Origin of the sequence: Actinoplanes sp. NPDC049598 (assembly GCF_040675435.1) — a bacterium.
In the GTDB taxonomy this organism is placed as follows: Bacteria; Actinomycetota; Actinomycetes; order Mycobacteriales; family Micromonosporaceae; genus Actinoplanes.
The window spans coordinates 1-56768 of record NZ_JBFAOX010000032.1; the positions used below are offsets into that span (position 1 = coordinate 1).

The following is a 56768-nucleotide window of genomic DNA, read 5'->3' on the forward strand; positions in this document are numbered from 1 at the left end:
CCGACTCGTCACCGCCCTGGTCGCGCCGGAAGGCCAGCTTGATCAGCGCGTCCGCCGCCTCGACCGAGATCTGCAGCGCGAACCGCAGCCGGACCCCTCCCGGAGGACGATCCATGATTCGATCGCGAGCCGGCCTCTCGGCCGGTGCACTGTTGCTGGCCACTTCGCTCGCTCTCACCGCCTGCGGTGGTGGGGACTCCGCGGACGAGGGCGCCGATGCCAAGACCCTGACCCTGTGGCACTACGAGGGCCCGACCAGCGCCATGGGCATCGCCTGGAACAAGGCGATCGAGGAGTTCAAGTCCTCGCACCCCGGCGTCACGGTGAAGTTCGAGGAGAAGGGCTTCGAGCAGATCCAGCAGAACGCCCAGATGATCCTCAACTCGGACTCCGCCCCGGACATCATGGAGTACAACAAGGGCAACGCCACCGCCGGCCTGCTGTCCAAGCAGGGCCTGCTGACGGACCTCACCGAGCAGGCTTCGAAGCGCGGCTGGGACAAGTCGCTCACCGGCAGCCTGCAGACCACCGCCAAGTACGACGAGCAGGGCATCATGGGCTCGGGCAAGGTCTACGGCATCCCCAACTACGGTGAGTACGTCGAGGTCTTCTACAATAAGGACCTCTTCAAGAAGTACAACCTGCAGGTCCCGACCACGCTCGACGACTTCACCAAGGTGATGGACGCGTTCGTGGCCAAGGGGGTCACCCCGCTGTCGGTCGGCGGCGCGGAGTACCCGGCCCAGCAGATCTTCTACGAGCTCGCGCTCTCCAAGGCCGATCGCGCCTTCATCGACGACTACCAGCTTTACAAGAACAAGGTGGACTTCAACGGCCCGCAGCTCAAGTACGGCGCCGACACGTTCGCCGAGTGGGTCAAGAAGGGCTACATCGCCAAGAACTCGGCCGGCATCAAGGCCGAGGACATGGGCGTCGCGTTCTCGCAGGGCAAGTTCCCGATCATGATCTCGGGCTCGTGGTGGTACGGCCGCTTCGTCAACGAGATCAAGAACTTCCAGTGGGGCACGTTCCTGTTCCCCGGCAACAAGCTGCACCCGGGCTCCTCTGGCAACCTCTGGGTGGTTCCGGAGAAGAGCAAGGCCAAGGCGCTGGCGTACGACTTCATCGACATCACGATGAAGCCGGAGATCCAGGCGCTGCTCGGCAACAACGGTGGTGTGCCGGTCGCGGCCGACCCGTCGGCCATCACCGACCCGAAGAACAAGGAACTGATCGAGAACTTCAACAAGATCTCGTCGGAGGACGGCCTCGCCTTCTACCCCGACTGGCCGGCTCCCGGCTACTACGACGTGCTCGTCGGCGGCGTCCAGGGCCTGATCAACGGCTCCAAGACCTCGCAGCAGTTCCTCGACGAGATCGCCAAGCCGTACAACGAGAACCTGGCCGACCTCGGCAAGTAGCCGCAGCGATGACGGGGGCGGCGCGAGCCGCCCCCCGAAAGCAAGAGAGAAGGGAGCGTCCCCATGGCCGGCACCAGCAAGGTCAGCCGGGGCGGCTACGCGGTCTACCTGATCCCGGGCGTCGTGCTGTCGGTGGCGATCATCGTGGTCCCGCTCGTGATGACCGTCTACACCAGCTTCACCCGGTGGACCGGGGTGGGCAGCCCGACCTGGATCGGATTCGACAACTACACCCGGCTGTTCCAGGACGCGAACTTCTGGGCCTCGTTCGGCCACATCATCCTGCTGATCATCGCGATGGCGGTGATCCCGACCTTCGCCGGGCTGGTGCTGGCGGCGCTGCTGTTCGACTACATCGCGAAGAACTTCAGCAACCGCTGGGCCAGCTTCTTCCGGTCGGGTTTCTATCTGCCGCAGGTGCTGCCGGTCGCGGTGACCGGCATCGTGTGGGGCTGGATCCTGCACCCTTCGTACGGCGCCCTGAACAAGATCCTGGAGTCGATCGGCCTGGGTGGCCTGGCCAAGAACTGGCTGGGCGACCCGAAGTACGCGCTGTACAGCGTGATGGGCGTGATGATCTGGTTCCAGCTCGGCTACCCGATCGTCATGTTCATGTCCGGTCTGCAGCGGATCAACCCCGAGCTGTACGAGGCCGCGGACCTGGACGGCGCGACGTGGTGGCAGCGGTTCCGCAAGATCACCGTCTACATGATCCGGCCCGAGTTCTACGTCGTGCTGGTCACCACCACGATCGCCGCGCTGAAGATCTTCGGCCAGGTCTTCGTGCTGACCCGGGGCGGGCCGAGCAACGCCACGCTCGTGCCCTCGTACTTCGCCTACAAGAACTTCTTCGAGAAGGCCCAGGTCGGGTACGGATCGGCGATCTCGACCGTGCTGACCGTGCTCATCATCGTGCTGGCGATCGTCTTCCTGCGCCTGCAGAACCGCGCCGAGCGCAACGGAGGCTGAGATGACCACCACGGCAACTCCGCCGATCATGACGGATCACGACGAGCCCCCGCAGAAGGCCGCCAAGCGCCGCAATCCCGTACGCTTCGGGATTTTGACCGGGCTGTTGATCCTGCTGCTGCTCGTGGTGGCGCCGCTGCTCGTGGTCGCGGTCAACGCGGTCAAGAGCCCGGCCGACTACGCCGGCGGCGGCCCGCTGTCGCTGCCCACGCACCTCTACTGGGACGGCATCGTCGACTTCTGGAACCGGGTCGACTTCGGCACCAAGCTCTGGAACAGCTTCATCACCAGCCTCGCGGTGGCGGTGCTGGGTGTGTTGCTGTCGATCCTCAACGCGTACGCGCTGGGCATCGGCCGGGTCAAGGGCCGGATCTGGTTCCTGGTGTTCTTCCTGGTGGCGAACCTGCTGCCGCAGGAGGTGCTGGTCTACCCGCTCTACTTCCTGTCCAAAGAGGCCGGGATCTACGACAACCTGATCTCGATCGTCATCATCTTCACCGTCATCCAGGCCGCCTTCGGCACGTACCTGCTGACCTCGGTCTACACCGAGTTCCCGGTCGAGCTGCTGGACGCGGCGGCGGTCGACGGCGCCGGCAAGTGGCGGACGCTGTGGCGCGTCGTCGTGCCGGTCAGCATGCCCACGCTCGGCGTGCTGTTCACCTTCTTCTTCATCTGGACCTGGAACGAGTTCTTCCTGCCGCTGGTCTTCCTGATCTCGAACGACAAGCAGACCGTGCCGGTGGCCCTGGGCGTGCTCCAGGGCGACCGGCTGATGGACGCGACCACGACCAGCGCCTCGGCGCTGATCGGCATCCTGCCGGCCATGCTCTTCTTCCTGATCTTCCAGCGCACGCTCACCCGCGGGATCACCGCCGGCGCGATCAAGTAAAGGGACATCTATGAAGTTCACCGACGGGTACTGGCTCAAGCGCAAGGGCTTCAGCGTCCTGCATCCCTCCCAGCTGCGCGACACCGACGCCGGCGAGGACAGCCTGACCGCGTACGCCACGACCAAGCCGGTACGCGCCCGCGCGGACACCCTGGACACGCCCCTGATCACCATCCGGCTGGAGGCCCCGGCGCCCGACGTCATCCGGGTGACCCTGGGTCACTTCCTCGGCGGCGCCCCCAAAGGCCCAAATTTCGCTATGAATGCCGAGGATCACCCGGTGACGGTCGACGCCCGCTCGATCACCTCGGGGGCGCTGACCGCTCGCTTCCGCGAAGAGGACGACGGCTGGGGTCTCGACTTCCTCGCCGAGGGCCGGCGGATCACCGGCACCGGCTGGCGCGGCATGGGCATCGTCGACTCCGCCGACGGCGAGAGCTTCGTGCACGAGCAGCTCGACCTCGGCGTCGGCGAGGCGGTCTACGGCCTCGGCGAGCGCTTCGGCCCGTTCGTCAAGAACGGCCAGAGCATCGACATCTGGAACGAGGACGGCGGCACCAGCAGCGAACTGGCCTACAAGAACGTGCCTTTCTACTTCACCAACCGGGGGTACGGCGTTCTGGTCGACCACCCCGGCAAGGTGTCGTTCGAGGTGGCCAGCGAGATGGTGTCCCGCACGCAGTTCAGCGTGGCCGGGCAGACGCTGTCCTACCTGATCGTCTACGGTCCGACGCCGGCCGACGTGCTGCGCAAGTACACCGCCCTGACCGGGCGGGCCGCGCTGCCGCCGGCCTGGTCGTTCGGGCTGTGGCTGACGACCAGCTTCACCACGCCGTACGACGAGGAAACGGTCACCAAGTTCGTCGACGGGATGGCCGAACGCGACCTGCCGCTGAGCGTGTTCCACTTCGACACGTTCTGGATGCGCGAGTTCCACTGGTGCGACTTCGAATGGGACCCGGCGATCTTCCCGGACCCGCCGGGCATGCTGAAGCGGCTGCACGACCGCGGCCTGCGGACCTGCCTGTGGATCAACCCGTACATCGCCCAGCGCTCGGCCATGTTCGCCGAGGGCCTGGCCAACGGCTATCTGGTGAAGAAGGCGAACGGAGACGTCTGGCAGTGGGACCGCTGGCAGGCCGGGATGGCGCTGGTCGACTTCACCAACCCCGAGGCCCGGGAGTGGTACGCCGGCAAGCTGGCGGCCCTGGCCGAGATGGGCGTGGACGCCTTCAAGTCGGACTTCGGCGAGCGTATCCCGACCGACGTCGTCTGGCACGACGGCTCCGACCCGGAACGGATGCACAACTACTACACCCAGCTCTACAACCAGGTCGTCTTCGACGTGCTCAAGGAGCATCGCGGCGAGGGCGAGGCGGTGCTGTTCGCCCGCTCGGCCACCGTCGGCGGCCAGCAGTTCCCGGTGCACTGGGGTGGCGACAACTCGGCCACCTACGAGTCGATGGCCGAGAGCCTGCGCGGCGGGCTGTCGCTGATGAGCTCGGGCTTCGGGTTCTGGAGCCACGACATCGGCGGGTTCGAGGGCAAGCCCGACCCGGCGGTGTTCAAGCGGTGGATCGCGTTCGGGCTGCTCTCGTCGCACAGCCGGCTGCACGGCAACCACTCCTACCGGGTGCCGTGGCTGTTCGACGACGAATCGGTCGAGGTGCTGCGCTCCTTCACGCATTTGAAGTACAGCCTCATGCCGTACCTCTGGGAAGCCGCACGCGAGGCACACGAGCAAGGCCTCCCGGTCATGCGGCCGATGGCCGTGGGTTTCCCCGAGGACCCGGCGGTGACCCACCTCGACCGGCAGTACCTGCTCGGCGGCGACCTGCTGGTGGCGCCGGTGTTCAGCGAGGGCGGCGAGGTCAGCTACTACGTGCCGGCCGGGAGGTGGACCCGCTGGCAGACCGGCGAGATCGTCGAGGGGCCGGGCTGGAAACACGAGGTGCACGGCTTCGACAGTGTGCCGCTGCTCGTGCGGCCGGGCGCGGTGATCCCGGTCGGCGCCGTCGTCGACCGGCCCGACTACGACTACGCGGACGGGGTGACGCTGCGCCTCTACACGCCGGTCGAGGGCCGCACAACGATCCGCGTGGGCGACTCGGTCTTCACGGTGATCGTTGACGGTGAGGCGATCCGGGTCGAGCGCGAGGGCGCCGCGTGGCCCTGGCGGGTGGAGGTCGCGGGCGGCCCCTCGGCCGATCTCGCCGCGACGGACCCGGCCTGGACGGCCTGACGTTTCGGGCAGTGGGAAAGGTGAGCGGGGCCGCATCCTGGCCCCGCCACCTGCGGCGCGACATAGGATCTCGAGATGACCCCGGCACTGGATCTGTTCGTCCCAGGCGTCGTCTATCTCGACATCATCTTCACCGGTCTCGAGGGGCTGCCCGAGCCCGGCACCGAGGTGTGGGCCTCCGGGATGGGCTCCTGCCCCGGCGGCGTGGCCAATCTGGCCGTGGCGGCCGCCCGGCTCGGCCTGCGCACCGGGCTGGGCACGGCCCTCAACAACGACGCGTACGGCGACTTCTGCGCGAGCATCCTCTGCTCGCAGGAGAACGTCGACCTCTCGGCGTCGCGCCGCGTCGACGGGCACTCACCGGTCACCGTCTCGCTGGCGTACGACCGGGACCGCAGCATGATCACGCACGGGCATCCGTTGCCGGTGAACGCGGACGGCCTGGTGGCCGAGCTGCCGGCGGCCCGCGCGGCCTCGGTCAGCCTCACCAAGGACCGGTTGCCCTGGGTGCGCCGGGCCGCCTCCTCCGGCACCCTCGTCTTCGCCGATGTGGGCTGGGACGCGAGCGCTTCGTGGCCGGCGTCGGTTCTCGACATGCTCGAGGACTGCCACGCCTTCGTGCCGAACGCGGTCGAGGCCATGCAGTACACCCGGGCCGCCACCCCCGACGAGGCGCTGCGCCGGCTGGCCGGGCTCGCCCCGGTCGTGGTCGTCACCTGCGGCGGCGACGGGGCCATCGCGCACGACGCCCGCACCGGCGAGACCGTGCACGTGCCGGCCGTCCCGGTGCCGGCGCTCGACCCGACCGGCGCGGGCGACGTCTTCACGGCCGGGCTCGTCCTCGGCACGCTGCGTGAATGGCCGCTGCGTCAGACGCTGGCCTTCGCCAATCTGATCGCGGCGCTTTCCGTGCAGCATTTCGGCGGGTCGCTGTCGGCGCCCGGCTGGGGCGACATCGCGGACTGGTGGCGCTCCTCGACCGGCGACAGCTCGTACGGCTTCCTGGACGAAGTGATTCCGTCCGGGGAACAAAGGTCCGTACGGCGGGCCGGGGCCACCATCGCGAGATTGTCGGATGCGCATGTCCACTGAGAAGAAACGTCTCGTCATTCTGGGCGGGGGAGGGTTCCGGGTTCCGCTCGTCTACGGCGCTCTGCTGAATCCGTCGTCGCCGATCGGATCCGTGGTGCTGCACGACGTCGATGCGGGCCGGCTGGCGGCCATTGCGCACGTATTGCATGCCCAGGCCGCGACATCGCCGACCGCGCCTTCCATCGAGACGACGACGGATCTGACCGAGGCGCTCACCGGGGCCGATTTCGTGTTCAGCGCCATTCGCGTGCACGGGCTCGAGGGGCGGGTCATCGACGAGCGGGTGGCGCTCGGCGAAGGAATGCTCGGGCAGGAGACGGTCGGCGCGGGCGGGGTGTCGTACGGGCTGCGGACCGTCCCGGTGGCCGACGCCATCGCCCGGCGCATCAAGCTCGTCGCGCCGGCCGCCTGGGTGATCAACTTTACGAACCCGGCCGGGCTGGTCACCGAGGCGATGGCGGCCCACCTGGGCGACCGCGTGATCGGGATCTGCGACTCGCCGTCGGCGCTGGCCCGCCGGGTCGTACGGGCCCTGGGGGTCCCGGCCGGCGCGGCCTCGGTCGACTACGCGGGGCTGAACCATCTGGGGTGGCTCACGGGCGTACGGCACGACGGGGTTGACCTGCTCCCGCAGTTGTTGTCGTCGCCGGGGAAGGTGGAGTCGTTCGAAGAGGGGCGGCTTTTCGGGGCGGCGCGCCTCCGCGAGCTGGGCGCGGTCCCGAACGAGTACCTGCACTACTACTACGACCACGCCGCCCTGGTGAAAGCGGAACTGGCGGCCCCGGAGACGCGCGGCGAATTCCTGCTCAAGCAGCAGCGCGAATGCTACGCGGTGCTGGCCTCGCATTCGTCGTCACCGCTGGAAGCGTGGAATGCGGCCCGGCGGCATCGCGACGCGACCTACATGGCGATGGAAGGCCTCGGCGAACGCGACGACGCCGAAGGCGGGGGTTATGAGGACGTGGCGCTGGCGCTGATGCTCGCCATCGCCCGGGACACGCCGACGTCGCTCATCCTCAACGTCCGCAACCAAGGCGCATTGCCGTTGCTCGATGACCATGCGGTGGTGGAAGTGCCCTGCGCGGTCGACGGCTCAGGCGCGCGCCCGCTGGGCGGGGCATCGGTGCCCACCCACGGAGCCGAACTGGTGAAACGGCTGAAAGCCACCGAACGCGCGGTCCTCGAGGCCGCGGCCTCCGGCTCCCGCGCGGTCGCGGTCCGGGCCATGGCCTCCCACCCGCTGATCGACTCGGTGCCGGTGGCCCGCAAGCTCATCACCGGCTACCAGGCCAACTTCCCGGAGCTGGCCTACCTACGCTAAGGCGCGGGTGGGCGGGAGCCGAGGCTGCGCTGCAGCTCGATGTGGCGGAACTGGTAGACGGCGCCGACCTGGCGGAGAACCCCGAGCCGGTGCGCATCGTCGAGGAAGCGCATCAGCCGCCACGGGAGGCGGCCGAAGATCGCCAACCAGAAGCGTGCCGTCAGGAAGGCGCCGTAGGAGGTCTGTACGCAGGCGGCGACCAGGCCGACGGTGAGGCCGGCGGCGAAGCCGACGCTGGGGCGCACGCCGAATGCGGCGCCCAGCCCGAACGCCAGCCCGCCCAGCGTGCCGATCATCAAGAAGGTGCCCCGGTCCCGCCGCAGCACCGGGATCGGTCCGGCTATTCGGGTCGGGTCCACCGTGGTGCCTTCGAGCCCAGCCGCCAGCCCGCCGAGCACGCCCACCACCAGGCCGGCGATGACGCCGACCTGTGGGCCCGATCGCAACCACACCTGGGCGCCGATGGCAAGGGCGACGGTAAGCCCGACCAGCAGGCCGATCTTGGAGTAGTGCAGGGCCTGTACCTCCCGGGCCGGGCGGCGCAGGCCGGTCAGCGCCACCGTCGCGCCGGCCGCCAGCCAGGCCGCCACCCCGTCCACGATTCCGGCCACCGCGCCGGTGCCGACGCCGGCCGTGAGGCCGACGGCGATGCCACCGGCGAAACCGGCCGCGAAGCCCCGCCGCGGGCCGCCGATGGCGCCGGCGCCGATGCCCGCACCGAGACCGCCCATGATCCCCGCGGCTCGTGGTGTGCCGCGCATCGCGTTCGCGACCAGGCCACCGATCAGTCCGCCGAGGAAGCCGCCCACAAAGCCGCCGGCCATGCCGCCGACAATGCCGTCCCGGTGGGTCCGAGTCAGGGCGAGCAGTGTGTCCGGGCGGCGGGTCAGGCGCCCGGCCTGCCTGCGGACCGGCAGGAAGACCACGATCAGGGCGACGATGATGCCGACGCCGAGCCCCATGCCGAGGCGCCCGCCGAGATAGGCGACCAGGCCGACGGCGACGGCCGGGGGCAATCCGACGGAGAGTCCCACCGCTACCGGTCCGATCCAGTCACGCAGTTCCCACCAAGCCAGATCGACCACCCGGCGGGTCCGGCCGGGGTCGTCCCACGTGTGCCGGTGCTCCATCCACCGCGCTAGTCCGGAGAGCCAGCGGCCGGCCTGATCAGCGGTGCACGACGGAGGCCGTTGTTGTCCCGGATACCGGCGGTAGGCCGCCGGCAGGAACCCGGCGAACAGATGCCAGTCGACAGACGCGCGGTCCGGAAAGCGCGCGGCGTCGGTGAGCTCGTCCGGGTCGGGCAGGCCGGCGAGCGGCTCACCGGGACGCGGGTTGTAGATGGTCCGGCCAAGGCTGATCTGCAGCGGCGTGCGGAACACCTCGAGCAGTACGGACGAGGTGGCGGCCGCCTCGAACACCTTGGCCCAACGGTCGTCGGTGCCCGCGTCCTCGGACAGATAGGCGTGGGCGTCGGCGAGCCCGACCGCCTGGATCTCCACCGCCGCGGCTCCGAGCAGCCGCTCGTGCTTGCTGCCGGCCGGCTTGACCACCGCCCGGTAGTCGTCGGTGCGGCAGGAAAGCACCAGCCCCGGGCTGTGTTTCAGTTCGGTGTTCAGCTGATCGCGGGCCGCGGCGCGCAGTTCTGCCGGCAACTCGTCGAGGCCGTCCAGGACGGGCAGCACCATGTCCCTGGCGAGGATCTCGTGGGCCCAGGTGGCCGTCTTCCCGGCCGGCTCACGCAGCATCGGATGATCGTTCGCGAGCCGGGCCTCGAGCCATTCGTACAGTCCGGCCTCGTTGGGATCCCACGAGGCCAGGGAGTACATCACCGGAACCGGTGCGGTCCCCGGCGCGGACTTCCGGAGCTCCAACAAGCTCAACACCAACCGGACCAGGGCCACGGTCTTGCCGGAGCCGATCGGGCCCAGCACCACGAGGCGCCGGGTAGGGATCCGGTCGAGGACCCCGGCCAAGTCGGTGTCACGGCCGGCGATCTCCTCGGCGAACGACGCCCACCGGATCCGCGCCTCCACGGGAGTGCCGGGCCACCAGACGAGCGCTTTGTCCCGCAGGTGAGCCATCGGAAGAGTCAAGTCGTCGTCGGCGGGAAGCCAGGAGACCGGCAGCGGGTCCGGATCGTTGAGCCGCCTGACCGCGAATTCCTCCGTCCACTGAGCGGTGACCGACTGAGCCAGGTTCGCTACCACCGCCTCGAGGGTCGGCGGCGGTGGCGGTGCGGGCGGCTCCCGAGCGGCCAGGAGGATGGCGGTGGCCAGGGCCGCGCCGGCGATGCCCCATTCGCGCAGGCCCCAGTCGTCAGGCAGGCCGCCGGTGGCCAGATTGATCAACGAGGGGACGACGATCAGTCCGGCGATCGAGCCCAGCCGGAACCTACGGGGCGCGGCCACCGTCAATCCTCGACCGGAGCGCCGCCGGTAACCGAGAAGTACGCACCGCGCAGAGGCCGGCCGAAGGCGTCGAAAATGTACCGATAGCCGACCCGGGCGCCGTCCAACAGGGTGGCACGGTCCATGGTGAGGCGGCGTACCCGGTGTGACCCGGCCCGCGGGCGTAGCCGCAGCACAGATGTGCCACGTAGGTTCACGGTCTCCTCGGTCTTGAGCACGAGCTTGTCCGACGCCCAGAGTGCACGGGCGTCAGCGGTCGCGTCGCCCAGACCGGGCGTCCAGCGGTTGAGGGTTCGATGCAGCACGTACGTGGTCGCCCAGTTCGCATCCGTCGGGGTGCCCTCCGGCGCGGTGTTGACCATCAGGACGTGGGTGCTGCCGTCGGCGAGCGCCGGGTAGAGCGGATCGGGCCAGAGCAGCCCGCCGTCGAGGTAGCGGCGGCCGTTCAGCAGGTAGGGCCGGCCGGCCAGGATGGGCAGCCAGGAGCCGGCCATCAGGTAACGGTGGATGTCGTCGGCCACCTCCCTTGCCCGTACGGTCTCGGGCTTCATGGTCTCGGTGTTGGACAGCACGAGCCGGACGTCGAGCGAGGACCCGGCCAGCGCCCGGGTGTCCAGGGGCACCTCGTGCCGCATCACCCGCTCGAAGACGTACGGCATGTTGAGCCGCGGCCGGTGCAGCAGGTAAGCGGGATTGACGAAGCCGCGAGGCAGGTGGTCGTAGTAGACCGACAACGCGTCCCAGCCGGAACCGGCCGCGAGGTAGGCGAGATTGATGGAGCCGGACGAGGTGCCGTACAACCGGTCGAAGACCTTGATGATGCCGAGATCGCGCAGAGCGATGAGCATCGCGCCGGAAACCACCCCGCGCATCCCACCGCCCTCGAGCGCCAGGGAGAGGACGAAGTCGTCGGGCTCACCGGCCAGTCGACTTCGGATCAGCTCCCACACATCCGGCCGCTTACTCGCGTCTATCGGTTCGCTCACGATCATCACCTTCGCCTAAGAGTGGGGTTCTCTTTCTCAGACTGGCGGTTTGCTGGTCTTCTCCGAGACCTTTGCGAGATCGTAAGTTTTGCAGGAACCGGGAAGCCGGCCGGTGAGGTGGCCGGAGGCGCCGCGAGGAACGTCCCCGGAGACATCGACCATGCCGTATCCGGCGGGCTGGTCGATCCAATAGTCGCTCTTGAGGTCGAACCACACGTCGGAGTAGGTGCCGCGCATCGCATAGCGTCCGCTCGGCACACCGGAGTTTGATTGGACCGCGTAGAAGTTGAACGTGCCGAGCAAGGTGCCGTCTCCGGTCGGATACAGCACGAGCCGCAGCCCGGTGAGCCCCTGCGCGCAGCGGTACGTGCCCTGCCATGTGCCGGAGAGGACCTCAGCCGCTTCAGTCAAGTCTTCGACGGCCTGCGGGACGGCGACCGCCGGGGTCGAGCCTGTCTTGTCAGTTCCGAGGATCTCGATAGTCGCGGTCGATGGCGGTTGTACCCGTACGGTCGTCCGCTCCCCGTCGCCGGTGACTTCCACTTTGCCCTCGACGCCGGAGACCGAGATCGCTTTGGCGTCGTCCACCGAGTAGGAGACAGCCACTCGCCGCTGCGAGCTGTCCTGATAGTCGATCGTGACGGTAGGGCGATCGGAGTCGGCGTCGCCGCCGATCATCTGATGAACGAACTCGCTTCCGGCGGTGACCACGACCTCGCCCGCGATCTTCATGACGACCCGGACCGCCTGCCGGCCGAGCAGGGCACATCCTGACAAGACCAAGGTCATGGCGAGCAGCCCGCTGAGAATGCGGCTGTCCCGGAGCAGACGTCGCGTCATCGGCCTCTCCAAGCTGGGCGAGTGCGTCGTCCGAACAGGCGGATGGCAACGCGGCTTCAATGTTCATCAGCCCCCGCCAACATCACCATCAGCTATTTGTCGTGTTCGTCCCGCTGCCGTGCCCTGCCGCTCGCACCGATCGGATAGTCCGTTCTGGGCGAGCGGGACGTCCTGTCGACGACGCGACCCTGTAGCGCCCTGCCCGGCTGGAGGCGGCGGCGTTTCACCGCTGATTGCCATTCCTTCAGGCTGCGACCGGATACGTGTTCTGGAAGGCGAGGCGGGCGTCGGCGCCGGCGGCGATCCGGTCCAGGTGGTCGTCCAGCCCCATGAAGGCCTGCCAGGGCTCCTGAGCGTGGGCGGCGGCCAGGCGGTCGACGATCAGCTGCTCCAGGTCGGGGACGCGCTTGGCCTTCCAGATCTTGTCGGCCAGGCTGACGACGAGGTCCTCGAACTCGATGCCCGGGCGGTGCCAATCGCCGTGCGTACCGGCGAAGCGGGCCTTTCGCTCCTCGACGCCGCGGGCCAGCAGGAGCCGGTGGCCGGCCGCCTCGTGGCGGGTGCCGGGGGCGGAGAGCTCCTCGGGATGGACGACCTTGCCGATGTCGTGGGTGGCGGCGCCGAACAGGATGAGGTCGCGGTCGCCCCCCAGCCAATCGGTGAGCTCGACGGCGACGTCGTGCACAGCCCGCAGGTGAGCGGCCAGCCGCGGCGGCGCATCGAGCTCCACGAGCAGAGCAGCGGCCTCGTAAGGGAGCGGGCGGAACGGCGGGTCGGTCAGCGCGCGATGCAACACCTCACAGAGAATGAGGCATGCTCGCAACCCCGCCGGCCATCATGGACGGATCGATCGGCTCGACACCGCAACCCGTGCTCCCGACCGACGGCGATCTGGTCCTGCGGCCCTGGCAGCCGTCCGACGCGGCGGTCTTCTTCGGCGCCTACCAGGACCCGGCCATCCGGCGCTGGCACACCAACCGCCCCGCGTCGACGGACGACGTCCTGGCGTGGTTCGCCCGATACGAGCAGGACTGGCGGCAGGAGCAGGGCGCCCACTGGGCCGTCACCCGCGACGGCGGCGAGGTCCTGGGCCGCATCGCCACCCGCCACTGGAACTTCGCCGACGGCGACGGCGGCTGCGCCTACTGGGTCCTGCCCCACGCCCGCGGCGCCGGAGTGGCCCCCCGAGCGGTGGCGGCGCTGACGGCGTGGGCCTTCGGCGCCGGCTTCCACCGCCTCGAGCTGGACCACTCGACCCTGAACAACGCCTCCTGCCGCGTAGCCGAGAAGTCCGGCTACCTCCTCGAGGGAACCAAACGCAGCTCAGCCATCCACGAGGACGGCCGCCACGACATGCACCTGCACGCCCGCATCCGCTGAACCCGCCGCCCGTCGGACGTGCTCGTAGAGCCTGCTGGGTCCGTCGCAGCCACCTGATCCCGTGGTCCGGGAGCAGGCGCCTTCGAGCAGCTCACCGCTGTGGTCGATGCCTGGGACGCCGCCGGGGGTGCCCGGGACGAGCGGTTGGTGGCCCGCGGCAGCGTCGGCCTCGACCTCGACCCTGGAAGCACTGCTGCACAAGCCTGGCGCTCCGGCCGGCTCCGCCGTGCTCGAGTATGCCCGTGCCGCTGGCGTGTTCACCCCGGTCCAGGATGCCTGATGGGAAGCCGCTCCCAACGCCTACGGCGAGGGTGGACCCGGCAGTCACGCCGGATCAGCGGGCGTGGAGGGCCTCGACCGGGTCGGCGGGGCCGCCGGTGGTCAGGACGTCGGCGGCTACCTGGACCAGCTGGGCTCGGGTGTGGCCGGTCACGTTAACGATGTTATCGGGGTCTTGTTAGCGGCGTAAAAACGCTGCTAACGTCGGGACAGTAACAGCGTTAACGGAGGTATGGCGATGATCGTGGTTACTGGTGCGACGGGTGCGCTGAATGGGGCTACCGTCGAGCACTTGCTGAAGCTGGTTCCGGCCGAGCGGATCGGGGTCAGCGTCCGGGATGTGGCCAAGGCCCAGCACTTCGCCGATCGGGGTGTGCGGGTGCGGCGCGGGTCGTACGAGGAGCCGGCGGCGCTGCGCCAATCGTTCGAAGGGGCCGACCAGGTGCTGCTGGTGTCGTCGAGCGATCCGCACGCCGACGCGGTGAGTCTGCACCGGGCCGGGATCGAGGCGGCCGTCGCGGCCGGCGCCCGGCGGATTCTCTACACGAGCCACCAGGGGGCGGGGCTCGACAGCCCGTTCCATCCGGCGCGGGATCATGCGGCGACCGAGGCGCTGCTCGCCGAGTCGGGGGTGGCCTGGACGTCGCTGCGGAACGGGTTCTACATGCACAGTCTCGAGTGGATGCTCGGGCCGTGGTCGGAGAGCGACACGATCGCAGTGCCGGCCGACGGGCCCATGTCGTGGACCGACCGGGCCGACGCGGCGGAGGCGGCCGCGGTCATCCTGGCCGGGGAGCGGGCCTTCGACGGGCCGGTCACGCTCACCGGAACCAGCGCGGTCACCTACGACGACGTGGCCGCGATGCTCGGAGTCGGGCGGGTCGTGCTCGGCGACGAGGAGTGGGTCGCGGCGCAAACCGCGCGGGGTGTTCCCGAGTTCATGGCCCGGTTCATGCTCACCACCTACCAGGCCGCGCGGGAGGGGCGTTTCGCCGGGGTCGACCCGGCGCTCACCGAGCTGCTCGGGCGCGAGCCGCGGACCGTGGCCGACTTCGTCACGACGATGCGTGGCGGCGTCTGAAAGCGGCCGCCCGGGCGCGGTTCTGGCAGGTGAGACAGCAGAAGCGGCGCTTGCCGGCGGGGGAGGCGTCCACGTAGACGTCTTCGCACCGGTCGTCGGCGCAGACACCGATCCGGCCGGGGTGGGCCGCCAGCTGGTGGCGGAGCGCGAGGGCGGCGGCGGCCCGGGCGGCCTGGGCCGGGTCGCCGACCGTCCAGCCCTCGACCAGCGCGTCACCCCGGCCGGTGAGCTCCGGGCGTACCGCCGAAAGCGTCAGCAGCGCGGTGACCTGGCGGGCCCGCGCGGCCGCGTCGGCGGTCGCGAAGATCGCGTGCAGCTCGTCGGCCAGCGGAGTCAGCTCGGGGAAAGCGGGAGCGCGGCCGTCCATGCGGCACGGCAGGGTGCCGCTCTCGTTGACCAGGGCGACCACCTCGGCCGCGGTCATCTCCACGATGCGCACCTGCCCAGCATAACGCCTTGACGGCTTTTATCGCGTTGCGCGGTTTCAGGACAGCTCGTAACGTGATGAAGGACTTCATCGCGTTAGGAGACAGCTATGGCCACCGTACGCACGTGGGCGGGGCTGGCGGTGCTGGCGCTGCCGTGCCTGCTCGTGTCGCTCGATGCCGAGGTGCTCAACCTGGCCGCGCCGCACCTGGCCGCCGACCTGCGCCCGAGCGGGGTCGAGTTGCTCTGGATCATGGACAGTTACGTCTTCGTGGTGGCCGGCGGGCTGATCGCGATGGGCGTGCTCGGCGATCGCATCGGGCGCCGGCGGCTGCTGCTGATCGGCGGGGGCGCGTTCGGGGTGGCGTCGTTGCTGGCGGCGTTCGCGCCGACGCCGGGGCTGCTGATCGCGGCCCGGGTGCTGATGGGGCTGGCCGGGGCGTCGCTCATGCCGTCCACACTGGCGCTGATCAGGGCGATGTTCACCGATCCGCGGCAGCGGGGGATCGCGCTCGGCGTGTGGAGCGCCAGTTTTTCGCTCGGCGGGGTGCTGTCGCCGCTCGTGGGCGGATTTTTGCTGACGCGTTTCTGGTGGGGATCGGTCTTTGTGATCGCGGTTCCGGTCACAGTGTTGCTGCTGATTCTCGGGCCGGTGCTGCTGCCGGAGTCGCGGGACCGCTCGGCCGGCGGTTTCGATTTCCGCGGGGCCGCCCTCTCGATGCTCGCGGTTCTTCTGTTCGTCTTCGGCGTGAAGGAGATCGCGGCGGCCGGATGGCATCTTCTGCCCCTGGCGGCGGTTGCTCTGGCCGGTTTGGCCGCGCTCTTGTTCGTACGCTTCCAGCGGCTCCTCGATCCGCGGATGTTCGCTTCCTCCCGGGTCCGCGTGGCGCTGACCGGCAATGCGCTGTCGTACTTCGTGCTCTACGGAACGCAGCTGGCCATCGCGCAGTACCTGCAGCTGGTGCTCGGGATGGATCCGCTGCGGGCCGGGTTGTGGACCCTGCCGTCGGTGCTGGCCTTCCTGGCGTCGTCGCTGTTGGGACCGATGCTGGCCCGGTGGTTCCCGGCCGGGCGCGTGATCGCGGCCGGGTTGGCGGTGATGAGCGTGGGGTTCGCGGCGATGGCTTTCGCCGGGCTCGGTTTCGTGGTGGCGGGCACGGTGGTCTTCTCGCTCGGGCTGGCGCCGGTCTACATCCTCAGCACCGACATGGTGGTGTCGTCGGTGTCGCCGTCGCGGGCCGGAATGGCGGCGGCCGTCACCGAGACCGGATCGGAGCTGGGTGGGGCGCTCGGGATCGCGATTCTGGGATCGATCGGCGTCGCGGTCTATCGGCGCGGAACGGGCGGGGGTGGCACGTTGGCGGAGGCGGTCGCGGGCGCCGATCCCATGATGCTGGAGCGCGCTCACGACGCGTACACCCAAGGTTTTGCCTTGATGTCCCTGGTCGCCGCCGTGCTGGTGGCGGGCGCGTCGGTGTTGGCCTGGAAAGTGTTGCGGCCCACTTCGGGGCCGACGCCGGAGGATCCGGCCGAACCGTCCGATATGGTCGGGGCCGCCGCGTCATCCGAGCTCCGTTGATGGGCGGCGTGGGCCAATTCATTTGTCGCCGCTCCCCGATGTCGGTAGACTAGTTCTCCTATCTGATTGATAGTATATGAACCGGGGGTAAACGCGATGACTACGGCCGCCCACAAGGCGACACTGCCGGTTTCGCGACGTCTCACCCAGCTGGATCGCGACGACATCTGGGATCGGCTGGTCAAGCCCGGCGCCAAACTGCCGTCCGTGCCGCTGCTCGAGGCCGACCTCGGCCCCATCCACCTCGACCGGCTGCGCCGCACCGGCCCGATCGTGCTGGTCTTCTTCCGGTATGCGGCCGATGACGCCTCCAGCGCCGCCCTCGCCGACTACCAGCGCCGCCTGATGCCGGCCCTGAGCGAGACCGACGCGCACCTGGTCGCGGTGAGCCCGCAGATCCCGGACCGGCTGGTCGACGTCAAGCGCCGCCACGATTTGAGCTACTTCGTCGCCGCCGACCCGCGGCACGCGCTGATCGACGCGTTCAACCTCGGCTTCCGCGAGCCGGGGGCCGAGAAGGTCCTCGGCGCCAAGCGGTCGATCCTGCCGTTCCCGGCCGTGGTCATCGCCGACCGGGCCGGCGTCGTCCGATACGCCGACGTGCGCCCCGACGGCGCCGTCTACCCCGAGCCCACGGAGATCCTGGCGGTGCTCGACGGCATCTGAGGTGAACGCAAGATGAACTGGGTATAGCGTGATCCATGCGCTCGGATCAGGAACATGCGCTTGAGGTGCGGCTGGCCGTCGCCGCGGCCGGGGCCGTGGTGCTGCTGGTGCCGTTCGCGGTGATCGCGGCCATGGTCGTCGGCGACGTGGACTGGCTGCACGCCCTTGACCACGACGTCTCGGCGCGGGTGCACGACGTCGCGCTCGGTCACCCGGCGCTGGTCGACTTCATGGCCGCCTGGTGTCTGGCCTTCGACCCTTGGGTGTGGCGGCTCGGCGCGCTCGCGCTGCTGATCTGGCTCGTCCGGCGCGGCGCCCGGCCGCTCGCGTGGTGGGTGGGCATCACGATGGTGGCCGGCGGGCTTCTCGGCGTACTGCTGAAGTTGCTCTTCGAACGGCACCGGCCGTCGTTCCTCGACCCGGTGGCCATGGCCGCGGGTTACTCGTTCCCGTCGGGGCACGCGCTGAACAACGCGCTCGGCGCGGCGGTGATCCTGCTGGTGCTGCTGCCGCTCGTGCGGCACCGGCGCGGCCTGCGGATCGGGCTGCTGGTCGCGGGCATCGGCATCCCGGTGGTGACCGGCGTCTTCCGGGTCGGGCTCGGTGTGCACTGGGTCAGCGACGTGGTCGGCGGCTGGATATTCGGGCTGGCCGTGGTCGCCGCGACGACCACGGCGTTCCTGGCCCGCCGGCGGCGCAAGGTGCTGGTGCGGTCCTAGCCGAGGGTCCGCCGGAAGAACTCGAACGTCAGCGCGGCGATGGTCGCCTTCTGATCGTTGTCGGCCGCGCCGCCGTGCCCGCCCTCCACATTCTCGTAGTAGAGGACCTCGTGGCCCTGCTCGCGCAGCCGGGCCGCCATCTTACGGGCGTGTGCCGGATGCACCCGGTCGTCCCGGGTCGAGGTGAGAAGAAGCGCCGGCGGGTACGCCCGGTCGGCCCGCGCGTTCTGGTACGGCGAGAAAGCGCTCAGGAACTTCCAGTCGGCGGGCACGTCCGGATCCCCGTACTCGGCGATCCACGACTTGCCGGCCAGCAGCTCGGTGTAGCGGCGCATGTCGAGCAGCGGCACCCGGGCCACCACCGCGCCGAACAGCTCCGGGTAGCGGGTCAGCATGACACCCATCAGCAGACCGCCGTTGCTGCCGCCGGTGATCCCCAGCTGCGAAGGCGTGGTGATGCCGCGGGTCACCAGATCGGCGGCGACGGCGGCGAAATCCTCGAACGCCCGCACCCTGTTCTCACGCAGGGCGGCCCGGTGCCAGGCCGGGCCGTACTCGCCGCCACCACGGATGTTCGCCACCACGTACGTGCCGCCGCCGTCCAGCCAGCCGCGCCCGGCCACGGCGTCGTAACCGGGCAGCATCGGGATCTCGAAACCGCCGTACCCCGTCATGATCGTCTTGTGCGGGCCGGCAGGGTTGCCCACCACGAAATAGGGGACCCGGGTGCCGTCGGCCGAGGTGGCGAAGAACTGGCGCACCGTCAGGCCGCCGGCGTCGAACAAGGCCGGCTCCTGCTTGAGGATCTCGACCGGGCCGCCGACGGCGCCCAGGCCGAGCGTGGTGGGACGGAGAAAACCCTCGGAGGCGATGAGGTACGAGTCGTCGCGATCCGGGTCGGTGTCGACGATCCAGGTGCGACCCTCCTCGCCGCTCACCGGGTGCCGCTGCCACGCCCGGCCGGGGCTGAGGGCGTACACCCGGGTCTTGACGTCGGTCATGGTGGTGATCAGCAGGTGGTGGCGGGTCCAGGCCCAGGAGCTCAGCGACGTGTGCTCGTCCGGGGTGAACAGCTCGGTCACGCCGGTCTCGCCGAAGCGCCGGACCAGCAGGCAGCCGGCCGGGTGCGTGGTGTCGCCGACCGTCCATGGCGAACGGAGCTTGATCAGCAGCCACTCCCGGTGCGCCTCGCAGGAGGCGTCGTCCGGCACGTCGATCCGTTCCAGCTCGCCGTCCGCCCGGCGCAGGAAGTACTCCCGCCGGAAGATGTCCAGGTAGCGGACGACGAAATCCCGCTCAAAACCCGGCGTCGGATCGTGCCAGGCGTCGACCCCGACATCGTCGTGCTCACCCTCGAAGACCAGCTCGGCCTCGGTCAGCGGGGTGCCGCGCCGCCACTGCTTGACCACGCGCGCATAGCCGGACGAGGTCAGCGAGCCCGGCCCGAAATCCGTACCGACGTAGATGTGGTCGGCGTCGATCCAGCCGACGTCGCTCTTCGCCTCGGGCAGCTCGAACCCGTCGACGAACGCCCGCGCCACCAGGTCGAACTCCCGCACGACGGTGGCATCGGCGCCACCGCGCGACAGCCGGACCAGGCACCGGTCGTAACCCGGCTTGAGCACCTGGGCGCCGCCCCACGTCCAGTTCGCCCCCTCGGCCCGGTTGAGCGCGTCGACGTCGATCAGCACCTCCCACTCGGGCTCCTCGAGCCGGAACTGCCCGGCGGTGGTCCGCCGCCACAGCCCCCGCGGGTGATCGGCATCGGTCCAGAAGTTGTAGTAGAAGCCGTCCCCCCGCCACCCCGGAAAGGCGATCCGCTCCTTGCTGTCGAGCACCTCCCGGAGGGCCTCCCGCAGCCGCCCGTCCCCGCTCAGCTTGTCGAGGGTCTCCGCATTCCGCTCACCGATCCAGGCCACGACCTCAGGCCCATCAAGATCCTCAAGCCAGCGGTACGGGTCGTCCAGCACAGCCACCTCCGGGTGTCGATCGCTGCTTCGACGATCGCACCAACCCGGCCCGCTGCCAACCCGGCCGAGATGTCGTCGCTTGCCGGACATCATCCGCCATTAACCCACTGTCGCGCATTGCTTCCAGCCCGGCCGGCGGCGGTTGAACACCGACCTGGTGCTCGCCGTCGTCCGCGCCCTGCACGGTGATCCCGGCTACGTGGCGCAATGGCGACAAGCCATGCGGGTGATCGACGGCGAGGTGCAGGCGGCGTCGCAGGTCCGGATCCGGGACAGCCTGCCGCCCGGCCTCGCCGAGTTCACCGGCCGCGCCCCCGAACTGCGCCGGCTTCGCGAGGCCGCGCGGGCCGCGACGGCCGGCGACTCGGTGGTGATCTCGGTGATCGAAGGCATGGCCGGGGTGGGCAAGACCCAGCTCGCCGTCCACGCCGGGCATGTGCTGCACCGGCGGGAGCCGTTCGACCGGGTGCTGTTCGTCAATCTGCGCGGCTTCCACCCCGACCCGGGCCAGCCACCCGCCGACCCGGCCGCCGTTCTCGACGGGTTCCTGCGCGTGCTCGGCCTGGCCGGCCATCAGATCCCGCACGGCCTCGGCGCTCGGGTCGCCGCCTACCGCCGGTGTCTCGCCGGCCTGCGGGTCCTGGTGGTGCTCGACAACGCGGCCACCGTCGAGCAGGTCCGACCCCTGGTGCCACCCGGTCCGGGATGCCTGACGCTGATCACCAGCCGATGCCGTCTGGCCGGCCTGCAAACCGCGGCCCGCCTGACCATCGACGTGCTGACCTCCGGCGAGGCGACCGCGCTGCTGGCCAAGGCCGTACCCGAGGTGCCTGCCGGCCCGGACCCCGGCGCCGTCGAACGGATCACCCGGCGGTGCGGACGCCTGCCGCTGGCCCTGACCCTGATCGCGGGGCACATCCGCGCCACCCCGGGCTGGACCTTGACGGATCACGCCGACCGGCTCGACGAACGTCACCACGAAGGCCGCCTGGACTCCGGTGTGGAACTGGCCCTGGACCTGTCCTACCGGCGACTGCCGGCGGATCGGCAGTGGCTGCTGCGGGTGCTGGCCCTGCATCCCGGTGAGGATTTCGACGCCTACGCCGCGGCCGCGCTGACCGGGACCGACCCGCATACGGCCGAGGCCGGGTTGGCCGCTCTGCACGACGAGCACCTCCTGCAGCGGACCCGGCCGAGCCGATACACCTTTCACGATCTGGTGCACGCCTACGCTGCCGTACGGGTCCGCGACCAGGATCCGCCGTCTGAACGCCGCGCCGCGTCGACCCGCTTGTTCGACTACTACCTGGCCGCTGCCACGGCCGCCGTCACCACGCTGTACCCGGCCGGGGCGCGCCACCGGCAGCAAACCGCGCCCGGCGCCACCGGCGGTCCCGACCTGGCCGGATCCGGTCCCGCCGTCGCGTGGCTGGAGACCGAACGGATCACCCTCGTCGCCGTCTCGGGCCATACCGCCGGCCACGGCTGGCCCGGTCACTGTGTCGATCTGGCGCGCGTGCTGTCCCGCTATCTCCGCAGTGGGTACTACGCCGAGGCGCTGACCGTGCACCGTCATGCTTTGCGGGCCGCGTCCGACCGCCGCGACGTCGGTGGGCAGGCTGACGCCCTGTTGAGCCTGGGGATCGTGCGGGCGGTTCTGGGCCGGCCCGGCGAGGCCGCCGGGGACTACCGGCAGGCCCTCGACCGCTACCGGCAGACCGGCGATCTCGTCGGGCAGGCGCTGAGCCTGTATCGACTCGGCGCCGTGGCCAGGATGGCGGGCCGCTGTGCGGACGCCGCCGAGCTCTTCCGCGAGGCGTTGTCACTGCACCGGCTGGCCGGTGACCGGGCCGGCGAGGCGATGGCGCTGGTCCGCCTGGGCGGGGCCCTGCATGACGTCGGCCGGTCGGCCGAGGCCGTCGAGCACTGCCGGCGCGGGCTGGCCCTGACGCGGCAGGTCGGCGACCCCGGCGGCGAGGCGTACGCGCTCAACGTCCTCGGAGAGATCGAGACGGTGTGCGGCCGGTACGCGCCGGCCGGCGAGCACCTGCACCGGGCTCTGGCCCTGGTCGAGCGGTTGGGCATCCGCAGTGGCGAAGCCGGCGTGCATGATGCCCTCGGCCTGCTGCACGCCTGCCTCGGCCACCTCGACCGGGCCGGTGAGCATTTCCGCCGGAGCGTGGCCATCTTCGGCGAACTCGGCCATCGGCACGGCGAAGCCAGCACGCACAACGGTCTCGGTGAGGCGCTGGGCGCCTCCGGGCGAGCCGCCGAGGCGCTCACCCATCACACCGTCGCCCATGCCATCGCCACCGACATCGGCGCCGTCGGTCAGCAGGCCCGTGCCGAGGCCGGGATGGGACACGCCCACCGCGGCCTCGGCGACGCGGCCCGCGCCCGGGAACACTACGAGCGGGCCCTGACCCTGTTCGCCGACCTCGGCCTGCCCGAGACGGAGAAGATGCGCGCGCACCTCGCCAACCTGGAAGCCGCCGGCTGACCTGGTCACGCCCGAGCCGGGCTCCGGTCAGTGCCCGGCGAGAGCGGCCCGCATCGCGGCCGCGGTGGCGGGGCCGTACACCCCGTCCGGATCCAGTCCGCGCTTGCGCTGGAAGGCCACGACAGCCGCCTGGGTCGCCGGGCCGAAGTCACCGTCGACGGCGAGGCCGGCCCTGATCACCTTGTTCAGCGACTCCTGCAGGGTCCGCACCGCGGCGCCCCGCGAGCCGAGCCGCAGGGTGCCGTCATTCGGCGGCGTGGACCCGTTGTGGCTCGTCAGGATCTGGCCCTGACCGACTCTCACGCGCACGGGCTCCCCGTTCAACACGGCTTGGACGGTGGTGCCGTTGGCGATCTGCTCATAGTGCAGGTGCGGGTCGCGGCTGTCGCCGGTGCTGCCGACCCGGCCGATGCGCTGCCCCGCCGTCACCCGCTGCCCCTCGCTCACCGCCGGCTTCTCGATCATGTGCAGGTAGCGGCTCTGCCACCCGCCGCCGTGGTCGATGCGCACCATCCAGCCGCCGCCTTTGTCCCATCGGGCCTTCACCACTGTTCCGCCGGCCGAGGCGAGGATCGGGCGGCCGTTGGAGCCGCCCTCCCGCATCAGGTCCAGGCTGTTCGTGTTCGGCTTGTGACCGTTGCGGGTCTGTGCGAGCCACCGTTCCCCTCGGGGGAACGGAAGCTGGAAAGGCGGCCGGGCCGCCCGGGCGACGTCCCGCTCGTCGGACACCGCCGCGGCGGAGAGATTCTCGTTCGGCATGGTGACTCCTCCTTCTCGATGGAGGGCCGGATCGTTCCGGCCCGCACCACCGACTCTCGGAGCCCGCTCCGCGACACCGGTGAAGTCGAGACGAACTGAGACGCCGCACCCTGGGTCGGGCGGGTTGACCTACCTCCCGGAGCGAGCACACATGTGCAGCGTTTCTCGGATCATGGCCTGGTCCAGAGGAGGATCCCGGCGAGGCCGGATCCCGGCGGCGTGCTGGTGAGCCCGGACCACGGTCGAGTCGACCGCGGTGACCAGCCGGTCCAGCTCACCGGCGGCGTCGGCTAGGGGCGGCGGTCCAGCCGAGGTTCTGGGCGCAGCCTTGTGCGCCAGCGGTAGCGGGGGCGGGTGGTCACAGGGTGATCCAGTAGCGCCGGACGGTTTGGCCGGAGGTGGTGCGGATGTCCTCGAGGACGCCGCCGTTGGCTTCGATGGTGCGGGCCGAGGCGGTGTTGGCCGGGTCGCAGGTGACCAGGACGCGGTCGAGGCCCAGGGTGCGGGCCTCGTCGAGCATCCGGCCCAGGGCCCACTTGGCCAGGCCGCGGCGGCGGGCCGAGGGGCGGATGCCGTAGCCGATGTGGCCGCCGTAGTTGAGCAGCAGGTCGTTGAGGGTGTGGCGGAGGGCGACGGCGCCCAGGTACTTGTCGTCCTCGACGATCCAGCGGTACGTGCAGTGCACCCAGTCGGGCGAGACCTCGGTCGCCGGGTCCTCCTCGGCGAGCAGGCGGGCCACCCACGCGGCGAAGCCGGCCTCGGTGTCGACGTCGTCGGTGGGGCGGAAACCGGCGCCGTCCTGGTGGGCGCCGGCCCACTCGGCGCGGGACTCGAGCCAGGACCGGCGCAGGCGGGTGGTGGGGGCGATCAACTCCGGCATGGGCCGAGACTAGGTCACGACCGGGCGGAGAGGGCCAGCAGGCGCTGGATCTGGCTCTGACGGCGGGTGGTCACGCCTTCGGCGAAGGCCCGGGCCGGGGGGTACGCGCCGGTGGCGGTTTCCATGCGGGCGGTCTCGACCACGTTGCCGAGATGACCGAGGAGCAGGCTCACGGCCGTACGGTCGAAGGTCCTGCCCGAGGCCGAGCGAAGCTCGCCGATGTCGGACGGCCGCAGCATGTGCAGCTCGCCGTGCCCCTCGTGGGAGGAGCCGGACGGGGCGGTCAGGGGCTGGCCCCAGCCGATCAGCCAGCGCTGCATCGAGCCGAGCTCCTCCGGCCACTGGGTCTGCAGCTCGGTCGCGACGGCTTTCAGCTCCGGATCACCGGCGCGTTCCACGGTCAGCGCAACCAGGGATGAGCCCTCGGCGATCTGGGACATGCCCATCTGCAGGTACATCACGTCGGTGCCGTTGAAGGCCGCCGCTGACGCGGGAGCACTGGCCTCCGGCCGCGCATCGCAGCCGGAGGCCAGCAGGATCAGAACCAGCGCGGCCCGGGCGGCTAGTTTCGCGCCCACAGGGCGGGGACGTTCGGCGGCTCCCAGCCGGCCAGCGCGGTGTGCGCCTGGCGGCAGGTGTACGAGACGCCGTTGTAGGTGACGACGTTGCCGGGGACGTACGCGGTGCCGGCCCGCCACGTGCCCGTGGCCGGTGGGTTGGTCGTGGGCGGCGTGGTCGGGGGCGTGGTCGTCGGCGGTGTGGTGGGCGGCGTGGTCGGCGGGGTCGTCGGCGGCGTGGTGCCGCCCCCGCCGATGTTGACGTCGACGCAGGCGTAGAAGGCCATGGCCGTGTCGGCGACGTTCCACCGGGCCAGCACGGTCTGCCGGCCGGTGATGCCCTTCATGCTCACGGTGTGGCTCTTGGTCGCGCCGGGCTGCGCGCCGCCGTCGTTGAAGGAGGCCAGCAGCGTGTTGCCGATGAAGTACTCCCACGTGCTGGTCGAGTGGCGGGCGGTCAGCACCCAGTTGAAGGTGACGGTCTGCCCGACCGAGGCGGCCGGCCAGCTCTTGCTGTTGTCGTTGAGCACGGCGAAGCGGCTGCCGCCGCCGTTGCACTGCTTCGAGCCCTTGGGGGCCTCGACGCTCTGCGGCTCGTAGACGATGTCGCCGCAGTTGGCCACCGCGCCGCTGGCGCAGTTGGCCTGGCGGCTGGGCGGGGACGAGATGTAGCCGTGCGCCGCGGCCGGGGAGACCGCGACGAACAGGGAGGCCGCGAGGGCGGCGACGGTCAGTGCGGGGAGGGTGAACCTGCGTCTCATGAGGGACTCCAGTTCGTGGGGGATGCCGCCCAACCTAATTTAAAGACTGTTAACAGTAAAGAGACTCATCGATTTCTGCTTCTTTAATTAAGATGCCGATGGAAGCAGCCGATCAAAGAGCCCGTGCGCAATATCCATGACGTGCTCGACGCCCGAGCGGTGACGACCCTGTTCCAGCCCTTGATCGAGATCTCGTCGGGGCGGCTGGTCGGATACGAGGCGCTGAGCCGGGGCCCGGCGGGCACGGAGTGGGAGACGCCGGACGCGCTGTTCGCCGCCGCCCGGGAAGCGGGGCGGGAAGGCGAGCTCGACTGGATCTGCCGGGCCGCGGCCTACCGGGCCATCCTGGCCGGCGGCGCGGACGAGAGGCTTACCTGGTTCGTCAACATGGAGCCATCGGCCGCGCGCACGGCGTGCCCGGACGACCTGGCCGACGTCGTCGAGATCGCGCGCCAGCGGCTACGGGTGGTCACCGAGATGACCGAGCGGGCTATCGCCGGCGATCCCTCGGGCCTGCTCTCGGCCGCGGCGACCTGCCGCGACGGAGGCTGGGGGGTCGCCCTGGACGACGTCGGCGCCGACCCCATGTCGCTGGCGCTGATGCCCTTCGTCCACCCGGACGTGGTCAAACTCGACATGCAGCTGTTGCGCGAGCCCGGCGACCGGCACACCGCCAAGGTCGCCGCCGCCGTCGCCGCCTACGCCGAGGCCAGCGGGGCCATCGTGCTGGCCGAGGGCATCGAGACGGCCGAGCACCTGGCCATCGCCCGCACCATGGGCGCCACGATCGGGCAGGGCTGGCTGTACGGCCGCCCCGCGCCGCTGTCGGCGCCGGATCGCGCGGTGTCGACGCTGCCGTTCATCCCGCCGCCGGCGCGCGACGACCGGACGCCGTTCGAGATCGTCGCCGCCCGCCGCCCGGTGACCTCCGCGACCAAACAACACCTGATGCCGACCAGCCGTCACCTGGAGGCCCTGATCGGCCACGGCGACGAGGCCCCGGTGCTGCTTGCCTGCTTCCAGGAGGCCCGCCACTTCACTCCCGCCACGGCTCGGCGCTTCGAGCGGATCGCGGTCAACAGCCCGCTGGTGGCGGCGCTCGGCCTGGGCCTGCAAGCCGAGCCGGTCCCCGGTGTGCGGGGCGCCTGCCTGGACGCGGACGACGCGCTGCGCGGCGAATGGAACGTGATCGTGGTCGGCCCGCACCGGGCGGCCGCGCTGGTCGCCCGCGACCTGGGCGACACGTGCGCGGACGGTCAGCGTCGCTTCGACTTCGCCCTCACCCACGACCGGGCCCTGGTGGTGGAGGCGGCCCGCTCGTTGCTGACGCGGCTCGCGCCGGCGTTGGCCTCGCCCGGACGGACGGCGGTCGAGGCGCTGGCCGCCCGGTAGGCGCCGCAGCCGCCGTCAGGAGCGGCGGTCGAGGAACTCGTACACGTCCTGGGCGTCGACACCGGGGAAGGTGCCCGGGGGCAGCGCGGCCAGCAGGTGGGAGTGGACGCGGGCGCTGGGCCAGGCGTTGCCCGCCCAGCGGTCGACCAGGTCGGTGGGTGGGCGGCGGCAGCAGTCGGGGTCGGGGCAGCGGGAGACCGTACGCCGGGTCGTGTCGCCGCCGCGGAACCAGCGCGCGTGCTCGTACGGCGTGCCGACGGTGACCGAGAACTCGCCGGAGCGGGTCGACTCGATGTGGACGGTGCACCAGTAGGTGCCGGCCGAGGTGTCGGTGAACTGGTAGAACGACGAGTACGGGTCGTCGGCCTGGAAGATGGTGCGGGAGGCCCACTTGCGGCAGATCGGCTGGCCCTCGATGGCCCCGGTCACGTCGCGCGGGAAGCGGACGCCGTCGTTCTCGTACGCCTTGTAGACGATCCCGCTCTCGTGCACCCGGGTGAAGTGCACCGGGATGCCGAAGTGATGGGTCGCCAGGTTGGTGAAGCGGTGGGCCGCCGTCTCGTACGACACCCCGAACGCGTCGCGGAAGTCGTCGATGGCCAGGGCCCGGTCGGCCTTGGCCTCGCGCAGGAACGAGACGGCGAACTTCTCCGGCATGAGCAGCGCCGCCGCGAAGTAGTTGGCCTCGACCCGCTGGCGCAGGAAGTCGCCGTAGTCGGCCGGCTCCGGATGACCCAGCACGAAGTGCCCGAGCGTCTGCAGCACCACCGCCCGCGGGTCGTGGCCCTTGCCGCTGGCCACCTGCGGCAGGTAGATCCGCCGGTGGTTGAGGTCGGTCACCGAGCGTGTGGAGCCGGGCAGGTCGTTCACGTAGTGCAACGAGAAGCCCAGTTGCCCGGCGATGTCGAGGATGCCGCGCTGCGACAGCGGGCCGGTCGTGTGCTTGATCGGCCGCAGCACCTTGGCCGCGGCCTCCTCGATCTCGGCGAAGTAGTTGTCGCGCTCGCGCATGTCGACCCGCAGCTGCGCGTTGGCCCGGCGGGCCACCTCGGGGGTGGCGCTCTGCTCGGTGAGCAGCCGGTTCAGCTCGCGGTGCAGGCCGACCAGCGACTCCAAGGCGTCCGCGGGCAGCCGGCGGCCGCCGCGGACCGGGGAAAGACCCAGGCCCTCGTACGCGGGTGAGCGCTGGAAATGAGCCAGCTCGATCTCCAGAGCGGCCCGCCGGCTGGGGGCCTCGGCGCGCAGCAGCTCCTGCAGGCCGACGCCGAGGGCGCTCGCGATGGCCTGCAGCACCGACAGTTTGGGCTCGCGCTTGCCGTTCTCGATCAGCGACAACTGCGACGGGGCCCGCCCCACGGCCTCGCTGAGCTGCTCCAGCGTGAGGTTCTTGCTCTTGCGCAGGTGCCGCAGCCGCTGGCCGAGCGTCACGAGATCGACCTGGGTCTGTTCAGTCGTCACGAGTTTGACGCTAACAGAAATATCGCGCTTCTTCTGCTCACAAACGCCTTCAGAGAGGCTTGTGTGATGCGCGAGAGTCAAATTCTTCCACCGAGAAGGGACTCCTCACCATGACTGATCAGCTGACCGACGTTCGTGGCGGTACCGCATCGGACCTCACTCGAGCCTGGGCCGGCGATCCCCGGTGGCTCGGCATCAAGCGCAGCTACACCGCCCAGGACGTGGTCAAGCTGCGCGGCACCGTCCAGGAGCGGCACACGCTGGCCGAGCGCGGGGCGCAGCGCCTCTGGGAGCTGCTGCACAGCGAGGACTACATCAACGCGCTCGGCGCGCTCACCGGCGGCCAGGCCGTGCAGCAGGTGCGGGCCGGGCTCAAGGCCATCTACCTCTCCGGCTGGCAGGTCGCGGCGGACGCCAACCTGAGCGGCAACACCTACCCCGACCAGTCGCTCTACCCGGCCAACTCGGTGCCCGCGGTGGTCCGGCGGATCAACAACGCGCTGATGCGGGCCGACCAGATCGACACCGCGGCCGGCCGGCACGAACGCGACTGGTTCGCCCCGATCGTGGCCGACGCCGAGGCCGGCTTCGGCGGCCCGCTGAACGCCTTCGAGCTGATGAAGGCGATGATCGCGGCCGGCGCGGCCGGGGTGCACTGGGAAGACCAGCTGGCCAGCGAGAAGAAGTGCGGCCACCTCGGCGGCAAGGTGCTGATCCCGACCGCGCAGCACATCCGCACCCTCAACGCGGCCCGGCTCGCGGCTGACGTGCTCGGCGTGCCGTCGCTGGTCATCGCGCGGACCGACGCGCTGGCGGCCGACCTGCTCACCACCGACGTGGACGACCGGGACAAGCCGTTCCTCACGGGAGAGCGTACGGCCGAAGGGTTCTTCCGGGTCCGCAGTGGACCTTCCGCGGCGATCGCCCGCGGGGTCGCGTACGCGGACTACGCCGACCTGCTGTGGGTGGAGACGGGCAAGCCGGACCTCGAGTTCGCCCGGTCGTTCGCCGAGGCGGTGCACAAGGAGCACCCGGGCAAGATGCTCGCGTACAACTGCTCGCCCTCGTTCAACTGGAAGCGCAACCTCGACGACGCCGACATCGCCCGGTTCCAGAAAGAACTCGGGGCGATGGGCTACAAGTTCCAGTTCGTCACACTGGCCGGCTTCCACGCGCTCAACCACTCGATGTTCGAGCTGGCCCGCGGATACGCCGAGAGCGGCATGACCGCGTACGTCAAGTTGCAGGAGGCCGAGTTCGCGGCCGAGACCGACGGCTACACGGCGACCAAACACCAGGCCGAGGTCGGCACGGGCTACTTCGACGCCGTCTCGACCGCGCTCAACCCCACCTCGTCCACGACCGCGCTCAAGGGCTCGACGGAAACGGAGCAGTTCTGATGGCAGGAGAAGAAGTCACCATCACCGGTACGACCGAGGGCCGTTACGCGGAGATCCTCACCCCCGAGGCCATCGACTTCGTGGTCGCGCTCGACCGCGAGTTCGGCGCCCGCCGCGTGCAGCTGCTCGAACGACGCCGGCGGCGCCGGACCACCCGTACCGCCGAACTGGACTTTCTGCCCTCGACCCGGCACATCCGCGAGGACGAGTCGTGGAAGGTGGCGGCCCCGGCCCACGACCTGCTGGACCGGCGCGTCGAGATCACCGGGCCGCCCGAGCGCAAGATGACGATCAACGCGCTGAACTCGGGCGCCAAGGTGTGGATGGCCGACTTCGAAGACGCCACCGCGCCGACCTGGGACAACGTCGTGATCGGGCAGCTCAACCTGCGCGACGCCCTCGACGGGAATCTCGACTTCACCTCTGACGAGGGCAAAGAGTACAAGGTCAACGGATGGATTCCGACCATCATGGTGCGGCCGCGCGGCTGGCACCTGCCGGAATGCCACGTGCGGATCGGCGGGCGGGCGGTGTCGGCGACGCTGTTCGACTTCGGGCTGTACTTCTTCCACTGCGCGCAGAGGCAGATCGACCGCGGCTCGGGGCCGTACTTCTACCTGCCCAAGCTGGAGTCGCACCTGGAAGCCCGGCTCTGGAACGACGTGTTCGTGTGGGCGCAGGAGACATGCGGCATCCCGCGCGGGACGATCCGGGCGACGGTGCTGATCGAGACCATCACGGCGGCCTTCGAGATGGACGAGATTCTCTACGAGCTGCGCGAACACTCGGCCGGGCTCAACGCGGGGCGCTGGGACTACCTCTTCAGCATGATCAAGAACCGGCCGGACGTGGTGCTGCCGGAACGCTCCCAGGTCACGATGACGACGCCGTTCATGCGGGCCTACACGGAGCTGCTCGTGCGCACGTGTCATCGGCGGAACGCCCACGCGATCGGCGGGATGGCGGCGGTCGTGCCGTCGCGCGACCCGGTGGCGGCGAAGAGGGCACTCAACCAGGTCCGCCAGGACAAGAGGCGCGAGGTGGGGGACGGGTTCGACGGGTCGTGGGTGGCCCACCCGGGGCTGGTCCAGACGTGCCGGGACGTGTTCGACCAGTGGCTGGGGGACGAGCCGCACCAGATCGTCCGCAAGAGAGAAGACGTGCAGGTGACGGCCGCCTCGCTGCTCGACGTGAAGGCGGTGGGGGTTCAGGTCAGTGAAGTCGCGCTGCGCACCAACGTCAGCGTGGCGCTGCGGTACATCGCAGCCTGGCTCGGCGGGCGGGGAGCGGTGGCGCTCAACGGGCTGATGGAGGACGCGGCGACGGCGGAGATCTGCCGGGCCCAGCTCTGGCAGTGGATCAACGCGTCTACGCCTACGGACTATGGGGTGCCGGTGAGTGCGGCCCTGGTCACGCGGATGCTGCGCGAAGAGCTGGACGTGCTGAGCGAGACGGGGGCGCTGGACGAGGATTCGGCTCGCCGGTTCGGTCAGGCTCGGACGTTGCTGACTGTGCTGCTGACTGAGCGGACTTGCCCGGAGTTCCTGACGTTGCCGGCTTACCTGCGGCACATGTCGGGTGGGGCTGCGGCCCCGGCCCCGGCCTCGGCTGCGGAGGCTCCTGTCGCGGCTTAGGCGGCTCGGACGGAAACGGCGCGGCCCGGCACCGGTCGCGCCGTTTCTTTGCGTTTGCGGACCCTGGGCGGTGGGTCGCGGTGGGTGGGTCGGGTCACGGGTCGTGGGTTGGGCTCGCTTCCGCGGAGACGGCCGGGGACAGGGAGCGACCAGGCGGTTGGTCACCGGTCTCTGGGCGTGGGGCCGGGCCTTGTGGTCACCATGCGGTGGTGGGGGCCGTTGTTCGCTGCCGCGCTGTGGCCCGGGTGGGGGACTCGGTCACCCAGGCTGCGCTGGGTGGTGGATTGGTCGGCAATTCCAGGCCGCTTGCGCGGGTTGCTGGTTGGGCGGGTCCCGCCCTGCGGGATCGTGAGTGCGGCGTCTGTGGTGGGTCAGTCGATGATTGCTGTGACCTCGGCTTCGACGAGGATGCCGGGCTCGAAGAGGACGTCTACCCCGATCAGCGCGGCGGGCGGGGCGGTGAGGGCGAACTCGCGTGCCGCCTGCTCGACGCCGGCGTTGAAGGCGTCGTACATCTCCCTCTTCCAGCCTGCGGCGTACCAGGTGAAACGGACTACATCGGCAAAGGTCGCGCCGGCCGCGTCAAGCGCCTTGGCGACATTGCGGTACACCTGGGCGACTTGTCCGGCGAGGTCACCCGGTGCCACGAGTTTGCCATCCTCGTCCCAGGCCACCTGGCCGGCGACATGTACCTGGCGGTTCCCGGTCGCCACTGCGACGTGGTGATAGAGCGGGACTTTCACATGCCCGTCGGGGTTGATGAACGAAACAGCCACGGCCGCCTCCTGCGCTCTCTTGTGGTTACTGAGGAACTGTAGGAGAGTGTGCGCTGACCGGGAAGAACGCACTTTTCAGTGACTGGGGAACCAGATGGTGACCAAGCAGCTCAGCGACTCGCCGGAGCAGGCCGACCTCAGGCGCGCCGACTCGTTGGCGCGCGAGATCTTCTCGGACGTCGCCAACAAATGGGCGTTACTGATCATCGAGGCTCTCGGTGAACGCACCCTTCGCTTCAGCGAGTTGCGTAACGAGGTCGAGGGCATCAGCCACAAGATGCTCACCCAGAACCTGCGCATGCTTGAGCGCAACGGCCTCGCCACGCGAGAGGTGCACCCGACAGTGCCGCCGCGCGTCGAGTACACCCTCACCGAGCCGGGTCAGGCCCTGCGCGCGACGGTGGATCTGATCTGCGGCTGGACCCACGAGTACTTCGGGCATATCGAATCCGCACGACGCCGCTTCGAAGCCTGATCTGTTCCGCTACCCCCGCCCGTATCCGCCGGCCTTGGCGTGGCGGGTGGGGAATATCAAGGTCGGGCGCGGCGTGAGGGATTCGTCAGCCGGGCAGGCCGTGAAGGAGTTGGTCGGCGACGCGGCGGGCGGCTTTTTGGCCGGCTCGCTGGCGGATGAGGCCTTCCTTGGCTACACCGCGGACGGTGGCGAGGGTCTGTCCCTCGTGCGCGTGGAGCGTGACCGTGACGACGGCTGGGTTCAGGTTCATGGCGCCCGAGCCCATGATGGCCTGCGACTCGGCTGTTCTCGTGCCCAGGTCGGTCAAGGTGCGGCCGACCAGCGCCTCGGCTTCCGGCAGCGACAGGGGGAGCTCCACCGTGGTTTCGAAGATGTCGGCTCGCATCCGGCGGGCCGCGAAGCGGGCGCCTTGGCCGGCGCCCGGCTTCGTGCGGTCGCCCACCGCCTTGAGGCCCGCGACCAGCAGATCGTTTTCGTCGGGAGTCAGTTCCATGAGCGGCAGTAGATCATGGTGAGTCGCTGATCGGCGATGGGCAGCCGGCGCGCGGGCGTCAAGGGCAGAGGGGGCTTCGCGGGCCATCGCGACCAGTTCGCGGGTGTTGTGACGGCTGCTGCGCCTCTTCTGGAGCCGGCGATGCGCCGAGAGCGGCTGGCCGAGATGAAGCGGGCGTTTCTTCTCGCTGAGGCGGCCTCGGCGGCCGGGCTCGCCGTGGACATGCCCACGGGCTGAACGGATTTTGCGGTGGCTCCCGGGGGTGTTCTTCGGGTTGCAGTGCGATGCTGAGGTGATCCCTGAACCATCGCTGGGAGGACCCTCGCATGCTGCCCCTCACTTCTGCCAACCTGACGTCGCTGCCTGCGGGTATCGCCGTGCCGAACTATGACCGGTCGCGGTTGCGGACCGGGATCGTGCACTTCGGAGTGGGCGGGTTCCACCGCGCCCATCAGGCGATGTACCTGGATCGGCTGATGAGTGCGCAGGCCGCCTTCGAGTGGGCGATCTGCGGGGTGGGGGTGATGCCGGCCGACCGGCGCATGCAGCAGGTGCTCGCCGCCCAGGACTGCCTTTACACGCTGGTCGTGAAGGCGCCGGACGGGACGCTGGAGGCGCGGGTCATCGGGTCGATCAAGGAGTATCTGTTCGCGCCGGACTCGCCGGAGGCGGTCATCGAGAAGATGGCCGACCCGGAGGTACGGATCGTCTCGCTCACGGTCACCGAGGGCGGCTACAACTTCAACGCCGTGACCGGGGAATTCATGGCGGAGAATCCGGACGTGCAGCACGATCTGGCTCTGCCGAACGAGCCGCGGACGACGTTCGGGCTGATCACGGCGGCGATCCAGCGGCGCCGCGACCGCGGGCTGCCGCCATTCACGATCATGAGCTGCGACAACATTCAGGGCAACGGCGATGCGGCCCGGCGCAGCTTCGTCTCGTACGCGAAATTGCGGGATCCGGCTCTCGGAGCGTACGTCCAGGAGAATGTGAACTTTCCGAACAGCATGGTGGACCGGATCACGCCGGTCACGACCGATGACGACCGGGACGAGGTGCGCAAGCATTTCGGGGTCGAGGACGGCTGGCCGGTGGTGTGCGAGCCGTTCACGCAGTGGGCGCTCGAGGACAAATTCTCGGCCGGGCGGCCGCCGTTCGAGGACGCTGGCGTGCAGGTGGTGCCCGACGTCGAACCGTACGAACTGATGAAGCTGCGGTTGTTGAACGCGTCGCATCAGGCGTTGTGCTACTTCGGGTATCTGTCGGGCTATCGGCTGGTGCACGACGTGGCGCGGGACCCGATTTTCGCGCAGTTCCTGCTGGCGTACATGGAACGGGAAGCCACGCCGACGCTGGAGCCGGTGCCGGGGGTCGATCTGCGCGAATACCAGCACCAGCTGATCGACCGGTTCTCGAACGCGCAGGTCAAGGACACGGTGGCCCGGCTGTGCGCGGAAAGCTCGGACCGCATTCCGAAATGGCTGCTGCCGGTGATCCGGCAGAACCTGGCGAGCGGCGGCGACATTCTCCTGTCGACCGCGGTGGTGGCGTCGTGGGCGCGCTACGCCACCGGCGTCGACGAGCAGGGGCAGCCGATCGAGGTCGTCGACCGGCTGCGCGATCAGCTGGTGGAGCTGGCCCGGCGGCCCGAGCCGTTGGCCTTCATCCAGAACCGCGAACTGTTCGGGGATCTCGCCGACAACGAGCGCTTCGTGGCGGCGTACACCTCGGTGTTGAACAGCCTGAACACCCGCGGCGCCAAAGCGACGCTGGAAGCGCTGGTGGCAGGGGCTCTTTAGCCTTTAACCGTGGCTTCTTACGTGCAGCGGATGCGGGCCTGGTCGCGGGAGAGCTGACATTGCTCTCGGCGCGATCAGGCCCGGAATGCTTTCTGGTCTATCCCAACGGGGACCAATGCCAGGTGATCTCGCTGGTCTATCAGGCCGAGTCGTGGTCCGGGGAGCTTGATCCGGCCGATCCCGAAACCGCGGATCTGAGGTTTTTCGACCCCGTGGCACTACCGGAGATGAACACGTTCAACAGCGCCCTTTTCGCTGGTCTCACGCTGTTGCGGCGGACGCCCGGAGCCGGCCCGGCCGGACCCACTGCACGGCGCGGTCGAGGATCGAGCGGAACATGATGACGACGCAGGTGATGCCGTTGAAGAACGAGGCCGTCACGTCGGTCGGGTGGTGCATGCCGCGGTAGAGGCGGGCGGTCGCGACCAGTAGCGGGACCAGCACGAACAGCCAGGCCAGGCGCTTGGCCCAGGTCTTCTTGAGCATCACGGCCAGCAGCACGGCCAGGCCGACGTAGAGAGCGACGGCGGCCGACGTGTGCCCGGACGGGAAGCTCGAGGTGGGCGGCGAGTTGTCCAGATGCTGCACGGTCGGGCGCTGCCGGTCGATCACCAGCGTGGTGAAGAGGAAGACGAGCGCCTGCGCGCTGACCGCGGCACAGAGGAACAGCGGCTCCCGCCAGCGCTTCAACACGAACCGCAGCCCGATCGCGACCGCGGCGGTGATCCCCACGACGACCGGGGTGCTGCCCAGCAGGCTGAAGAACTCGGAGACGTTGTTGAGGATCGGGTCGCGGTGGGCCGCGAAATCCCGGTTGATGGTGTCCTCGGCGGTGAACGGCCAGTCGTGCGTCCACACCTTGGTGACCAGCAGGCCGAGCACCACCATGATGCCGAACAGCACGGTGACGGGCAGCAGGATCCGCTTGGCCACCAGTCCGAGGGTGGTGGCCCAGGTCGATGTCTCGGGGGGCATGGCGCGCTGCTTTACCCGATCACGCGCTGTCTTATGCTTGCGGCCTCCGTCAGCCGGCCGGCTCCTGCCACGGGTCGACGAGCGCAACGCCGGTATCGACGAAATCTTTGGTGTTGCGCGTGGCCAGAGTGGCGGCCTGAGATCGACAGATAGCGGCGATCTGACCGTCGAATCCGCTGATCACGCGGCCACCTAGTTCGCGGTTGGCCACTACATCCGCGTAGGCGGTGGCCGCGGCGAGGTCGAAAGGAAGCACCTGACGCGGGAAGGCGGCGAAGATTTCGTTGGCTGCCTGATGCAGTTCGTGCTTGCGCCGGCCGTCCGGTAGCCGCGCGATGCCGTACCGGATCTCGGCGACAGTGACCGAGGTTGTGTAGAGCCCCGTGCTGGACGTTTGCCGCAGCCACGCGAGCACAGTAGGTGCGGGCGTGGCGCGCATGAGTTCGGAGACGACGTTGGTGTCGAGGACGATCATCAGTCGCCGAAATCCGCCGCTCGAGGCGGGGTCGTTCGGGCTGGGAGGTCGAGGTCGACGCCGCCGAGCTGGGCGAACCGCTCGGTCAGGGCGCTGAAGAGGTCGGCTCGCGGACCTTCCTCCTCGGTGGCGGCCGCGGTGAGGATCAGTCGAATCTCGGCTTCCATGGAACGGCCGTTCCGCGCGGCGCGCAGGCGCAGCTTTTCTTTGACGGAGTCGTCCAGATCTCGGATGCTGAGGGCGGCCATTGCCTCATCTCCTCGTCACTCGGGCTGATGGCAATGCTAGCGCAGCAGTCAGAGGAGGCCGAGGTTGAAGACCTCGAAGGGGGCGGCGTAGCGGACGCCCAGGCGGGTGCCGGCCTGGCGGGCGAAGCCCTCGAGGAACTCGGCGGCGTCGAAGGGGCCCGAGGAGAGGCCGTTGAGGTAGGCGGCGTGGGCTTCCAGGGAGCGTACGCCCAGGTCGAAGAAGTCTGTGGTGTCGGCGGCGTGGGTGGAGCGGGGGGAGCCGGCGGCCCAGACCTGGCGGGTTGGCCACTTCTCGAGGGCGAGGTCGCGGAAAACCCAGCGGTTGGCGGCGTCACGGGCGGCGTCGAGAACGGCCCATCCTTCACCCCAGCAGGCGGCGTTCCCAGGCCCAGGCGGCGATCTCGACGCGGTTTCGGGTGTTGAGCTTGGTGTGGATGCTGCCGAGGTGGGTTTTGACCGTGCCGACGGAGATGAACAGCTGGGCGGCGATCTCCGCGTTGGTCAGGCCGCGGGCGGTCAGCTTCACCACCTCGAGCTCGCGCGGCGACAGGCCGCCCTCGTCGGTGGCGGTGGCCGGTGGGGAGAGGTGCTCCAGCAGCCGTACGGTGATGGACGGGCTGATCAGAGCGTCGCCCGAGACCGCGGCCCGGACGGCCTCGATGAGCAGGGCCGGGCCCGAGTCCTTCAGCAGGAAGCCGGCCGCGCCGTTGCGGAGCGCCTGGTGGACGTACTCGTCCAGGTCGAACGTGGTGACCACGACGATGCGCAGCGGGTCGGCCACGCCGGGGCCGGCGAGCAGGCGCAGCGCCTCGAGGCCGTCCATCTTCGGCATGCGGATGTCGAAGAGCGCCACGTCCGGCTTGAGCTTGCGGGCCAGGGCGACCGCCTCGACGCCGTCGGAGGCCTCGCCGACGACCTCCATGTCGGGCTGGGCGCCGATGATCATGCCGAAGCCGGTACGGACCATGGCCTGGTCGTCGGCGATCAGAACGCGAATCACGGAGCAGGAACCGCCTTTACGGGATGGGGAAGGCGGCGTCGACCACCCAGCCGCCGTCGATGCCGGGACCCGCGGTGATGCGGCCGCCGACCGCGCGGACCCGTTCGGTCAGGCCCACGAGACCGTACCCCGGACGGTCCCGGGGGGTGGCCGCGCGCGCCGGGACGCCGTCGTTGGCGACCCGCACGAGCAGCCAGTCGGGGGTGCGCCGCACCCACACGTCGGCCACCTGGGCCGCCGGGGCGTGCTGGCGGACGTTGGTCAGGGCCTCCATCACCACCCGGTAGGCCGACGTGGACACCTCGACGGGCAGGTCGCCGGTGTCGCCGTCGACGTGGATGCGGGCGGTGGCGCCACCGGCCGAGTTGAACTGGTCGAGCAGGACCGGCAGCTCGCCCAGGCCGGCCACCGGGGCCAGCGGCGCGTCCGGTGACGAGGACGGGTCGCGCAGCACGCCGACCATGCGGCGCATCGAGGCCATCGTCTCGGCGCCGGCCTCCTCGATCTGTTCGAGGGCCAGCAGCACGCGCTTGGGGTCCTGCTCGGCGATGAACCGGGCGCCCTGGGCCTGCACGACGATGCCGGTCACGTGGTGGGCGATGAAGTCGTGCAGGTCCCGGGCGAACTCGGCGCGCTGCTCGGCGCGTACGGCATCGACCGCCCGCTGGCGCGAGCTCTCCAGGGTGCGCAGGTAGATGCCGACGCCGATGGCGGCGGCCCCGGCCAGGGCCTGAATGAGCCCGAAGATGACGAACTCGGCGGACTGGCCGCCGCGCAGCGGCTGGAAGCTGACGGCGGCGCCGACCAGGACCACGGCGGGCACCGCCCAGCCCGGCGAGGCCCGCCGGGCCAGCACGAACAGCACGCCCAGCAGGGCCGCCGACTCGGCCAGGCCCCAGCTGAAGTAGCCGTTGTCCGGGTAGCCGATGAAGACGGTGGCGGTCAGCAGCAGCGAGGCCGCGCCGAGGGCCATTGCGACTTTCGGCAGAGCGGTGGACTGCTGCTTGTGGGCGGGCAGCCAGACGACCGCGGCGGCGATCGCCATCAGCACCTGGAGCAGGCCGAGCATCTCCGAAGTGCGCAGCAGACCCTGCGCGACGTCGAACAACCCGAGCACGCCCATGGCGGCGAGCCCGAGGAACTGCCCGAGGCGCAGCAGGATCAACCGGTTCGTGTTCGTCTGCATCGTGACCCAGCGTAGTTGCAGGCGAGCGCGTCTCCATCGGCCGAAAGACAGATCCGGATCCCCGGCCACGGGCTGATGCGCGGCGGCACCGAGAAGAACGAGCATTTGCGGCGTCCTCGAAAGCGGAGGCGTCCTCAAAAGCAGAAACGAAGCCCAGGAGTCGAGATGCATACCGACACGTTGGCCGCCGTGGCCGCGGTCGACCTGACCAAGGTCTACGGCAGCGGCGACACGGCCGTACGGGCCCTGGACGGCGTGACCGTCGGGTTCGCCCGGGCCCAGTTCACCGCGATCATGGGCCCGTCCGGCTCCGGCAAGTCGACCCTCATGCACTGCCTGGCCGGCCTGGACACTGCGACCAGCGGGCAGGCCCTGCTCGGCGGCACCGATCTGACCAAGCAGAGCGACAAGGTGCTGACCAAGGTGCGCCGGGAGCGGATCGGCTTCGTCTTCCAGGCGTTCAACCTGCTGCCGCAGCTGACCGCGGCGCAGAACATCACGCTGCCGCTGGAGCTGGCCGGCCGCAAGCCGGACCGGCACCTCTACGCGCACCTGACCGAGACGCTGGGCATCGTGGCCCGCCTCGACCACCGCCCGGGGGAGCTCTCCGGCGGCCAGCAGCAGCGGGTCGCCCTGGCCCGGGCCCTGGTCTCGCGCCCCGAGGTGGTCTTCGCCGACGAGCCGACCGGCAACCTGGACTCGCGTTCGGGGGCCGAGGTGCTGCTGTTCCTGCGCAACTCGGTGCGGGAGCTGGGCCAGACCATCGTCATGGTGACCCACGATCCGGGTGCGGCGGCCTACGCCGACCGGGTCGTGCTGCTGGCCGACGGCCGGGTGGCGGGCGAGATCGACCAGCCGAACACGGCCAGCGTCACCGACGCGCTGCAGGGTCTGGCGGCGGCTCGATGAGCGTGCTCCGCACCCAGCTGCGCGGCGTCGCCCGCCGCCCGACCCGCCTGCTGCTGACCGGCCTGGCCGTGCTCGTCGTCTCGTTCGTGGTGTACGCGTCGGTGCTCGCTCAGCAGATCACCGAGCGCAGCGTTCTCAACGGCCTCAGCGGCACGCCCGAGGCCGTCGACCTGGTCGTGAGAAACGGCGACATCTCCACCAAAACGGCCACCGCCATCGGCCAGGTGCCGGGGGTGGCCGAGGCTGCTGCCCGCATCGACGCCGGTGGCGAGGTCAACGGCGACTACCTGCAACTCATCTCGGATCCCGGGACCGGAGAGCTGGCCACAGCCAAGGTCACCCAGGGACGCTATCCGTCGAAGGCGGGTGAGATCGCCGTCACCCCGCGCACCGTCGAGCGGATGGGCCTGAAGCTCGGCACGACGGCGAGCGCTCAGCTCCGGTACAGCGAAGACGGCAAACCCCTCGCGCCGGAGAAACTGACTGTGGTCGGCCTGGTCCAGGCCCGCGAAGATTTCGGCTTCCAGGCGTACGCCCCCACGAGCGCCGTGATCGCCATGACCGGCACGCACCAGGTGAGCCGGGTGGAAATCCGCTACGCCGCGGGCGCCGACGGCGTCCGGGAACGGGTCGCCGCCCTCGCCCAGGGAGCGGAGATCAGCAGCGGCAACGACGTGCGCCACGAAGAAGCCGAGGCGGCCGCGTCCGACGTCAACGCGGTCTTCGCGGTGATCGCCATGTTCGTCGCGATCGCCGTGGTCGCGGCCGGCCTGGTCGCCACCTCGACCTTCCGGATCATGTTCGCGCAGCGGATGCGCCAGCTCGCGCTGCTGCGGGCGGTCGGCGCCGGCCGTGGGTCGATCACCCGCTCGCTGGCCGCCGAGGGCGCGCTCACCGGCCTGGTCACCGGCGTGGCCGGGGTGCTGATCGCGCTCGGGGTGGGCCACCTGCTGCCGGTGGTGCTGGGCTGGTTCGGCCCGAACATCGCCTCGCCCGGTTTCCCGGTGCCGGCCGCGCTGGGCACGGTGGCGCTGGCCGTCCTGATCACCGTGCTGGCCGTGCTGGCGCCGGCCGCCTCGGCCGCCCGGGTGTCGCCGCTGGAGGCGCTGCGCAGCTCCGGCACGACCGGCTCGCGCCGCGACATCGGCCTGCCCCGCTGGATCTTCGGCCTGCTCCTGGTGGCCGGGGCGGTGGCCGTGGCCGCGTACGTGGCGAAGGAGCTGCCGGGCCGCGACCCGAAGGACTACGACCCCACGCCGATGCTGTTCGCGGTCGTCGGCTCGGGTGCGCTGGCCTTCTTCGGGCTGGTCGCGCTGGGGCCGGTGCTGGTGCGGCCGGTGCTGGCGCTGCTGGGCGCCCCGATCCGCCGGTCCGGTCCGGTCGGCCGGCTGGCCGCCGGGGGTGTGGGGGCCGCGCCGCGGCGGGCCGCCGCGGTGTCGGTGGTGGTCGCGCTCGGGGTCACCCTGATCGCCGGGGCGCTGGTCGGCGGCGCGTCGATCCGGGTGCTGGCCGACCGGGAGGCCACCGCGTCCGCCCCGGCCGACTACGAGCTGCTCGGCACCGAGGACAAGCAGGTGCCGGCGACCGTGGTGGACAAGCTGCGCGAGCGCAAGGAGCTGACGCACGTCGCCCCGTACCGCCGGATCTCCACCAAGATCGGCAACGTGGAGGGGCTGACCGCGGTCGACCTGGCCCTGGATTCGCTGCCGCGGCTGGGCAAGCTCGATGTGGTGGCCGGGTCGCTCAAGGACCTCGGGCCGGGTGAGGCCGTCATCTCCGGCTACACCGCGGACACGACCGGGCTGACCGTCGGCGACAAGATCACGCTGCAGAACGGCCAGAAGAAGGGCACGTTCACCGTCGCCGCGCAATTGCCCGACTCGGGGCCGCTCGGCTCCGCCGTCGTGCTCACCCCGGCCGACCTGACCCGGCTCGGCGCCTCCGCCGCGTATGCCGGGGTGCTCTCCGACGCCGCCGCCGACGGCGAGACCGGCCGCACCGACGGCAAGCGGGCCATCGACGAGAGCGCTCCGGGCTTCCGGACCGACGTGCTGGCCGATCAGCGCGACCAGATCGACAGCCAGCTGACCGTGCTGCTGATGATCGCGCTCGGCCTGATCGGGCTCACCGTGGCCATCGCGGTGGTCGGCGTCGGCACCACGACGGCCCTGTCGGTGGTCGAGCGGGTCCGCGAGTCCGGGGTGCTGCGCGCGGTCGGGCTCTCCCAGGGCGGCCTGCGGTTCATGCTGACCACCGAGTCGGCCCTGTACGGGGTGATCGGCGCGGCGATCGGGCTGGCGCTGGGCGTCCCGTACGCCGTCCTGGCCATCAAGGCGCTCGGCGTGAACGCGCCTCTCTCGGTGCCGATCGGCCAGCTCGCGCTGGTCTTCGCGATCCTGGTCGCGCTGACCGCGCTGGCCGGGGTGCTGCCGGCCCGCAAGGCGGCCAAGGTGAGCCCCGTGGCGGCGCTGGGCACCGAGTAGAAAGCTTGGATGGACAACTACTGGCCCTTGTTCGGGCTCCGGCTGGTCTACCGCGACGTGGCGCTGCGGCCCATGAGCGAGGCGGACCTGCCGGAGCTCGCGTCCAAGCTGCCCGGCGACTACGGGCACGACCCGCGCCTGGCGATGTGGCCCTCCCAGGATCACGCCGAGAACGAGCGGCGGCTGTTCTGCCAGGGCTACTGGAAGGCGCTCGGCACCTGGGACCCCGCCTCCTGGGTGCTGCACTTCGCGGTGACCTACCAGGAGGAGCTGGTCGGCGTGCAGACGCTCGAGGGGGAGAACTTCCCGGCCCTGCGCACCGTGGACACCGCGTCCTGGCTGATCCCGGAGGTCCGCGGCCGCGGCGTCGGGGTGGCCATGCGGACGGCCGTCCTCGGCTTCGCCTTCGGAAGCCTCGGCGCCTTCGCCGCCATCAGCTCGGCCACCACGGCCAACGCGGCCTCGCAGGGAGTCTCACGCCGTTTGCGGTACGCGGACAACGGCGCCAGCCGCATCGTGGACACCAGCGGCGACGTCGCCGAGCTGCGGCACTTCCGGCTCCTGGCGGCCGACTGGCCCGGGCCCGAGGTCACGGTTGAGGGCTTCGATCCCTGCCGGCCCTGGTTCGGGATGGCCGGGTGAGCACCCCTTCGGTACGCTCACGCGCGGTTTATCGAGATCGACGGGGGATCGCGTGGAACGCAAGGTGGCAATTTCGATCGGGGCCGCGGTCGCGGTGCTCGCCGCGGGTGGCGGGCTGGCCGCCCTGACCTGGCCGGACGACAAGCCGGCGCCGCTGGCCTTCGACCCACCGGCGGCGACCGCCCCGGCGACCGACGCGGCCGTGCCCGCGGCCGCCGCGGCGGCCGCCAAGCCCGAACCGACCAAGCCCAAGCTGCCCAACGCGCCGGTCAAGGCCGTGATCAAGGAGGTCGCGCTGTCCGCGTCCGCCGCCGGGCACGTCGACCTGCCCGAGCAGCCGACCCAGAAGTTCAGCATGCTCAGCGTCAGCTGGGCCGACCCCAAGGCCGAGCCCAAGGGCACCGTGCAGGTGCGCACCCGCAGCGCCGCCACCGGCGCGTGGACCGACTGGCAGTCTCTCGAGGTGGCCGAGCAGGCGGCCGACCTGCCGGCCGAGAAGGCCCGCGTGCGCGGCCGCACCGAGCCGCTGTGGGCCGGGCCGTCCGACGGCGTGGCCGCCCGCATCCAGGGCGCGACCGCGACCGGGCTGCCGGCCGGCCTGCGGCTCAACCTGATCGACCCGGACGCCCCGCCGACCGGCGGCGCCGGTGGCGGCGTGCTGGCCGAGCCGTCCGCACCGGCCCCCGAGGCCGGGACGAAGGTCACCGCCAAGGCCGCCCTGCCGCCGATGATCACCCGCGCCCAGTGGGGCGCCGACGAGAAGTCGGTCAAGGCGCCGGCCGAGGTGGCGGCGGACGGCGTCAAGATGATCTGGGTGCACCACAGCGGCTTCGGCAACGCCTACACCTGCGCCGAGTCGGCCTCGGTGATCCGCGGCATCATGGCCAACGACATCAAGGAGGGCTTCGACGACCTCGGCTACAACTTCATCGTCGACAAGTGCGGCACCCTCTACGAGGGCCGCAAAGGCAGCGGGACCAAGGCCGTGATCGGCGCCCACAGCATCGGTTTCAACACCGCCTCGGCCGGGGTGGCGCTGCTCGGCGACTACACGTCGCTGCGGCCGACCGACGCCGCGATCAAGACCATCGCCGCCGTGTCGGCGGCGCGGCTCACCGCGTACGGCTTCGACCCGTCGACGACCGCGCAGATGACCGAGGGCTCCGACATCCACATGTGGAAGAAGGGTGACCAGGTCACCTTCCCCCGCATCTCCGGGCACAAGGACGGTCAGCGGGTGTCGACCGACGTCGCCAGCTCCGGCTACCTGACCGAGTGCCCCGGCAAGGTGATGTACCCGATGCTCAGCGCGATCCGCGGCAAGGCCTCGGCGCCCGGCCTCGCGGTCAAGAACGTGACCGGCACCGTCTCCGGCGGCGTCACGTACGTCCGCAACACCGCGACCGTCAACTGGACCATCGCCGGCGGCAACGTCAGCCGCTACTACCTCGTCCGCGACGGCGCCGTCGTCTCGAACGTGGACCCGGCCGCCCGCAGCGCGAGCGTCGCCCTGACCCCGGGCGCGCACACCGTCGCGGTGCGAGCCGTCGCCAGCAACGGCGTCTACGAGCAGACCGCCCCGGTGAAGGTGTTCTCCGACGTCTCCCTGCCGAGTTTCCCGGCCGCGCCGTCGGTGGTGCTGCGGACCGGCACGTACTCGGCGACCTCGGTGCCGGTGACCGTCACCTGGCGCTCGGCCGACAACGTCCGGGTGCTCTCGCAGGTCGGCGTGACGACCTCGCCGAGCTCGGCCGGGCTGGCGGCCACGGCCACGTCGTGGAACACGGCGGTCAAGCCGAACGCCAATCTGACCTACCAGATCACCGCCCGCGACCTGAGCGGCAACGCCCGGGCCGCGGCCACCGCCCGCAAGATCACCCAGGTCCCGGAGACGTCGGCCAGCAAGGCCGGGGCCTGGAGCGCCCGCGCCGGCACGGCGTACCTGGGTGGCAAGGCGCTGGCCGCGAGCGCCAAGAACGCCAAGCTGTCGTGGACGTTCAACGGGCGGTCGGCCGCCCTCACGTTCGCCCGCACCAAGCTGACCGGCGTCGCCTACGTCTACGTGGACGGCGTCAAGGTGGCCACCATCGACACCAAGGCCACCACCACCGCGTACCGCCAGACCCTGTTCGTCCGCAACCTGCCGGCCAAGGTCCACACGGTCTCCCTGGTGGTCGCCGGCACCGCCGGCCGCCCGCAGGTCATCGCGGACGGCCTGACGTACGTCAACTGACGCCTGGCAATCCGCGCGGCCGCTGAGGAAGGCGGCCGCGCGGACGCGTCACCGGCCGATCTTGTCGAGCTCGGCCACGTCGCCGGCGGAGAGGGTGAGGCCGGCGCCGGCGGCGTTCTCGCGCAGGTGGGCGACGGACGAGGTGCCGGGGATGAGCAGGATGTTCGGGGAGCGCTGGAGCAGCCAGGCCAGCGCCACCGACATCGGGGTGGCGTCCAGCCGGGTGGCCACGGCCGACAGCGCGTCCGACTGCAGCGGGCTGAAGCCGCCGAGCGGGAAGAACGGCACGTAGGCGATCCCCGCGGCGGCGAGCTCGTCGATCAGCTCGTCGTCGTGCCGGTGGGCCAGGTTGTACATGTTCTGGACGCCGACGATGGGCGCGATCGAGCGGGCCTCGGCCACCTGCTCGGCGGTGGCGTTGCTGACGCCGAGGTGGCGGATCAGGCCCTGGCGCTGCAGGCCGGCCAGGGTCTCGAAAGCCTCGGCGATCGGGCCCGGCTGGGGGCCCTCGGCGTTGCCGAGCCGCAGGTTGACGACGTCGAGGACCTCCAGGCCGAGGTGGTCCAGGTTCTCGTGGATCTGCCGGCGCAGGCTCTCCGGGTCGCGGGCCGTGGGCCAGCCGCCCCGGTCGTCGCGGCGGGCGCCGACCTTGGTCACGACGTGCAGGGACGCCGGGTACGGGTGGAGCGCCTCGCGGATCAGCCGGTTGGTCACGTGCGGGCCGTACGCGTCGCTGGTGTCGATGTGGGTGATACCCAGCTCGACAGCCTCGCGCAGGACGGCCAGGGCGCCGGCGTGGTCGGCCGGCGGCCCCATGACCCACGGGCCGGCCAGTTGCATGGCGCCGTAGCCGAAGCGGGTGACGGTCAGGTCACCCAGCGGCCAGGTGCCGCCGGGGAGGGAAGTGGTTGACATGTTCTCTACTGTGAGCTGGTAACTCTCCATCGGGAAGTAGGCACCTGAAGGTGCGTAAGGGGGCGGCGGGTGGCTACCACCACGGCGGAGCAGAAACGGGCCGCGGCCAAGGCCGAGTACAACGCGTTCCTGGCCGTCTGCCCGAGCCAGAAGCTGCTCGAGCGCATCTCCGGCAAGTGGGTGACGCTGATCCTGAGCGCGCTCGGCAGCGGGCCGGAGTGCACGGGCGAGCCGCGACCGATGCGCTACTCGGAGCTGGCCCGGCTGCTGGCCGGGGTCAGCCAGAAGATGCTGACCCAGACCCTGCGCTCGCTCGAGACCGACGGGCTGGTCAGCCGGACCGTGACCCCGACGGTGCCGGTCACGGTCACCTACGAGCTGACCGAGCTGGGCCTTTCTCTGCACGAGACGGTCCGAGGGCTGAAGCGCTGGGCCGAGGCCCACATGGACGAGGTGGCCGTCAACCGTGCCGCCGGGCCTGCGTCCGGCGCTCCTCCGCAGGCGGGTCGGCCGACGGCAGGGTGAACCAGAACGTGGCCCCGCGGCCGTCCTCGCCCTCGGCCCAGATCTCGCCGCCGTGGCGCTCGACCGCGCGGTGCACCGTGGTCAGGCCGATGCCGGTGCCGGGGAAGTCCTCGGCCTTGTGCAGGCGGGCGAACGGGCGGAACAGCTCACCGGCCTTGCCGGCCGGGAAGCCGGCGCCGTTGTCGCGTACGAAGAAACCCTGCGGCGTGGAGCCGATCTCGATCGCCGGGAGCTCGACCTTGCGGGTGAACTTGACCGCGTTGTTGATCAGGTTCTCCAGGATGACCCGGACCAGGCCCTCGTCGGCGTCGGCGGTCATGCCGTCGTGCACGGTGAAGCCGACCTGGCGGCCCGGCTCGCGGGCCTCCACCTCGCCGATCACCGACCAGGTGGTGGCGGTCAGGTCGAACTTCTCCCGGCGCAGGTCGCCGCGGCTGGCCCGGGCCAGGATCAGCAGCGACTCGACCAGGTCGGCCATCCGCAGCGCGGCGGCCTGGATGCGGCCCAGCCGCCGCCGCGCCTCGTCGCTGAGCGGGTCGTCCTCGTCGTCGAGCATGTGCTCGGCGAAGCTGCTGATCACCTGCAGCGGCCCGCGCAGGTCGTGCGAGACCGAGCCGGAGAACGCCTCCAGCTCCCGGTTGCGCCACTCCAGCTCCTCGACCAGCGCGGCCCGGGTCTCGGCGAGCTGCCGGGCCGAGCGCTCCTCGGCCGCGTCGAGCTCGCGGCGCATCAGCTCCTCGCGGATGCGGCGGCTCTCGTCGTGCGACTGCTTGCGGCGGATCTGCGTACGGACGTGGGCCCGCAGCGCCTCCGCCCCCGACTCGCCGGGGACGTAGTCGTCGGCCCCGGCGGCCAGGCAGGCGAGCATGTCGTCGTCGCCGGCCCCGGTCATCACGACCGGCGTCTCGCCGATGACCGGCACCTCCTTGATCCGCCGGCAGGCGTCGCGGCCCAGATCCCCGGACAGGCCCAGGCCGAGCACGATGCAGTCGACCGGCTGCTCGGCCAGCAGGTCCAGGGCGTCGTCGGTGACCGCGACCGGCACCACGTCGTACCCGTCGGCCCGCAGCGCGTGGGCCAGGTCGGTGAGCCGCTGTTTGTCCGGAGTCAGCGCGAGCACCTTGCTCGGGCCGTGCAGGCTGCCGGTGACCTCGATCGGCAGCTGTTCGGCGCTCTGCCGCAGCACCGCGTTGAGCTTGGCCGGCACGATGGCCAGGTTCTGCTGCTTGCGGACGAACGCGTCGGCCCCGGCGTCGAGCATCTGCAGCTCGGTCGCGTAGTCGTCGGCCGCGGTCATCAGGATGCACGGGATGTCACGCAGCGCCGGGTCGAGCCGGACCCGGCGGATCACGGTGGCCCCGTCGATGCCCGGCATGACGCCGTCCACGATGATCGCCTGCGGGCGCCGGTCGGCCGCCGTGCGCAGGCCCTCCTCGCCGCTGGGTGCGGTCAGCACGGCGTAGCCCTCGCCCTCGAGCAGCTCGCGCAGCTGCTCGCGGAAGGTCATGCTGTCGTCGATGACCAGGATCGTGGTCCGGTCGTCGGCCCGGGCCGGGCCGTCGCCGAGCAGCTGACGGGTGCGGGCCACGACGTAGCCGGCGTCGTACGGCTTGCCGACGTACTCGTCGGCCCCGGTACGCAGCCCGGCCAGCCGGTCGGCCACCTCGTCCTCGCTGGAGAGCAGCACGGTGATCACGCCCGCGCGCTCGGGCCGGCCGCGCAGCTCGGTCAGCAGCTCCAGGCCGTCGGCGTCGGGCAGCATCACGTCGAGCACGGCCACGTCGAACTCGGCCGCGGCGAAGGCGGTGCGGGCCTCGGCCCCGGTGGCGCACAGGATGGTGGCGAACCCGTCCGCGTTGAACGCGTCGTGCAGGTCCATCCGCACGGTCAGGCTGTCGTCGACGATCAGCACCTGGCGGGTCATCGCCGGCTCCGGGCGGGCTGCAGCTCGGCCAGCCGGGCGGCTATCCGGGCCGGGGGCAGGATGAAGCCGGCCGCGCCGAGCAGGGCGGCCTCGCGCGGCATCCCGTACACCACGCAGCTCGCCTCGTCCTGGGCGAAGGTGACCGCGCCCCGGTTGTGCATCCGCAGCAGGCCGTCGGCGCCGTCGCGGCCCATCCCGGTCAGCAGGCAGCCGGCCGCGGCCGAGCCGAACTCGGCCGCCACCGACTCGAAGAGCACGTCGACCGACGGGCGGCAGGAGTGCCGGGGCGGGGCGTCGCTGAGCCGCAGGAGGCCGTCGCGGACGAGCAGGTGACGGTCGGGCGGGGCCAGTACGACCCGGCCGGTGACGGCGGCGACCGGTGTGCCGTCGCGGGCGTAGCTGACGTCGCGCCCGGTCTGCCCGGCCAGCCAGTCGGAGAAGGCGACGGCGAACGGCTCGCTGGCCGCGATGTGCTGCACGCACAGCACCGGCGGCTGGAACGCGGCGGGCAGCGCCCGCAGCAGCTCGGTCAGCGCGCCCGGCCCGCCGGTGGAGGCGCCCAGGGCGACCGCCTGGATCATCTCGGTGGCCCGCAGCGGCGCCGGTGGCGTGATCTCGCGCGGCGGGCCGGACTTGGGGCGGCCGTCCAGGCGGGCGCGGGGGTGGGTGATCACCCGGATGCGGGAGACGATCCGTACCGTCTGGCACAACCGCCGGCCCCAGTCGGCGTCGCTGGCGTCGCCGCGGGGTTTCTCGAGCACGTCGACCGCCCCCGCCGCCAGCGCGTTGTAGGTGCTGAACAGCTCCTGCCGGTCGGCCGAGGAGACGACCAGGATCGGCGTCGGGTGCTCGGCCATGATGTGCTCGGTGGCGACCAGGCCGCTCATCGTCGGCAGCATCATGTCCATGGTGACCACGTCGGGGCGCAGCCGGGTGACCATCTCCACGGCGTCGCCGCCGTCGGTCGCCTCGCCCACGATCCGCAGCTCCGGGTCGGCGGCGAGCGACTCGCGCAGATGGTGGCGCATGGTCGCGGAATCCTCCACGAGCAGGACACGGATCATCGCAGGATCAGCCTCCGGATGTGCGACAGGAGCTCTTCCTGGTTGAACTCGCCCTTGACCACGTAGGCCGACGCGCCGGCCTCGGCCCCCCGGCGGCGGTCCTCGGCACTCGCCCGCGAGCTGACCAGGATGGCCGGCACGTGGGCCAGGGTGGCGTCGGCCCGGGTCTCGGCGACGAAGGTGAACCCGTCGATGCCGGGCATGTCGATGTCGGACAGGATCAGCCCGTACTCGCGCGAGCGGGCCCGCTCCAGGCCCTCCTCACCCGAGGCGGCCAGGTCGACCTCGTAGCCGGCCGACTCGAGGATGCTGCGCTCGAGCATGCGGGTGGTCAGCGAGTCGTCGACGACGAGGATCGGCAGCTTGCGGCCGTTCGTGTCGCCCGGCCCGCCGCCGGTGGCCGGGCCGATCTGGCGGGCCTGGGCGACCAGGCCGTGCGGGTCGAGCACCAGGCGCGGGTTGCCGTCCAGGTCGATCGAGACGCTGCCGATCACCGGGGCGGCCGGGGCGAGGTCGGGCAGCGGCCGGGCGACCAGCGTGGTCGTGCCGGCCAGCCGGTCGACGCCGATGGCCGCGGTGTCGCCGTCGGCGCTGAGCACGATGGCCACGCCGGTGCCGGTGAGCTCGGCGTCCTGGCGCAGGGCCCGGCACAGCGGCAGGAACGGCACGACCCGGCCCTCGTGGGCCAGCCGGCCGGTGTCCATGGCGGCGGTGATCTCCTCGGCCGAGAGCCGCACGCAGCGGCGCACCGCGTCCAGCGGCATGGTCACGGTGTGCTCGCCCGCCTCGACCAGCAGGCCGTTCATGCTGAGCAGGGTGAGCGGCACGACCAGCTGCACGGTCGCGCCCAGCCCGGGCCGGTTGTCGATGGTGACGCTGCCGCCGAGCTGGTCGGCCACGTCGCGGGCCACGTCCATGCCGATGCCCCGGCCGGCCACGTCGGTGACCGCGGGCGAGGTGCTGATGCCGCCATGCAGGACGAGGTCCATCAGGGTGCGCGGGTCGGGGTCGGCGCCGGGGGAGAGCAGACCGCGCTCGAGGGCGGTGCGGCGCAGCGCGTCCAGGTCGAAGCCCCGGCCGTCGTCGGTGCAGCGGAACTCGGCCCAGCGGCCGCGCCGCTCGACGTGCACGGTGACCGAGCCCTCGGCCGGTTTGCCGAGGGCCCGCCGCTGGTCCTCGGGCTCGATGCCGTGCACCACGGCGTTGCGCACGACGTGCAGGAAGGCCCCGTTGACCTGGTTGAGCAGCTGCGGGCCCATCCGCACGTCGGCCCCGTCGGCCTGGAAGCGCACCCGCTTGCCCTCGGCGTCGGCGGCGTCGCGCACGGCCCGGCGCAGGGCGGTGAAGATGGTGCCGGCCGGCACCAGGCGCAGGCCCTCGGCCCGGCCCCGCACCTCGTCGAGCTCGCGTTCGACCTGGTCGACGGCGTCGATCAGGCGGCGGCCGAGCGCGCCCAGATCGCCCGCCAGGCGCTGCACGTGGCTGCGGGTGACGGTGTCCGAGCCGCTGGCCCGGCCGGTGCGCAGGCGGTCGCCCAGGGTCTCGACGCGGCGGTGGATGCCGGCCAGGATGCGGCTGCCGTCGCGCAGCGGGGCGATGCGGGAGTTGGCCTCGCCGATCGCGTCGAGCAACTCGTCCAGGTCGGCCGTGGCGGCCCGCTCCGGGGCGCCGGCCGAGTCGGGACCGGCCGCGGTGGGGGTGGACGGGGACTGCGGGGGCGGCGCGGCCGGGGCGGCCCGGGGAGCGGCGGGTTCGGGTTCCGCGACGCGTACGGCCTCCTCGATCTCGGGTTTTTGATCTTGATCTTGGGACAGCGCGGCGACCTGGCTCGCGATCGCGTCGTTGAGGCGCAGCAGCTCGCGCATCTGATCGGCCGGCAGGGCCCCGCCGTCGTCGCGGTGCGGGACGAGCACCTCCTCGAAGGCGTGCGCCTGCTCCGCGATGGCCGGCTGCTTGACCACCCGGGCCGCGCCCTTGAGGGTGTGCGCGTATCGCAGCAGCCGGGCCACCACCTCGGTGCCGGGCTGCTGGTCCAGATCGAGGACGCCCGCGCTGATCTGGTCGACCAGCTCGGCGGCCTCGATCCGGAAATAGCGCAGCGGATCGCGGTCGGCCATCAGTGCCGTCCGGTGCCGACCAGGTCGAGCAGCTCGCTGGAGAGCGTGGTGAGGTGGGCCGCGGTCTGCTTGGTCTGCACCGCGCTGGCCTCGGTCTCGCGGGTGACCCGGGCGGTGTCCGAGGCGGCCACGTTGACCTGCTCGACCGCGGTGGTCTGCTGCTTGGTCGACAGCTCGATCTCGCGGGTGGCGTCGCTGGTGGTGGAGACCAGGCCCACGATCCGGCGGAACGAGCTGGTGGCGTCGTCGAACTGCCGCGAGCCGGAGTCGACGGCCTTGGCGCCGATCTCGGTCGCCATCACGGTCGTGTTGACCGCGCCCCGGACGTCGTCGATCAGCGCCCGGATCTCCTTGGCGCTGGCCGCGGTCCGGTCGGCCAGCTTGCGGATCTCCTCGGCCACCACCGCGAACCGGCGGCCCCACTCGCCGGCCCCGCTGGCCTCGATGGTGGCGTTGATGGCCAGGATGTTGGTCTGCTCGGCCAGCTCCGAGACCAGGTCGACCACGCCGCCGATCTGCTGCGACTTCTCGCCCAGGGCCAGCATGTGCTGCACGATCTGGTCGACCTGGGTGCGGATGGCGGCGATCGAGGCCCGGGTCTGGTCGATGGTGGCGTCGCCGGTGCGGGCGGCCTCGGCCGTCTCCTCGGCCACCTTGGAGACCCGCTGGGCGCTCTCGGAGATCTGCCGGGAGGTGATCAGCAGCTCGCTGATCGTCGTGGTGATCTCGCTCATCGCGCTGGCCTGGTCGCGCCCGCCCGCCGCCTGCTGGGCCGCGGCCGCCTCGAGCTGGGCCGATGAGCTCTGGATGTGCCCGACCGCGGCGCCCACCTCGCGCTTGAGGTCGCGGCTGAGCTTCCAGGCGACACCGGCCGCGCAGGCGATGAGGAAGACGCCGATCACGATGATGAAGGTCATCGCCCACATGGCCCGGGTCGACGAGTCGTCACTCTTCGCGTTGACCGTGGCCTGCACCTGGGTGATCAGGTCGGCGATCGCCTTCTGCACGGCGAGCCGGGCGGTCTTGACCTGGTCGCTGCCGGTGAGCTGGGCGACGCTCCGGAGGTCGTTGATCTTGGCGCGCTGGGCCATCAACCCGGACACGATGCCCGCGTGGGTCGCCTCCGCCGCGGAGATCTGCTCGAGCAGCTCCTTCGAGGTCGGGTTCTCGATCGTGCCGCGCAGCGAGTCGAGCTGGGCCAGGAACTTGGCGCGGTCCGTGTTCGTCGCGTTCAGGTATTCGTCGGTGCCGGTCAGCAGGTAGCCGCGGTAATCGCCGATCCGTGACTCCATGAGCGCGCTGAGGGACTCGGCGCCGACCAGGTTGACCCGGGCCGACTCGATCACCGCGTCCTTGGTGTGCAGCACGTAGCGCAGCGCCGCGACCGAGGTCAGGCTCATCAGCAGGGTCAGGGCCAGCGTCAGGCCGAAGCCGGCCGCCAGTTTGGTGCCGAAGGTGCGTCCGGCCATCATCGTGCGGCCTCCTCGTCGGTGTCTTGGGCGTGCCCGGTGAGCGCGTGCACGGTGGTCCGGGTGGCGAAGACGTCCACGATCGGCCGGACACCTCCGGGCAGCGCGACCATGCCGCGGATGCTGCCGGCGGCCCCGCTGTCGCCGCCCTCCTGGACGATGTCGGCATTGGCCACCCGCACGTGCCCGTCGAGCTCGTGGAAGGCCAGGCCCAGGGGCGGGCTGCCGCCGGCCAGCACCAGCCACCGCGGCCGCTCGGCGACCGGATGCCCCAGGATCGCGGCCAGGTCGTAGACCGGCACCACCTGACCGGCGAAGCCCACCAGGCCCAGCAGGGCCGGCTGGGGGCCGGGCAGCGGCGTGACCGGCCGGTCCGGGTGCAGACCGGAGGTCTGCGAGAGGCGGATGGCGTACGGGCGGCCCCCGGCCCGGATCGACAGCAGCTCCACGTGCTCGTTGTCGTGGCTACGGACCGGGTCGGCGAACGAGCGGTCGAAGTCCTCGCGCAGCTCGGCCAGGCGGCTCACCACGGTGCTCATCGCCGCACCCCGCACGCGTCCAGCTCCGACCGGCACTGCACGGTCAGCGCGAGCCGCCCGAAACCGCCGCCGAACAGCGTGATCCGCTCCTCCTTCTCCCGCGTGAGCAGGTCGAGGGCGCGTTCCAGCTCACCCGCGGCGGTCCGGTCGTCGCCACCGCGCCGGGCCAGCTGGCCCAGCCGCATGCGGGGCAGCGCGAAGCCCGGGTCGAGGTAGGCGGCGAGGCGGTACTGGCTGATCGCCTCGGCCACGGCCGAGCCACCCTCGAGGCAGACGCCGAGCAGCTGGTGGGCATCCGGGTCGAGACCGTTGGCCTCGATCAGCCGGCGGGCCAGCATGATCGCCTCGCCCAAACGGCCGGCCTGGGCCAGCAGGACGCCGTGCAACAGGGTCTCGTCCTGGCCGTCGATCAGCGCGAGGGCCTCGGCGAAGCGCTCCTCCCGCAGCAGGGACAGCGCCCGGTGGTAGGTGGCGTCGAGGTCCGGTTGGCTAGGCTCGCTGGGGGTTTCCACCACCGGCGGCTGGGGCGCGACCACGCCGGCCGCCGATTTGTCGGTCTTGCAGTAGTAGAAGGCATGGTGGCTCTGGCGCAGGTCGAGGCCGTCGGCCCCGGTGCCGAGCGAGTCGGTGTGACCCAGGAAGAGGAAGCCGCCCGGGGCCAGCGCCGTGGTCATCCGCCCGATGAGGGCCGATGCCACCTCCGGGGTCAGGTACATCAGCAGGTTGCGGCAGAAGATCACGTCGTACTGGCCCTCGCGCCACAGCCTCGGGTCGGGCTCGGCCACGTTGTGCCGCTGGAACCGCACGAGCCGCCGCGCCTCGTCGGCCACCCGGAAACCGCCCCCGTCCGGCTGGAACCAGCGGCGGCGGAGCTCGTCCGGCGTCTCCCGCAGCGACCACGCCGAGTACCGGGCCGCCTCGGCCTTGGCCAGCACTGCCGGATTGGCGTCGACGCCGGTCACGTCGATGATCCACTCCGAGCCGGGCTCGACCGTGCGCGCGGTGATGGCCAGCGAGTACGCCTCCTCACCGGAGGAGCAGGCCACCGACAGCATCTTCAGCACCCGCTGCGCCTGCCGGGCCGCCACCCGCTCGGGCAGCGCCTCCTCGCGCAGCGCCCGGAACTGCTCGCCGTGCCGGAAGAAGTACGTCTCGGTGATGCTGAGCCGCTCGACGAGCACGGTCAGCTCCTCGGGCCAGGGCCGCGCGCCGAGCCGGTCCAGGTAGGCGTCCGCGCTCAGGGCGCGCGCGCCGGCCCGCTCGCGCAGCATCCCGGCCAGCTGCCCGAAGTCGTTGTCGGCGAAGGTCCAGCCGAGCCGGCGGGCCAACTCGTCACGGAAGCGGGTGACCTGCCGCGGGCCGATCACGGCGTCCCACCCGCGGCCGCGGCGGCTTCCCAGACGTCGTCCGGCACGGCCCGCATGCTCTGCAGCAGCAGCAGGGGCTCGGCGCCGAACGTGCCGACCCCGGCCACGAGCCGGCTGTTGCCCCCGCCGAGCAGCGCTGGATGCCCGCCCGAGGGCTCGGCCTCGACGTTGCGCACGCCGAGCACGGCCCCGGTGCCGAACGCGACCGCGCCCCGGTCGGTGCGCACCGCGATGTAGCGCTCGGCCTCGGCTGACCCGCCGCCCAACAGCCGCGACACGTCGATGACGGGGGTGGGCACGCCGCGCAGCACGCTGATGCCGCGGACGAAGGCCGGCGTCCCGGCCAGCGGCCGGGTCTCCAGCGGCCGCATGGTCTCGATGACCTCGTCCAGCCGCAGGGCGCACAGCAGCGACCCGGCCCGGAAGACGAGGGCCGAGACTCCGGTGCCCTCGTCCGCCGAGAGCACCGGCGCATGTCCGTACTGCCGCATTCCGTCAGATTAGTGGGGATTCATCGGTCGTTTCCGAGAATTCCTCGGGTCAGTCCCGGGCGCGGCCGCCCTTGAACCACTCCGTCGGGTCGTCCGGGCCGGACTGCCGGGCCTCCTGGGAAGCGCCCCAGCCGGCCGGGAGCACGGGTTTGTCCTCCGGGCCGCCGCCCGGTCGCCGGCCCGCGATGGGCAGTCCGGGATTCTGGACCGCGGTCTCGGTCTCCGGCCCGGCCCGGGAGATCGGAGCCGTCTCCGGCTCGGCGCGGGGTATCGGGGCCGTCTCGGGCTCGGTGCGGGGGATGGGCGGCCAGTTGGCGGGCAGGCGGTGCATGGCCGCGGCGGCCGTCTGCTGGCGCTTGGCGTCGCCCAGGTTGGCCATCGCCGAGGCCGTCCCGCTGACCCGGGCCGCGCGCGAGGCCCCCTGCGGCTGTGGCTCGACCGGCTCCGGCCCAGCAGCGGGCGCAGGCTCGGCGGGCTCGGGCTTCTTTCGCGAGCTCGCGGGCCACAGGCGGGGGCGGCGCTTAGCCGCCAGGTCCTCGACCCAGCCGAAGGCCAGCACGGCCAGGATGGTCAGCAGGAAGGCCAGGATCAGGTCGCCCGCGTGGCCCATGCTGTCACCCAGGTCGTCCAGCGCCAGGAAGGTCAGCACCGGCCAGACCGCGGCGATCGCGATGTTGTGCCAGAGGTAGATGGTCACGGCCCGGTTGTTGATCAGAGTGACCGTGCTGTCCAGTGGCTTGACCCGGGCCAGCCAGCCCATCGACGGCTGCCAGCGCAGCACGATCAGCACGAAGGCCAGCGACCACAGCGCCTGCGACTCGGAGATGTCGTTCAGGTCGTACGTGCCCTCGTCGCGCATGAAGTAGTACGCCCCGGCCGCCATCGCGAGCGCGACCGGGCCGGCGATCCACGGCTTGACCCGCGCCAGGCGGCCGTCGTGGTGAGCGAAGCCGGCGACCCAGCACGCCCCGTACGTCACGAAGTCCCACAGGGCGGCGTCGGCGGTGTCGGGCAGGGTGAAGCCGGTGACGTCCAGCACCGCCATGAC

At 71.0% G+C, this 56768-nt stretch carries 49 protein-coding genes and 2 pseudogenes (1 of these 51 running past the window's edge); 22 read left to right on the forward strand and 29 right to left on the reverse strand.

Annotated features, from left to right (window positions below; all coding sequences use genetic code 11):
* Positions 1–88, reverse strand: a pseudogene (locus tag AB0J66_RS42800) (TetR/AcrR family transcriptional regulator); the annotation flags it as partial.
* 25 nt (positions 89–113) lie between these two features.
* On the opposite strand from AB0J66_RS42800, the gene AB0J66_RS42805 reads away from it, so the two are divergent.
* The 6 genes from AB0J66_RS42805 (at position 114) to AB0J66_RS42830 (ending at position 7934) form a co-directional block, all read left to right on the forward strand.
* Entirely contained in the window at positions 114–1421 is a 1308-nt protein-coding gene (locus AB0J66_RS42805; RefSeq protein WP_364673299.1) for an extracellular solute-binding protein, read from the forward strand.
* Positions 1422–1484: 63 nt separating this feature from the next.
* On the forward strand, positions 1485–2390 hold the full coding sequence (locus AB0J66_RS42810; protein ID WP_364673301.1) for a sugar ABC transporter permease: 906 nt from the start codon (positions 1485–1487) through the stop codon (positions 2388–2390).
* A 1-nt stretch (position 2391) separates the two neighbouring features.
* Positions 2392–3279 (forward strand): carbohydrate ABC transporter permease, encoded by an 888-nt coding sequence (locus AB0J66_RS42815; protein ID WP_364673302.1) that lies wholly within the window; start codon positions 2392–2394, stop codon positions 3277–3279.
* Between the two features lie 10 nt (positions 3280–3289).
* Positions 3290–5521, forward strand: a complete 2232-nt coding sequence (gene yicI / locus AB0J66_RS42820; RefSeq protein ID WP_364673304.1) for an alpha-xylosidase — start codon at positions 3290–3292, stop codon at positions 5519–5521.
* 75 nt (positions 5522–5596) lie between these two features.
* Entirely contained in the window at positions 5597–6613 is a 1017-nt protein-coding gene (locus AB0J66_RS42825; RefSeq protein ID WP_364673306.1) for a PfkB family carbohydrate kinase, read from the forward strand.
* Positions 6597–7934 carry a 6-phospho-beta-glucosidase gene (locus AB0J66_RS42830; RefSeq protein WP_364673307.1) on the forward strand — a complete coding sequence of 446 codons (1338 nt, stop codon included), beginning with the start codon at positions 6597–6599 and terminating at the stop codon, positions 7932–7934. The genes AB0J66_RS42825 and AB0J66_RS42830 overlap by 17 nt, the downstream gene beginning before the upstream one ends.
* On the opposite strand, the gene AB0J66_RS42835 is transcribed toward AB0J66_RS42830, so the two are convergent.
* The 4 genes from AB0J66_RS42835 to AB0J66_RS42850 all read right to left on the reverse strand — a co-directional run bounded on the left by AB0J66_RS42835 (position 7931) and on the right by AB0J66_RS42850 (position 12967).
* On the reverse strand, positions 7931–10345 hold the full coding sequence (locus tag AB0J66_RS42835) for a hypothetical protein (protein WP_364673308.1): 2415 nt from the start codon (positions 10343–10345) through the stop codon (positions 7931–7933). The two genes, AB0J66_RS42830 and AB0J66_RS42835, sit on opposite strands and share 4 nt — an antisense overlap.
* 2 nt (positions 10346–10347) lie before the next feature.
* Positions 10348–11331, reverse strand: a complete 984-nt coding sequence (locus AB0J66_RS42840; RefSeq protein ID WP_364673310.1) for a patatin-like phospholipase family protein — start codon at positions 11329–11331, stop codon at positions 10348–10350.
* A 36-nt stretch (positions 11332–11367) separates the two neighbouring features.
* Entirely contained in the window at positions 11368–12171 is an 804-nt protein-coding gene (locus tag AB0J66_RS42845) for a hypothetical protein (protein ID WP_364673312.1), read from the reverse strand.
* Positions 12172–12415: 244 nt separating this feature from the next.
* A complete protein-coding gene (locus AB0J66_RS42850; RefSeq protein WP_364673313.1) occupies positions 12416–12967 on the reverse strand; it encodes an HD domain-containing protein in 552 nt (183 codons plus the stop codon).
* A gap of 17 nt (positions 12968–12984) precedes the next feature.
* Here AB0J66_RS42850 and AB0J66_RS42855 point away from each other — a divergent pair, with 17 nt between their 5' ends.
* Together AB0J66_RS42855 and AB0J66_RS42860 are read left to right on the forward strand one after the other, a co-directional pair.
* The gene (locus AB0J66_RS42855; protein WP_364673315.1) at positions 12985–13551 is read left to right on the forward strand and encodes a GNAT family N-acetyltransferase; all 567 of its coding nucleotides are present in this window, start codon (positions 12985–12987) and stop codon (positions 13549–13551) included.
* A gap of 517 nt (positions 13552–14068) precedes the next feature.
* A complete protein-coding gene (locus AB0J66_RS42860; RefSeq protein ID WP_364673317.1) occupies positions 14069–14911 on the forward strand; it encodes an NAD(P)H-binding protein in 843 nt (280 codons plus the stop codon).
* Here AB0J66_RS42860 and AB0J66_RS42865 read toward each other — a convergent pair.
* A complete protein-coding gene (locus AB0J66_RS42865; protein WP_364673318.1) occupies positions 14886–15350 on the reverse strand; it encodes a CGNR zinc finger domain-containing protein in 465 nt (154 codons plus the stop codon). The genes AB0J66_RS42860 and AB0J66_RS42865 overlap by 26 nt on opposite strands.
* A gap of 96 nt (positions 15351–15446) precedes the next feature.
* On the opposite strand from AB0J66_RS42865, the gene AB0J66_RS42870 reads away from it, so the two are divergent.
* From AB0J66_RS42870 to AB0J66_RS42880, 3 genes are all read left to right on the forward strand, one after another.
* A complete protein-coding gene (locus AB0J66_RS42870) occupies positions 15447–16916 on the forward strand; it encodes an MFS transporter (RefSeq protein ID WP_364673320.1) in 1470 nt (489 codons plus the stop codon).
* 96 nt (positions 16917–17012) lie between these two features.
* A complete protein-coding gene (locus AB0J66_RS42875; protein ID WP_364673321.1) occupies positions 17013–17582 on the forward strand; it encodes a redoxin domain-containing protein in 570 nt (189 codons plus the stop codon).
* A 35-nt stretch (positions 17583–17617) separates the two neighbouring features.
* Positions 17618–18301, forward strand: a complete 684-nt coding sequence (locus AB0J66_RS42880) for a phosphatase PAP2 family protein (RefSeq protein ID WP_364673322.1) — start codon at positions 17618–17620, stop codon at positions 18299–18301.
* On the opposite strand, the gene AB0J66_RS42885 is transcribed toward AB0J66_RS42880, so the two are convergent.
* A complete protein-coding gene (locus tag AB0J66_RS42885; RefSeq protein ID WP_364673324.1) occupies positions 18298–20277 on the reverse strand; it encodes a prolyl oligopeptidase family serine peptidase in 1980 nt (659 codons plus the stop codon). The two genes, AB0J66_RS42880 and AB0J66_RS42885, sit on opposite strands and share 4 nt — an antisense overlap.
* A 136-nt stretch (positions 20278–20413) precedes the next feature.
* Between AB0J66_RS42885 and AB0J66_RS42890 the strand changes: the two genes are divergently transcribed.
* Positions 20414–22771 (forward strand): tetratricopeptide repeat protein, encoded by a 2358-nt coding sequence (locus tag AB0J66_RS42890; protein ID WP_364673326.1) that lies wholly within the window; start codon positions 20414–20416, stop codon positions 22769–22771.
* A 27-nt stretch (positions 22772–22798) separates the two neighbouring features.
* Here the strand turns inward: AB0J66_RS42890 and AB0J66_RS42895 are convergent, their stop codons facing one another.
* The 5 genes and pseudogenes from AB0J66_RS42895 to AB0J66_RS42915 all read right to left on the reverse strand — a co-directional run bounded on the left by AB0J66_RS42895 (position 22799) and on the right by AB0J66_RS42915 (position 25728).
* Complete coding sequence (locus AB0J66_RS42895) at positions 22799–23530, reverse strand: peptidoglycan DD-metalloendopeptidase family protein (RefSeq protein ID WP_364673328.1); 732 nt, start codon at positions 23528–23530, stop codon at positions 22799–22801.
* Between the two features lie 198 nt (positions 23531–23728).
* A pseudogene (locus AB0J66_RS42900) lies at positions 23729–23821 on the reverse strand (IS5/IS1182 family transposase); the annotation flags it as partial.
* Between the two features lie 67 nt (positions 23822–23888).
* The gene (locus AB0J66_RS42905) at positions 23889–24410 is read right to left on the reverse strand and encodes a GNAT family N-acetyltransferase (RefSeq protein WP_364673330.1); all 522 of its coding nucleotides are present in this window, start codon (positions 24408–24410) and stop codon (positions 23889–23891) included.
* Between the two features lie 14 nt (positions 24411–24424).
* Positions 24425–24988, reverse strand: a complete 564-nt coding sequence (locus AB0J66_RS42910) for a DUF305 domain-containing protein (protein WP_364673331.1) — start codon at positions 24986–24988, stop codon at positions 24425–24427.
* Positions 24973–25728, reverse strand: coding sequence for a lytic polysaccharide monooxygenase (locus tag AB0J66_RS42915; protein WP_364673333.1), 756 nt, complete (start codon positions 25726–25728; stop codon positions 24973–24975). The genes AB0J66_RS42910 and AB0J66_RS42915 overlap by 16 nt, the downstream gene beginning before the upstream one ends.
* Before the next feature lie 123 nt (positions 25729–25851).
* Between AB0J66_RS42915 and AB0J66_RS42920 the strand changes: the two genes are divergently transcribed.
* Positions 25852–27120: an EAL domain-containing protein gene (locus AB0J66_RS42920; protein WP_364673335.1), complete on the forward strand. Its 1269-nt coding sequence runs from the start codon at positions 25852–25854 to the stop codon at positions 27118–27120.
* Positions 27121–27135: 15 nt separating this feature from the next.
* On the opposite strand, the gene AB0J66_RS42925 is transcribed toward AB0J66_RS42920, so the two are convergent.
* Complete coding sequence (locus AB0J66_RS42925; RefSeq protein ID WP_364673336.1) at positions 27136–28578, reverse strand: helix-turn-helix domain-containing protein; 1443 nt, start codon at positions 28576–28578, stop codon at positions 27136–27138.
* A gap of 110 nt (positions 28579–28688) precedes the next feature.
* Between AB0J66_RS42925 and aceA the strand changes: the two genes are divergently transcribed.
* Together aceA and aceB are read left to right on the forward strand one after the other, a co-directional pair.
* A complete protein-coding gene (gene aceA, locus AB0J66_RS42930; RefSeq protein ID WP_364673338.1) occupies positions 28689–29978 on the forward strand; it encodes an isocitrate lyase in 1290 nt (429 codons plus the stop codon).
* Positions 29978–31612, forward strand: coding sequence for a malate synthase A (gene aceB, locus AB0J66_RS42935; RefSeq protein ID WP_364673340.1), 1635 nt, complete (start codon positions 29978–29980; stop codon positions 31610–31612). Before aceA ends, aceB begins: the two co-directional genes overlap by 1 nt.
* 371 nt (positions 31613–31983) lie before the next feature.
* Here aceB and AB0J66_RS42940 read toward each other — a convergent pair whose 3' ends face one another.
* Positions 31984–32388, reverse strand: coding sequence for a RidA family protein (locus AB0J66_RS42940; RefSeq protein WP_364673341.1), 405 nt, complete (start codon positions 32386–32388; stop codon positions 31984–31986).
* 94 nt (positions 32389–32482) lie between these two features.
* On the opposite strand from AB0J66_RS42940, the gene AB0J66_RS42945 reads away from it, so the two are divergent.
* The gene (locus tag AB0J66_RS42945) at positions 32483–32863 is read left to right on the forward strand and encodes a helix-turn-helix domain-containing protein (RefSeq protein WP_364673343.1); all 381 of its coding nucleotides are present in this window, start codon (positions 32483–32485) and stop codon (positions 32861–32863) included.
* Positions 32864–32948: 85 nt separating this feature from the next.
* On the opposite strand, the gene AB0J66_RS42950 is transcribed toward AB0J66_RS42945, so the two are convergent.
* Positions 32949–33356, reverse strand: coding sequence for a hypothetical protein (locus tag AB0J66_RS42950; protein ID WP_364673345.1), 408 nt, complete (start codon positions 33354–33356; stop codon positions 32949–32951).
* 326 nt (positions 33357–33682) lie between these two features.
* On the opposite strand from AB0J66_RS42950, the gene AB0J66_RS42955 reads away from it, so the two are divergent.
* A complete protein-coding gene (locus AB0J66_RS42955) occupies positions 33683–35158 on the forward strand; it encodes a mannitol dehydrogenase family protein (protein WP_364673347.1) in 1476 nt (491 codons plus the stop codon).
* Positions 35159–35419: 261 nt separating this feature from the next.
* On the opposite strand, the gene AB0J66_RS42960 is transcribed toward AB0J66_RS42955, so the two are convergent.
* From AB0J66_RS42960 to AB0J66_RS42980, 5 genes are all read right to left on the reverse strand, one after another.
* Positions 35420–36133 carry a phosphatase PAP2 family protein gene (locus AB0J66_RS42960; RefSeq protein ID WP_364673348.1) on the reverse strand — a complete coding sequence of 238 codons (714 nt, stop codon included), beginning with the start codon at positions 36131–36133 and terminating at the stop codon, positions 35420–35422.
* Between the two features lie 49 nt (positions 36134–36182).
* A complete protein-coding gene (locus AB0J66_RS42965) occupies positions 36183–36608 on the reverse strand; it encodes a type II toxin-antitoxin system VapC family toxin (RefSeq protein WP_364673350.1) in 426 nt (141 codons plus the stop codon).
* Positions 36608–36856: an Arc family DNA-binding protein gene (locus AB0J66_RS42970; RefSeq protein ID WP_364673352.1), complete on the reverse strand. Its 249-nt coding sequence runs from the start codon at positions 36854–36856 to the stop codon at positions 36608–36610. Before AB0J66_RS42970 ends, AB0J66_RS42965 begins: the two co-directional genes overlap by 1 nt.
* Positions 36857–37217: 361 nt before the next feature.
* Entirely contained in the window at positions 37218–37856 is a 639-nt protein-coding gene (locus tag AB0J66_RS42975) for a response regulator transcription factor (RefSeq protein WP_364673354.1), read from the reverse strand.
* Between the two features lie 16 nt (positions 37857–37872).
* Positions 37873–39042: a histidine kinase gene (locus tag AB0J66_RS42980; RefSeq protein ID WP_364673356.1), complete on the reverse strand. Its 1170-nt coding sequence runs from the start codon at positions 39040–39042 to the stop codon at positions 37873–37875.
* Between the two features lie 165 nt (positions 39043–39207).
* Here AB0J66_RS42980 and AB0J66_RS42985 point away from each other — a divergent pair, with 165 nt between their 5' ends.
* The 4 genes from AB0J66_RS42985 (at position 39208) to AB0J66_RS43000 (ending at position 45309) form a co-directional block, all read left to right on the forward strand.
* A complete protein-coding gene (locus AB0J66_RS42985; RefSeq protein ID WP_364673358.1) occupies positions 39208–39951 on the forward strand; it encodes an ABC transporter ATP-binding protein in 744 nt (247 codons plus the stop codon).
* The gene (locus tag AB0J66_RS42990; protein WP_364673360.1) at positions 39948–42434 is read left to right on the forward strand and encodes an ABC transporter permease; all 2487 of its coding nucleotides are present in this window, start codon (positions 39948–39950) and stop codon (positions 42432–42434) included. The genes AB0J66_RS42985 and AB0J66_RS42990 overlap by 4 nt, the downstream gene beginning before the upstream one ends.
* 9 nt (positions 42435–42443) lie before the next feature.
* Positions 42444–43076: a GNAT family protein gene (locus AB0J66_RS42995; protein ID WP_364673361.1), complete on the forward strand. Its 633-nt coding sequence runs from the start codon at positions 42444–42446 to the stop codon at positions 43074–43076.
* Between the two features lie 64 nt (positions 43077–43140).
* Positions 43141–45309, forward strand: coding sequence for an N-acetylmuramoyl-L-alanine amidase (locus AB0J66_RS43000; RefSeq protein WP_364673362.1), 2169 nt, complete (start codon positions 43141–43143; stop codon positions 45307–45309).
* Between the two features lie 48 nt (positions 45310–45357).
* Here the strand turns inward: AB0J66_RS43000 and AB0J66_RS43005 are convergent, their stop codons facing one another.
* A complete protein-coding gene (locus AB0J66_RS43005; protein WP_364673363.1) occupies positions 45358–46224 on the reverse strand; it encodes an aldo/keto reductase family oxidoreductase in 867 nt (288 codons plus the stop codon).
* A 69-nt stretch (positions 46225–46293) separates the two neighbouring features.
* Here AB0J66_RS43005 and AB0J66_RS43010 point away from each other — a divergent pair, with 69 nt between their 5' ends.
* Positions 46294–46749 carry a helix-turn-helix domain-containing protein gene (locus AB0J66_RS43010; RefSeq protein WP_364673365.1) on the forward strand — a complete coding sequence of 152 codons (456 nt, stop codon included), beginning with the start codon at positions 46294–46296 and terminating at the stop codon, positions 46747–46749.
* Here AB0J66_RS43010 and AB0J66_RS43015 read toward each other — a convergent pair.
* The 8 genes in view from AB0J66_RS43015 to AB0J66_RS43050 are tightly spaced (at most 49 nt apart) and all read right to left on the reverse strand, a layout consistent with a single transcriptional unit that may run on beyond the window.
* Positions 46685–48673, reverse strand: coding sequence for a response regulator (locus AB0J66_RS43015; protein ID WP_364673367.1), 1989 nt, complete (start codon positions 48671–48673; stop codon positions 46685–46687). The two genes, AB0J66_RS43010 and AB0J66_RS43015, sit on opposite strands and share 65 nt — an antisense overlap.
* On the reverse strand, positions 48670–49737 hold the full coding sequence (gene cheB / locus AB0J66_RS43020; protein ID WP_364673368.1) for a chemotaxis-specific protein-glutamate methyltransferase CheB: 1068 nt from the start codon (positions 49735–49737) through the stop codon (positions 48670–48672). Before cheB ends, AB0J66_RS43015 begins: the two co-directional genes overlap by 4 nt.
* Positions 49734–51854, reverse strand: coding sequence for a response regulator (locus AB0J66_RS43025; protein WP_364673370.1), 2121 nt, complete (start codon positions 51852–51854; stop codon positions 49734–49736). The genes cheB and AB0J66_RS43025 overlap by 4 nt, the downstream gene beginning before the upstream one ends.
* Entirely contained in the window at positions 51854–53326 is a 1473-nt protein-coding gene (locus AB0J66_RS43030) for a methyl-accepting chemotaxis protein (protein ID WP_364673371.1), read from the reverse strand. The genes AB0J66_RS43025 and AB0J66_RS43030 overlap by 1 nt, the downstream gene beginning before the upstream one ends.
* Positions 53323–53862 (reverse strand): chemotaxis protein CheW, encoded by a 540-nt coding sequence (locus AB0J66_RS43035; protein WP_364673373.1) that lies wholly within the window; start codon positions 53860–53862, stop codon positions 53323–53325. Before AB0J66_RS43035 ends, AB0J66_RS43030 begins: the two co-directional genes overlap by 4 nt.
* A complete protein-coding gene (locus AB0J66_RS43040; RefSeq protein ID WP_364673374.1) occupies positions 53859–55229 on the reverse strand; it encodes a CheR family methyltransferase in 1371 nt (456 codons plus the stop codon). Before AB0J66_RS43040 ends, AB0J66_RS43035 begins: the two co-directional genes overlap by 4 nt.
* Complete coding sequence (locus AB0J66_RS43045) at positions 55226–55720, reverse strand: chemotaxis protein CheW (protein WP_364673376.1); 495 nt, start codon at positions 55718–55720, stop codon at positions 55226–55228. Before AB0J66_RS43045 ends, AB0J66_RS43040 begins: the two co-directional genes overlap by 4 nt.
* A 49-nt stretch (positions 55721–55769) precedes the next feature.
* A protein-coding gene (locus tag AB0J66_RS43050) for an acyltransferase family protein (RefSeq protein WP_364673378.1) crosses the window boundary here: on the reverse strand, positions 55770–56768 show its 3' portion. It continues 471 nt past the right edge of the window; the window shows 999 of its 1470 coding nt (coding positions 472–1470); the start codon falls outside the window, past its right edge — the gene reads right to left on this strand; the stop codon is at positions 55770–55772.

What these genes read in the sequence shown, in the direction of transcription:
- AB0J66_RS42805 (WP_364673299.1), top strand. Translation starts at nt 114, where the DNA reads ATGATTCGATCGCGAGCCGGCCTCTCGGCCGGTGCACTGTTGCTGGCC.
- AB0J66_RS42810 (WP_364673301.1), top strand. Translation starts at nt 1,485, where the DNA reads ATGGCCGGCACCAGCAAGGTCAGCCGGGGCGGCTACGCGGTCTACCTG.
- AB0J66_RS42815 (WP_364673302.1), top strand. Translation starts at nt 2,392, where the DNA reads ATGACCACCACGGCAACTCCGCCGATCATGACGGATCACGACGAGCCC.
- yicI (WP_364673304.1), top strand. Translation starts at nt 3,290, where the DNA reads ATGAAGTTCACCGACGGGTACTGGCTCAAGCGCAAGGGCTTCAGCGTC.
- AB0J66_RS42825 (WP_364673306.1), top strand. Translation starts at nt 5,597, where the DNA reads ATGACCCCGGCACTGGATCTGTTCGTCCCAGGCGTCGTCTATCTCGAC.
- AB0J66_RS42830 (WP_364673307.1), top strand. Translation starts at nt 6,597, where the DNA reads ATGCGCATGTCCACTGAGAAGAAACGTCTCGTCATTCTGGGCGGGGGA.
- AB0J66_RS42845 (WP_364673312.1), bottom strand. Translation starts at nt 12,171, where the DNA reads ATGACGCGACGTCTGCTCCGGGACAGCCGCATTCTCAGCGGGCTGCTC.
- AB0J66_RS42855 (WP_364673315.1), top strand. Translation starts at nt 12,985, where the DNA reads ATGCTCGCAACCCCGCCGGCCATCATGGACGGATCGATCGGCTCGACA.
- AB0J66_RS42860 (WP_364673317.1), top strand. Translation starts at nt 14,069, where the DNA reads ATGATCGTGGTTACTGGTGCGACGGGTGCGCTGAATGGGGCTACCGTC.
- AB0J66_RS42870 (WP_364673320.1), top strand. Translation starts at nt 15,447, where the DNA reads ATGGCCACCGTACGCACGTGGGCGGGGCTGGCGGTGCTGGCGCTGCCG.
- AB0J66_RS42875 (WP_364673321.1), top strand. Translation starts at nt 17,013, where the DNA reads ATGACTACGGCCGCCCACAAGGCGACACTGCCGGTTTCGCGACGTCTC.
- AB0J66_RS42880 (WP_364673322.1), top strand. Translation starts at nt 17,618, where the DNA reads ATGCGCTCGGATCAGGAACATGCGCTTGAGGTGCGGCTGGCCGTCGCC.
- AB0J66_RS42895 (WP_364673328.1), bottom strand. Translation starts at nt 23,530, where the DNA reads ATGCCGAACGAGAATCTCTCCGCCGCGGCGGTGTCCGACGAGCGGGAC.
- AB0J66_RS42905 (WP_364673330.1), bottom strand. Translation starts at nt 24,410, where the DNA reads ATGCCGGAGTTGATCGCCCCCACCACCCGCCTGCGCCGGTCCTGGCTC.
- AB0J66_RS42915 (WP_364673333.1), bottom strand. Translation starts at nt 25,728, where the DNA reads ATGAGACGCAGGTTCACCCTCCCCGCACTGACCGTCGCCGCCCTCGCG.
- aceA (WP_364673338.1), top strand. Translation starts at nt 28,689, where the DNA reads ATGACTGATCAGCTGACCGACGTTCGTGGCGGTACCGCATCGGACCTC.
- aceB (WP_364673340.1), top strand. Translation starts at nt 29,978, where the DNA reads ATGGCAGGAGAAGAAGTCACCATCACCGGTACGACCGAGGGCCGTTAC.
- AB0J66_RS42945 (WP_364673343.1), top strand. Translation starts at nt 32,483, where the DNA reads ATGGTGACCAAGCAGCTCAGCGACTCGCCGGAGCAGGCCGACCTCAGG.
- AB0J66_RS42950 (WP_364673345.1), bottom strand. Translation starts at nt 33,356, where the DNA reads ATGGAACTGACTCCCGACGAAAACGATCTGCTGGTCGCGGGCCTCAAG.
- AB0J66_RS42955 (WP_364673347.1), top strand. Translation starts at nt 33,683, where the DNA reads ATGCTGCCCCTCACTTCTGCCAACCTGACGTCGCTGCCTGCGGGTATC.
- AB0J66_RS42960 (WP_364673348.1), bottom strand. Translation starts at nt 36,133, where the DNA reads ATGCCCCCCGAGACATCGACCTGGGCCACCACCCTCGGACTGGTGGCC.
- AB0J66_RS42965 (WP_364673350.1), bottom strand. Translation starts at nt 36,608, where the DNA reads ATGATCGTCCTCGACACCAACGTCGTCTCCGAACTCATGCGCGCCACG.
- AB0J66_RS42970 (WP_364673352.1), bottom strand. Translation starts at nt 36,856, where the DNA reads ATGGCCGCCCTCAGCATCCGAGATCTGGACGACTCCGTCAAAGAAAAG.
- AB0J66_RS42980 (WP_364673356.1), bottom strand. Translation starts at nt 39,042, where the DNA reads ATGCAGACGAACACGAACCGGTTGATCCTGCTGCGCCTCGGGCAGTTC.
- AB0J66_RS42985 (WP_364673358.1), top strand. Translation starts at nt 39,208, where the DNA reads ATGCATACCGACACGTTGGCCGCCGTGGCCGCGGTCGACCTGACCAAG.
- AB0J66_RS42990 (WP_364673360.1), top strand. Translation starts at nt 39,948, where the DNA reads ATGAGCGTGCTCCGCACCCAGCTGCGCGGCGTCGCCCGCCGCCCGACC.
- AB0J66_RS42995 (WP_364673361.1), top strand. Translation starts at nt 42,444, where the DNA reads ATGGACAACTACTGGCCCTTGTTCGGGCTCCGGCTGGTCTACCGCGAC.
- AB0J66_RS43005 (WP_364673363.1), bottom strand. Translation starts at nt 46,224, where the DNA reads ATGTCAACCACTTCCCTCCCCGGCGGCACCTGGCCGCTGGGTGACCTG.
- AB0J66_RS43015 (WP_364673367.1), bottom strand. Translation starts at nt 48,673, where the DNA reads ATGACCCGCCAGGTGCTGATCGTCGACGACAGCCTGACCGTGCGGATG.
- cheB (WP_364673368.1), bottom strand. Translation starts at nt 49,737, where the DNA reads ATGATCCGTGTCCTGCTCGTGGAGGATTCCGCGACCATGCGCCACCAT.
- AB0J66_RS43025 (WP_364673370.1), bottom strand. Translation starts at nt 51,854, where the DNA reads ATGGCCGACCGCGATCCGCTGCGCTATTTCCGGATCGAGGCCGCCGAG.
- AB0J66_RS43030 (WP_364673371.1), bottom strand. Translation starts at nt 53,326, where the DNA reads ATGATGGCCGGACGCACCTTCGGCACCAAACTGGCGGCCGGCTTCGGC.
- AB0J66_RS43035 (WP_364673373.1), bottom strand. Translation starts at nt 53,862, where the DNA reads ATGAGCACCGTGGTGAGCCGCCTGGCCGAGCTGCGCGAGGACTTCGAC.
- AB0J66_RS43045 (WP_364673376.1), bottom strand. Translation starts at nt 55,720, where the DNA reads ATGCGGCAGTACGGACATGCGCCGGTGCTCTCGGCGGACGAGGGCACC.